This is a genomic window from Streptomyces sp. MAI_2237 (genome assembly GCF_054189285.1).
Genome location: NZ_JAJPGQ010000009.1, coordinates 227,619 through 285,289 on the forward strand (window position 1 = coordinate 227,619; position 57,671 = coordinate 285,289).

The 57,671-nt window shown below is 69.4% G+C and carries 51 protein-coding genes and 2 pseudogenes (2 of these 53 cut by a window edge); 26 read left to right on the top strand and 27 right to left on the bottom strand.

Going from position 1 to position 57,671, the window contains the following annotated elements:
• From LN251_RS36340 to LN251_RS36380, 9 genes are all read right to left on the bottom strand, one after another.
• Positions 1-619, bottom strand: the 5' portion of a protein-coding gene (locus LN251_RS36340; RefSeq protein ID WP_458248425.1) for a serine hydrolase domain-containing protein. The gene continues 491 nt to the left of window position 1, outside the view; the window shows 619 of its 1,110 coding nt (coding positions 1-619); it begins with the start codon at positions 617-619; the stop codon falls past the left edge of the window.
• A 5-nt stretch (positions 620-624) separates the two neighbouring features.
• Positions 625-1,146, bottom strand: coding sequence for a pyridoxamine 5'-phosphate oxidase family protein (locus LN251_RS36345; protein WP_458248426.1), 522 nt, complete (start codon positions 1,144-1,146; stop codon positions 625-627).
• 588 nt (positions 1,147-1,734) lie between these two features.
• Positions 1,735-1,926 (bottom strand): hypothetical protein, encoded by a 192-nt coding sequence (locus tag LN251_RS36350; RefSeq protein ID WP_458248427.1) that lies wholly within the window; start codon positions 1,924-1,926, stop codon positions 1,735-1,737.
• Between the two features lie 427 nt (positions 1,927-2,353).
• A complete protein-coding gene (locus LN251_RS36355) occupies positions 2,354-3,427 on the bottom strand; it encodes a transposase (protein ID WP_458248428.1) in 1,074 nt (357 codons plus the stop codon).
• 120 nt (positions 3,428-3,547) lie between these two features.
• Complete coding sequence (locus tag LN251_RS36360) at positions 3,548-3,748, bottom strand: hypothetical protein (protein ID WP_458248429.1); 201 nt, start codon at positions 3,746-3,748, stop codon at positions 3,548-3,550.
• A gap of 181 nt (positions 3,749-3,929) precedes the next feature.
• Positions 3,930-4,652 carry an SDR family NAD(P)-dependent oxidoreductase gene (locus tag LN251_RS36365; RefSeq protein ID WP_458248430.1) on the bottom strand — a complete coding sequence of 241 codons (723 nt, stop codon included), beginning with the start codon at positions 4,650-4,652 and terminating at the stop codon, positions 3,930-3,932.
• Positions 4,653-4,715: 63 nt separating this feature from the next.
• A complete protein-coding gene (locus LN251_RS36370; RefSeq protein ID WP_458248431.1) occupies positions 4,716-5,378 on the bottom strand; it encodes an NAD(P)-dependent oxidoreductase in 663 nt (220 codons plus the stop codon).
• A gap of 69 nt (positions 5,379-5,447) precedes the next feature.
• A complete protein-coding gene (locus tag LN251_RS36375) occupies positions 5,448-5,678 on the bottom strand; it encodes a DoxX family protein (RefSeq protein ID WP_458249494.1) in 231 nt (76 codons plus the stop codon).
• 180 nt (positions 5,679-5,858) lie between these two features.
• On the bottom strand, positions 5,859-6,572 hold the full coding sequence (locus tag LN251_RS36380; protein ID WP_458248432.1) for a DsbA family oxidoreductase: 714 nt from the start codon (positions 6,570-6,572) through the stop codon (positions 5,859-5,861).
• A gap of 102 nt (positions 6,573-6,674) precedes the next feature.
• On the opposite strand from LN251_RS36380, the gene LN251_RS36385 reads away from it, so the two are divergent.
• From LN251_RS36385 to LN251_RS36415, 7 genes and pseudogenes are all read left to right on the top strand, one after another.
• Complete coding sequence (locus LN251_RS36385) at positions 6,675-7,121, top strand: winged helix-turn-helix transcriptional regulator (protein WP_458248433.1); 447 nt, start codon at positions 6,675-6,677, stop codon at positions 7,119-7,121.
• A 192-nt stretch (positions 7,122-7,313) separates the two neighbouring features.
• A pseudogene (locus tag LN251_RS36390) lies at positions 7,314-7,829 on the top strand (transposase); the annotation flags it as partial.
• Positions 7,830-8,001: 172 nt separating this feature from the next.
• Positions 8,002-9,018, top strand: a complete 1,017-nt coding sequence (locus tag LN251_RS36395; RefSeq protein ID WP_458249495.1) for a GlxA family transcriptional regulator — start codon at positions 8,002-8,004, stop codon at positions 9,016-9,018.
• Entirely contained in the window at positions 9,015-10,790 is a 1,776-nt protein-coding gene (locus LN251_RS36400; RefSeq protein WP_458248434.1) for a thiamine pyrophosphate-binding protein, read from the top strand. The genes LN251_RS36395 and LN251_RS36400 overlap by 4 nt, the downstream gene beginning before the upstream one ends.
• Positions 10,762-11,415 carry an SRPBCC family protein gene (locus LN251_RS36405; protein WP_458248435.1) on the top strand — a complete coding sequence of 218 codons (654 nt, stop codon included), beginning with the start codon at positions 10,762-10,764 and terminating at the stop codon, positions 11,413-11,415. The genes LN251_RS36400 and LN251_RS36405 overlap by 29 nt, the downstream gene beginning before the upstream one ends.
• Positions 11,412-12,431 carry a 3-oxoacyl-ACP synthase III family protein gene (locus LN251_RS36410; protein ID WP_458248436.1) on the top strand — a complete coding sequence of 340 codons (1,020 nt, stop codon included), beginning with the start codon at positions 11,412-11,414 and terminating at the stop codon, positions 12,429-12,431. The genes LN251_RS36405 and LN251_RS36410 overlap by 4 nt, the downstream gene beginning before the upstream one ends.
• Before the next feature lie 3 nt (positions 12,432-12,434).
• A complete protein-coding gene (locus LN251_RS36415) occupies positions 12,435-13,433 on the top strand; it encodes a histidinol-phosphate transaminase (RefSeq protein WP_458248437.1) in 999 nt (332 codons plus the stop codon).
• Between the two features lie 270 nt (positions 13,434-13,703).
• On the opposite strand, the gene LN251_RS36420 is transcribed toward LN251_RS36415, so the two are convergent.
• The 3 genes from LN251_RS36420 to LN251_RS36430 all read right to left on the bottom strand — a co-directional run bounded on the left by LN251_RS36420 (position 13,704) and on the right by LN251_RS36430 (position 17,421).
• A complete protein-coding gene (locus LN251_RS36420) occupies positions 13,704-14,321 on the bottom strand; it encodes a hypothetical protein (RefSeq protein ID WP_458248438.1) in 618 nt (205 codons plus the stop codon).
• Entirely contained in the window at positions 14,318-16,018 is a 1,701-nt protein-coding gene (locus tag LN251_RS36425) for a PHP domain-containing protein (RefSeq protein ID WP_458248439.1), read from the bottom strand. The genes LN251_RS36420 and LN251_RS36425 overlap by 4 nt, the downstream gene beginning before the upstream one ends.
• 365 nt (positions 16,019-16,383) lie before the next feature.
• Positions 16,384-17,421, bottom strand: a complete 1,038-nt coding sequence (locus LN251_RS36430; protein ID WP_458248440.1) for a hypothetical protein — start codon at positions 17,419-17,421, stop codon at positions 16,384-16,386.
• A gap of 315 nt (positions 17,422-17,736) precedes the next feature.
• Between LN251_RS36430 and LN251_RS36435 the strand changes: the two genes are divergently transcribed.
• Both LN251_RS36435 and LN251_RS36440 read left to right on the top strand, forming a co-directional pair.
• Positions 17,737-18,114 (top strand): hypothetical protein, encoded by a 378-nt coding sequence (locus LN251_RS36435; protein WP_458248441.1) that lies wholly within the window; start codon positions 17,737-17,739, stop codon positions 18,112-18,114.
• 164 nt (positions 18,115-18,278) lie between these two features.
• Positions 18,279-18,933: pseudogene (locus LN251_RS36440) on the top strand (IS5 family transposase).
• Positions 18,934-18,990: 57 nt separating this feature from the next.
• Here the strand turns inward: LN251_RS36440 and LN251_RS36445 are convergent.
• Together LN251_RS36445 and LN251_RS36450 are read right to left on the bottom strand one after the other, a co-directional pair.
• Positions 18,991-19,254, bottom strand: a complete 264-nt coding sequence (locus LN251_RS36445) for a hypothetical protein (RefSeq protein ID WP_458248442.1) — start codon at positions 19,252-19,254, stop codon at positions 18,991-18,993.
• 739 nt (positions 19,255-19,993) lie between these two features.
• Positions 19,994-20,983, bottom strand: a complete 990-nt coding sequence (locus LN251_RS36450) for an ornithine cyclodeaminase family protein (RefSeq protein ID WP_458249496.1) — start codon at positions 20,981-20,983, stop codon at positions 19,994-19,996.
• A gap of 286 nt (positions 20,984-21,269) precedes the next feature.
• Between LN251_RS36450 and LN251_RS36455 the strand changes: the two genes are divergently transcribed.
• Both LN251_RS36455 and LN251_RS36460 read left to right on the top strand, forming a co-directional pair.
• Entirely contained in the window at positions 21,270-22,907 is a 1,638-nt protein-coding gene (locus tag LN251_RS36455) for a serine hydrolase (RefSeq protein WP_458248443.1), read from the top strand.
• A gap of 378 nt (positions 22,908-23,285) precedes the next feature.
• The gene (locus LN251_RS36460) at positions 23,286-23,630 is read left to right on the top strand and encodes a hypothetical protein (RefSeq protein WP_458248444.1); all 345 of its coding nucleotides are present in this window, start codon (positions 23,286-23,288) and stop codon (positions 23,628-23,630) included.
• A 303-nt stretch (positions 23,631-23,933) separates the two neighbouring features.
• Here the strand turns inward: LN251_RS36460 and LN251_RS36465 are convergent, their stop codons facing one another.
• Together LN251_RS36465 and LN251_RS36470 are read right to left on the bottom strand one after the other, a co-directional pair.
• Positions 23,934-24,584 carry a response regulator gene (locus tag LN251_RS36465; protein ID WP_458248445.1) on the bottom strand — a complete coding sequence of 217 codons (651 nt, stop codon included), beginning with the start codon at positions 24,582-24,584 and terminating at the stop codon, positions 23,934-23,936.
• Complete coding sequence (locus LN251_RS36470) at positions 24,581-25,744, bottom strand: sensor histidine kinase (RefSeq protein WP_458248446.1); 1,164 nt, start codon at positions 25,742-25,744, stop codon at positions 24,581-24,583. The genes LN251_RS36465 and LN251_RS36470 overlap by 4 nt, the downstream gene beginning before the upstream one ends.
• A 132-nt stretch (positions 25,745-25,876) precedes the next feature.
• Between LN251_RS36470 and LN251_RS36475 the strand changes: the two genes are divergently transcribed.
• Complete coding sequence (locus LN251_RS36475) at positions 25,877-26,602, top strand: class I SAM-dependent methyltransferase (protein WP_458248447.1); 726 nt, start codon at positions 25,877-25,879, stop codon at positions 26,600-26,602.
• On the top strand, positions 26,599-27,213 hold the full coding sequence (locus LN251_RS36480; protein ID WP_458248448.1) for a DedA family protein: 615 nt from the start codon (positions 26,599-26,601) through the stop codon (positions 27,211-27,213). Before LN251_RS36475 ends, LN251_RS36480 begins: the two co-directional genes overlap by 4 nt.
• 307 nt (positions 27,214-27,520) lie before the next feature.
• Here the strand turns inward: LN251_RS36480 and LN251_RS36485 are convergent, their stop codons facing one another.
• Positions 27,521-28,564 carry a PP2C family protein-serine/threonine phosphatase gene (locus LN251_RS36485; RefSeq protein ID WP_458248449.1) on the bottom strand — a complete coding sequence of 348 codons (1,044 nt, stop codon included), beginning with the start codon at positions 28,562-28,564 and terminating at the stop codon, positions 27,521-27,523.
• Positions 28,565-28,901: 337 nt separating this feature from the next.
• Between LN251_RS36485 and LN251_RS36490 the strand changes: the two genes are divergently transcribed.
• Positions 28,902-31,706: a SpoIIE family protein phosphatase gene (locus LN251_RS36490; protein WP_458248450.1), complete on the top strand. Its 2,805-nt coding sequence runs from the start codon at positions 28,902-28,904 to the stop codon at positions 31,704-31,706.
• Positions 31,707-32,486: 780 nt separating this feature from the next.
• On the top strand, positions 32,487-33,107 hold the full coding sequence (locus LN251_RS36495; protein ID WP_458248451.1) for a hypothetical protein: 621 nt from the start codon (positions 32,487-32,489) through the stop codon (positions 33,105-33,107).
• A gap of 165 nt (positions 33,108-33,272) precedes the next feature.
• Here LN251_RS36495 and LN251_RS36500 read toward each other — a convergent pair whose 3' ends face one another.
• Complete coding sequence (locus tag LN251_RS36500; RefSeq protein ID WP_458248452.1) at positions 33,273-34,508, bottom strand: Gfo/Idh/MocA family protein; 1,236 nt, start codon at positions 34,506-34,508, stop codon at positions 33,273-33,275.
• Positions 34,509-35,132: 624 nt separating this feature from the next.
• Here LN251_RS36500 and LN251_RS36505 point away from each other — a divergent pair.
• From LN251_RS36505 to LN251_RS36535, 7 genes are all read left to right on the top strand, one after another.
• The gene (locus LN251_RS36505) at positions 35,133-35,948 is read left to right on the top strand and encodes an endo alpha-1,4 polygalactosaminidase (RefSeq protein ID WP_458248453.1); all 816 of its coding nucleotides are present in this window, start codon (positions 35,133-35,135) and stop codon (positions 35,946-35,948) included.
• A gap of 763 nt (positions 35,949-36,711) precedes the next feature.
• The gene (locus LN251_RS36510) at positions 36,712-38,040 is read left to right on the top strand and encodes an ABC transporter substrate-binding protein (RefSeq protein ID WP_458248454.1); all 1,329 of its coding nucleotides are present in this window, start codon (positions 36,712-36,714) and stop codon (positions 38,038-38,040) included.
• A gap of 11 nt (positions 38,041-38,051) precedes the next feature.
• The gene (locus LN251_RS36515; RefSeq protein WP_458248455.1) at positions 38,052-38,990 is read left to right on the top strand and encodes a carbohydrate ABC transporter permease; all 939 of its coding nucleotides are present in this window, start codon (positions 38,052-38,054) and stop codon (positions 38,988-38,990) included.
• Positions 38,987-39,880, top strand: a complete 894-nt coding sequence (locus LN251_RS36520; RefSeq protein WP_458248456.1) for a carbohydrate ABC transporter permease — start codon at positions 38,987-38,989, stop codon at positions 39,878-39,880. The genes LN251_RS36515 and LN251_RS36520 overlap by 4 nt, the downstream gene beginning before the upstream one ends.
• A 41-nt stretch (positions 39,881-39,921) precedes the next feature.
• Positions 39,922-40,878, top strand: coding sequence for a carbohydrate kinase family protein (locus LN251_RS36525; protein ID WP_458248457.1), 957 nt, complete (start codon positions 39,922-39,924; stop codon positions 40,876-40,878).
• Positions 40,875-42,185: an alpha-galactosidase gene (gene melA, locus LN251_RS36530; protein ID WP_458248458.1), complete on the top strand. Its 1,311-nt coding sequence runs from the start codon at positions 40,875-40,877 to the stop codon at positions 42,183-42,185. The genes LN251_RS36525 and melA overlap by 4 nt, the downstream gene beginning before the upstream one ends.
• Positions 42,186-42,334: 149 nt before the next feature.
• Entirely contained in the window at positions 42,335-42,835 is a 501-nt protein-coding gene (locus tag LN251_RS36535; RefSeq protein ID WP_458248459.1) for a hypothetical protein, read from the top strand.
• A 147-nt stretch (positions 42,836-42,982) separates the two neighbouring features.
• Here LN251_RS36535 and LN251_RS36540 read toward each other — a convergent pair whose 3' ends face one another.
• The 5 genes from LN251_RS36540 to LN251_RS36560 all read right to left on the bottom strand — a co-directional run bounded on the left by LN251_RS36540 (position 42,983) and on the right by LN251_RS36560 (position 47,063).
• Positions 42,983-43,837 carry a class I SAM-dependent methyltransferase gene (locus LN251_RS36540; RefSeq protein WP_458248460.1) on the bottom strand — a complete coding sequence of 285 codons (855 nt, stop codon included), beginning with the start codon at positions 43,835-43,837 and terminating at the stop codon, positions 42,983-42,985.
• A gap of 193 nt (positions 43,838-44,030) precedes the next feature.
• Positions 44,031-44,498 carry a hypothetical protein gene (locus LN251_RS36545; protein WP_458248461.1) on the bottom strand — a complete coding sequence of 156 codons (468 nt, stop codon included), beginning with the start codon at positions 44,496-44,498 and terminating at the stop codon, positions 44,031-44,033.
• A gap of 236 nt (positions 44,499-44,734) precedes the next feature.
• On the bottom strand, positions 44,735-45,085 hold the full coding sequence (locus LN251_RS36550; protein ID WP_458248462.1) for a hypothetical protein: 351 nt from the start codon (positions 45,083-45,085) through the stop codon (positions 44,735-44,737).
• A 127-nt stretch (positions 45,086-45,212) separates the two neighbouring features.
• Positions 45,213-45,878, bottom strand: coding sequence for a ScbR family autoregulator-binding transcription factor (locus tag LN251_RS36555; RefSeq protein ID WP_458248463.1), 666 nt, complete (start codon positions 45,876-45,878; stop codon positions 45,213-45,215).
• Positions 45,879-46,319: 441 nt separating this feature from the next.
• Positions 46,320-47,063: an HAD family phosphatase gene (locus LN251_RS36560; RefSeq protein WP_458249497.1), complete on the bottom strand. Its 744-nt coding sequence runs from the start codon at positions 47,061-47,063 to the stop codon at positions 46,320-46,322.
• Between the two features lie 571 nt (positions 47,064-47,634).
• Here LN251_RS36560 and LN251_RS36565 point away from each other — a divergent pair.
• Positions 47,635-48,276, top strand: coding sequence for a hypothetical protein (locus LN251_RS36565; RefSeq protein WP_458248464.1), 642 nt, complete (start codon positions 47,635-47,637; stop codon positions 48,274-48,276).
• Between the two features lie 236 nt (positions 48,277-48,512).
• On the opposite strand, the gene mgrA is transcribed toward LN251_RS36565, so the two are convergent.
• Positions 48,513-49,556, bottom strand: coding sequence for an L-glyceraldehyde 3-phosphate reductase (gene mgrA, locus LN251_RS36570; protein WP_458248465.1), 1,044 nt, complete (start codon positions 49,554-49,556; stop codon positions 48,513-48,515).
• Positions 49,557-50,480: 924 nt separating this feature from the next.
• Between mgrA and LN251_RS36575 the strand changes: the two genes are divergently transcribed.
• The gene (locus tag LN251_RS36575; protein ID WP_458248466.1) at positions 50,481-50,798 is read left to right on the top strand and encodes a hypothetical protein; all 318 of its coding nucleotides are present in this window, start codon (positions 50,481-50,483) and stop codon (positions 50,796-50,798) included.
• 253 nt (positions 50,799-51,051) lie between these two features.
• On the opposite strand, the gene LN251_RS36580 is transcribed toward LN251_RS36575, so the two are convergent.
• From LN251_RS36580 to LN251_RS36590, 3 genes are all read right to left on the bottom strand, one after another.
• Entirely contained in the window at positions 51,052-51,810 is a 759-nt protein-coding gene (locus tag LN251_RS36580; RefSeq protein WP_458248467.1) for a hypothetical protein, read from the bottom strand.
• A 120-nt stretch (positions 51,811-51,930) separates the two neighbouring features.
• Positions 51,931-53,568, bottom strand: coding sequence for a M4 family metallopeptidase (locus tag LN251_RS36585; protein WP_458248468.1), 1,638 nt, complete (start codon positions 53,566-53,568; stop codon positions 51,931-51,933).
• Positions 53,569-54,104: 536 nt separating this feature from the next.
• Positions 54,105-55,454: a PAS domain-containing protein gene (locus tag LN251_RS36590; protein WP_458248469.1), complete on the bottom strand. Its 1,350-nt coding sequence runs from the start codon at positions 55,452-55,454 to the stop codon at positions 54,105-54,107.
• A gap of 379 nt (positions 55,455-55,833) precedes the next feature.
• On the opposite strand from LN251_RS36590, the gene LN251_RS36595 reads away from it, so the two are divergent.
• Positions 55,834-57,207, top strand: coding sequence for an ATP-grasp domain-containing protein (locus tag LN251_RS36595; RefSeq protein ID WP_458248470.1), 1,374 nt, complete (start codon positions 55,834-55,836; stop codon positions 57,205-57,207).
• Positions 57,204-57,671 carry the start of a PEP/pyruvate-binding domain-containing protein gene (locus LN251_RS36600; RefSeq protein WP_458248471.1) on the top strand. The gene runs 1,563 nt beyond the window's last position, so 468 of the gene's 2,031 nt are visible here — the first part of the coding sequence; the start codon lies at positions 57,204-57,206; its stop codon lies beyond the right edge, outside the window. The genes LN251_RS36595 and LN251_RS36600 overlap by 4 nt, the downstream gene beginning before the upstream one ends.

A 57,671-nucleotide genomic window follows, 5' to 3' on the forward strand; every position in this document is an offset into this window, starting at 1 on the left:
TGTCCTCAAGGCGTGCCAGGCGGGGCAGGTCGGTGCTGGGCACGCCGAAATACAGCTCGCCGTCGATCCCCAGCGGCACGGTGATCCAGTCGCGCAGAAGCTGCCGCATCGTTTTCCCGGTGGCTCGGCGTGCGACTTCACCGACCACAAAGCCATAGGTGAACGAGTGGTACCCGGTCTCGGTGCCGGGCAGCCACTGCGGCTCGGCGTCGGCAATGGCGCTGCACACCCGCGGCCAGTCGAAGAGATCAGCAGGGCCGATGCATCGCGGCATGGCCGGCACACCGATCGAGTGGGTCAGCACGTGTCGAAAAGTCGCCTTCTCCTTGCCGTGGGCACCGAACTCCGGCCACACGTCGACCAACGGTGTGTCGTATCCGATCGCTCCCCTCCTGACGAGCAGGTGAGCGATCATCGACGTCATGGGCTTGCCCGCGGAGAAGCTGAAGAACAACGTCTGCGAAGTCACCCTGCGCCCGCTTCGAGCGTCCGCGACGCCGGCCACAGCGTCGGCGACGAGAGCGCCATGGCGGTAGACGGCGACCTGCAGGCCGGCTTCTGCCCCGCGATCGACGAGTTCGTCCAGGACACTTTGAATCTCTCGCTGCAGTGCGGACATGATCGTCATTGGTTCGGCCATGTGTAGCGCGTCTCGCTGGACATCGGTAGCTTGCCGAACGCGAATCCCACAGTCGGCTCGACTCGATAGAGACGGACGCCGCCGCCGATGACGGCCTCGCCCAACTTGTACCAGGCTCCGTCAGGGCTGGTCAGATGTGCACCGTACTTCCGCTCGAAATCCGCAGCAGCCTGTTCACGCTCGGAGCGGCCGTCCACTGTGTATGCGGCACCCTCGATGACGACGTCCACACCGGTCAAAGCATTCGTGCCGGTCGTCAGCACGCAGTGTGGATTACGCTCCAGATTGCGCGCCTTCCGCTCCTGGCCGCCCGTGGTGAAGCACATTCCACCCAGACTCCACGCGGCCAACAGCGGCGTCACGTGCGGTCGCCCGTCCGGCCGCACCGTGGAGAGCCAGAACACCTCCGCCTCAGCCAGCAGCGCGTATGCCGTCGCCCATGGCGTCGCCCGCGCGCTTGGGGACGAGAAGGGCCCCAGCGCAACATCCGGTTCACCGTTCAACATGCCGCGTCCCCAATCAGGCACATTCCGCCATGACGTATGCGGACCAGCGCCATCCAGCCGACCTGCCCTGGTCTCGGACAGGTTTTCCGTCGTCTTGGTGATGACCCGAGGTCGCCGAGAAACTCATCGGTCAGAGCGCACCGGGAAGCTGTGATCTTGCCGTCGAGCCGCCGGCCGGGCGGGTGAGAACGGAGGCCGCCGCCCGCTGCCGGGGTTCGGCGAGACGCCGCGGCACTGTCCCCCCGTACGGTGCACAAGAGGCTCTGCATGATCTTCCGGTCGAGCGGTTACGGCAGCGGCGCGGATACGTCGGCAGGACTCCGGTAGGCAGCGCGGATGTGCTTCGTGATCAGTTCGTCGCGGATGGCGAAGCGGGCATGGCTCCCACCCGCCTCGGAGAAATCAGCCCCATAACATCCCGTCTCCGAGGGGCCGCTGACAGTCCGGAAGAGTCACTCGTGTTCGCGGGGGTCTTCGCCTCCCGCCGGTTCGCCGCATTGCGCCGGCTGGATCGGTCACCGGGACGGGCCCGGGGAATACGAAGTTCCCCGGGCCCAGCTCGCATTGAGGTCTCTCGGTGGTGGCTCGCTACTGGTAGCAGGGGTTGCCGCACAGCACGGTGGCCGTCCCGCTGCTGCTGACCGCTGTGGAGACGATGTGGTGAGTGGGGCTCGTGCTGGTCTCCCAGGGCATGGGGGCAGCCACCGCCTGGGGGGCGAGAGCGGCCAGGGTCATGGTGGCTACGAACATGGCGGCTGTTGCGCGCTTACGCAGACGCATCTGGACTCCTCGAAGAATGAAGGGGCATCGGGGATCGGCGGACGCCACGCTCCGCGGGCATACCGCCACGGCTGGCTGTCAGTCGCACTGCGCCCACCGGCCTGGCCAGGGTCACCGGCTCTATCCGGCGCTTGTTCCAGCGATGAGCATGATTTTCGGCCCTTGCTCCAGACACGCGCGACAGGCAAGCCGCTCCCCCCTTTCCGCAATGGCCGGCTCACGCACCGGCGGTGTGTTCACCAGCAACCGGGGAAGGCCAAAGACCCAGGGCGTACATCGACCTATTGGTAGCAGCCGCCGGTACACAGCACGGTGACCATGCCGCGCTCACCGTCCGTCGTTGCGGCGACATGGCGGGTGGTGGTCGTGGGGGTCTTGCTGGTCTCCCACGGCATAGGAGCAGCGACGGCCTGGGGGGCAAGGGCCGTCAGAGCCGCGGTGGCCACGAAGACGGCAGCGACCGCGCGCTGGAGAAGACGCATCTGAGACCTCTCATTGTCCGGTTTTCGCCAGTGGTCGGCATCTCGCCGTGTTCGGCACGGTGTTGGCTCGCCGGGCGCAGTCGTGGATAGCCGAGGCTGGCGCGCTCTGTCTGGAACTGCCCGCTGTGCCGTTCCCTGCGCCACCGCGCCGGCGTGCCGTGGGCCAACAGCTCGCGCTGTGGTGAATTGCTGGGTATTTCAACGTAGGTGGCGCTGGATGACGCCGCAAAGATTTCGAAGACCGTCGAAACGCAATCGCCGCGGGGCTTCTGCCCGGTCAGGCGTCCATTGCCGAGGGTGGCCGGCGGTCGGGTGACGTCTCGGCTGTGATTGCGCAGGCCGGCGGCGATGTTGTCGCAGCCGGTCAGGCGGAGGGCGCCGATGGCCAGGTTGCGCAGTGCCGCCATGGCCCGGGGCGCGGTCCCGGTCCGCACGCGGGAGGCGTCTTCGGCGAAGGCGGTGTCGCGCACGTGGTGGATCTTGTTCTCGATGCCCCAGTGTTCGCGTGCACGGTGCGCGTTCTCGGGAGCATCGGCCTGTTCCGCCGTCAGGTCGGTGACTGCGTAGACACGTTCCGGGGTGACCTTTCTGGTGGTGACCGTCCAGCGGCGGCGCACGATCTGCACGGCCTGGGCGGCGTGGGGGAAGTCGAGGCCGAGGGTGACGGTGCAGGTCTTCTCCTCCACCAGGAAGCGGGCATGGGCTGTCTGGGAGTGCAGGGCGTCGAAGGTGACCACGGTGTCGGCCAGGTCGAGGTCGGCGAGCATCGGCCGGAAGACGGTGATCTCGTCGGTCTTGGCGCCGACCTCACGCTGGGCTGCGACCAGGCCGGTCCCGATCATCGCGGCCAGAAGGTGGATCTGGGTGCCGCCGGCGCGGTGCGCGCCGCGAACGGCCTTGCCGTCCACGGCCAGCGAGCGGCGGGCGCGTCTGCCCAGATCATGGTCGGGTGGCGGGCGGTCGGGGTCGCGGGCGGCGAGCCAAGTGCCGATCGCCTCGTCGAGGGCGTTGCCGTCCACGCGCTGCAGGATTCGGCACACGGTGGCTTCGGTCGGGGCGGTGGCCCGGCGGGTTCGCGGCTGGGGCCGCCCAGGGTGGTGAGCGGCCGGGGGCGTCGGCTGCCCATTCCGCGATCGCGGTCAGGGATTGCGCGCCGGTACCGCGCACGCGGCGAGTGCGAGGACGAAGGCGAGTAGGTGGCGGCGCCCCTTGGCCCTGCGTGGATCGGGAACGGTCGCGAGGCGGTCCAGCAGCTGCGGGTGTTCCCCGGGCTCGGCAGGGCGGCCGGTGGCGAGCCGGCCCAGGCCGGCGGGAATGGGCGATGATGATCGGGCAGGCACGGTCTTCCGCCTTGTGATGACAGCGGCCGAGATCCTTTCCCCGCGTAAGGCCGCAGGTTCCCCGCTGGCGGGCGGTCCCCGCGGACGGCCAGTCGGACTCCCACCGGAGGACTGGCCTGTACGCAGGGTGATCGTCGCCGAGGGATGCCCCGGGCCGTGGTGGCGAGGGGCCTGGGCTGGGTTACCCGGCGGTCGGCTCGGGGTGGATCTGCTCGATGCGGTCGCGCTTGGTGTACAGGTCCCAGTAGTGCTCGGCGAGGTCGTCCGGGTCGACGAGCGGGCCCACGCCTTCCGGCAGTGAGGCGGCGGCAAGCTCTCCCATCTCGCTCCGGGCGACGAACGCCGCGATGGACAGCGTGCCGGCGTAGGCGCCGATGTCGGCGAGTTCACCGTTGAGGGAGTACAGCCAGTTACGGGCGGCGGACATCAGCGGGCCCACGCCGCTCATGTAGGGCCGCGGCGCCACGGCGGTGTGACCGGTGGTCATCAGGAACGCGCCGTCGCCGCGCTCGGCCCATTCGGGCAGCACCGCGCGGACCACCTCGACCGGCGTGAACAGGAGAAGAGGGCTGTCCTTCTGCAGGGTGACGGCGTCCAGCTTGGTGGCGGGGGCGAAGCTCTGCTCACCACTGATCGGCCCGTACTCGATGACGTCGATCCGGCCGAACCGTCCGCGGATGACGTCGATGAGGGCGGGTACCTCGGCGGGCTTGGAGAGGTCGGCGGTGAATCCGGCCGCGTCGATGCCCTCGCCGATGAGCTGTTCGACGAGTGCGTCGAGGCGGTCCTTGCGGCGGGCGACGAGGGCGACGCGGAAGCCTTCGCGGGCGAAGCGGCGGGCGACGGAGGCGCCGAGCCCGGTGCCGGCTCCGAAGACGGCGACGACCTTGGACGTGTCGGGCATGGGGATGTCTCCTCGGGCTTTTCGGGGTGTTCTGGCTGTTCAGCAGGGGTTCGAGGTGGTGGGTCAGCCGCGGGCGTTCCACACCAACGGGGCGCGGCGGATCCAGGTCTCCTCGTCGACGGCGTCGAGGAGGAAGCGGGCGAGGTCGGCCCGGTTGATCCAGCGCCCGGGGGCTGTGGTGCCGGGGGCGGCGGCGTGCAGGGGGCCGGTGGCGGGTCTGTCGGTGAGTGCGACGGCACGGGCGAGGGTCCAGTCGGTGTCGGAGGCGCGCACGACCTGGTCGACGCCGGTGTGGTCGGTGAAGCCGGCCTTGATGTTCGACAGGTTGATGAGCGCCTTCATCAGGGGGTTGAGGCGGGCCCAGTCGTCGCCGGCGCCCTGTGAGGACGTCAGGGCGATCCGGCGGATGCCCTGTTCGGCCATGACGGTCAGGGTGTTGCGGGCGGCGTCGGTCATGAACATCGGTGGGCTGACCGGCTTGGCCCAGGGGTTGTCGGAGGCGCGGGCGTTGTTCAGCACGCTGATCACCGCCCGAGTGCCGTGGGCGGCCTTGCGGATGTCGTCGATGTTCGCGGGCGTGCCCTGGATCAGCTCGACACCGGCCGGAGCGTGAACGGCGGAGGGATCGCGGACCAGGGCGCGGACGCGGTGGCCGCGTTCGGCGGCCTGTGCCAGGACGTGGATGCCGGTGCGGCCGCTGCCGCCAAGGACGAGCAGGTCGGTCATGGGAAGTCATCGCCTTTCATGGGCGGAGGGCCGGGCGGCGGGAGCGGGCAGGGGATGGATTCGGAAGTGTCAGAAGGAGTACGGGCCGAAGCGGCCCCAGGCCACCCCGACGGCCAGGGCCAGCAGCGCGCCGTTCATGCCGATTGCGCTGTACTCCCGGCGGCGGAGGTGGAAGGTGCCGGCCAGCGCCATCACCACCGCGAGGCCGAGTGCGGCGAGCGCTGTGAGGACCACCGCAATGCCGGTGGCGGCGGGCAGGACGAGGCCGAGTGCGGCGGCCAGTTCGACCGGTCCGATCAGCCGGACCGTGCCTGGCTTGAGGTCCTTGACGTAGGAAGAGTGCCGGAGAGCCTGTCGATCGGCTGGGTCGTCTTCATGACGCCGGCCATGGCGAACACTGCGCCAGCAGTCCCTGCAGTACCCACAGCAGGACGTTCATCGGACTCCTCGTTTCTTGGATCACGGGGGGCTGCGGGGGGATCAGCCATATACGGGGACGGCACCGCCCTCCGGGCCGCAGGCCGGGGCGTCGCCACCGGCAGGGGTGAGCGGGTGGGTGTCGTCCCAAGCTGTGCGGAGCAGGTCCAGCAGGGTGTCGCTGTCCTGGGCACCGGAGACGCCGTAGCGGCCGTCGATGACGATGAACGGGGCACCCGTCGCGCCGAGGCGCCGGGCGCGGGCCGCGTCATCGCGGACATGCTCGCGGTAGCGGTGCTGGGCCAGGGCCTGTCGGGTCTGCTCGCGCTCCAGGCCCAGGGTGTCGGCGAGGGCGAGCAGGTCGTCCAGGGAGAAGACGGGCTTGCCCTTGCCGAAGTAGGTGTCGAAGATCGCGTCCCACGCTTCACGGTTCTTGCCCTGCGCGGAGGCGTGGGCGAGGAACTCGTGGGCCAGGTCGGTGTTGCCGACCTGGTTGTCCAGCACCCGGTAGGGGCTCAGACCCTCGGCTGCGGCCAGTGCCTCGATCCGCCGGGTCGACGCCTCGGCCTTACCGCCGCCCACACCGTGCCGTCGCAGCAGAGCCTCGCGGACGGAGAAGGTGCGGTCCTCGGGGAAGCTGCTGCTGAGCGGGAACGAGTGGTGGACCGCCTCCACCTCGCCCGCGTGCGCGAACCGCTCGACGGCCCGCTGCAGACGGTGATGGCCCAGCCCGCACCAGGGGCACGTCACCTCGGACCAGATGTCCACCTTCACCACGAACCTCCGATTCTTACTCCTTGTTCGTAACGCCATGGTGGACCAGTATGGAAGGCGATACAAAAGGCACATCCGTGTGCGTGCCGGAGAGGAATGTGCGTGATGGAGCAGACCCGCGAAGCGAAGACGGCCGGTGGGGCGGGCGTGATCGGGGCGGCGGCGATCGGGCCGTGCGCGGCGATCCCCGCCGAGCACATGACCTTCATCCGCGAGGTCCTGGACCGCGTCGGCGACAAGTGGAGCCTGCTGCTGATCGCCGTCCTGAAGTCAGGCCCGCTGCGCTACACCGACCTGCAGCGCCAAGTCCCCGGGATCTCCCAGCGCATGCTCACCCTCACCCTGCGCCAACTCCAGCAGGACGGCCTGATCTCCCGCACCGCCTACGCCGAAGTGCCCCCGCGCGTCGAGTACACCCTGACCCCGCTCGGCCGCGGCCTCCACGACATCGCCACGTCCCTGGTCGGCTGGGCCGCCGCCCACCACGACGAGATCCGTGAGAACCGGGCCCGCACGACCTCAGCGCAGCCGAGTACGGGTTCACGCACCTGAGCTACCGGAGACCGTCACCGACGGGAGCGAAACACGCGGCCACCCGACTCCCCGTCGGTGGCCGCGGCTGGAGGATTCCCACCGGCCACCGACATGGTGATCAGGGACTCGACACCTCATGATCACTCGGAGGCCGTGCCTGCCTCCGCTCCAGCCCGATCCGCGAACCCCACGGCCACGTCAGCTGCCTGGGGCCGTGGTTCCGGACGGGTGTCGATGGCGGGCATGGCCTGCTACAAGCCGGGCGAGTGGTCTCGACGGATCTACGCCATCCGCGAGTACCGGGGCCACAAGGACGAGCTGAAGGGCTTCGGCCGGCGTGGCTTCCGCAACCTGATCGTCCGTGCCCGCATCCAGCTCGGCGGCCCGGTCGTGCTCGTGCGGGACAACGTCCGGCTGCACCTGATGGCCTGCGTGGGGGAGTTCATTGCCGCGAACGCCGAGTGGCTCACCGTCTTCCCATGGCCCACCCATGCCCCGGACCTCAACCCGCAGGAGGGAATCTGGTCTGTGGTCAAGCGCGACATCGGCAACCTCGCCACGGCCGATCCCGGCCAGAGCACCCGAGCCGTGAAGCGCCGGCTCAAGAAGATCCAGTACCGTCCGGACCTCGTTGACGGCTGCCTCACTGGAACCGGGCTCGCACTCGCCTTGATGGCTTTGACGACGCCCAGTGCCTCCTGGGCAGATCGAGTACACATCCGCTAAGCCGAGTGGTGGCGCAGTAGGCACCCTGTGAGCTGCCTCACTCGCCGCCAGCCGCTCACGGCACGAACTGCATGGCCAGCACTGCTCTTACGCACTCGACAGCCGCTCGTTGGCCGGATACGTCAATGATCTGTCATTGCAGCCAGTGCGGCAGTCGATACAGGCTGTGATCGTGTTTGAGCGACGTGTTGTGGTGGTGGTGTACGCGGGCGCAATGGCGCTGGACATCACCGGACCGATGGAAGTGTTCGATACCGCTAACCGGTTCCTTGCTCCGGAGGGCGCCCCGTACCGGATCGAGCTCGTCTCCCCCGAAGCGCCACTGGTGCGCATGAGTTCCGGGATGAAGGTGGAAGCCGCGCCGCTGGAGGCGGGCGAGGGTCCGATCGACACGCTCCTCGTGCCGGGCGGATGGAGCCTGAACGGGGCGCTTCAGGACCGGGCGCTGGTCTCCTGGATCCGTCAGGCAGCGGCCCGGTCCCGCAGAGTGGCCTCCGTATGCGGCGGATCCTTTCTGCTCGCGGAGGCGGGCCTCCTCGACGGCAGACGCGCGACCACGCACTGGGCGTACAGCGAGGCCCTGGCGGGCCGCTATCCGGACGTGACGGTGGACGCCGAGCCGATCTTCGTCTGGGACGGTCCCTTTGTGACCTCCGCCGGCGTGTCGACGGGGATCGACATGGCGCTTGCTCTCGTGGAGGCCGACCACGGTTCGGCGTGCGCGCTGCAGACGGCACGATTTCTGGTGCTGTTCCTCAAGCGGCACGGTGGCCAGTCGCAGTTCAGCGCCGTTCTCGACGCCCAGTTGGCCGACCATCCGCCGATCCGTGCCGCGCAGGAGTGGATTCTGGACAACCTGCACAACCCGTTACCCGTCGCCGAGATAGCCCGGCGCGCCAACATGAGCCTGCGCAACTTCGCCCGGGTCTTCAGGCGCGAGGCGGGCACGACCCCCGGCCAGTACATCGAGCGGACCCGTATCGCCCGCGCCCGCGAACTGCTGGAAACCACCGACCTCACGATCAGCCAGATAGCGCGCCGCTGCGGATTCGTCGCCCCCGAGACCTTCTTCCGCTCCTTCGGGAGAACGCTGGGACTCACCCCGACGGAATACCGGCACCGCTTTCAGCTCATCTCGCCATCCGGCTTCATCGACCCGCACCACGAGACGGACAGGAGCCCCGTATGACCCCACAGAACGCGGACTTACCCGAGGCAGGAACGGTGCGTCTGGTCGACTACCTGGTCGGCGAACTGGCCAGCGCCGGCGTTACCCACGTGTTCGGGGTCGGCGGCGCGAACATCGAGGACGTGTACGACGCCGTTCACCGCGCCGGCGTCATACGCGGCGTCGTCGCCAAACACGAGTTCTCCGCCGTCACGATGGCCGACGGATACGCCCGTACGACCAGACGTCTCGGCGTCGTCGCCGCCACCTCGGGCGGTGGTGCCATGAATCTTCTGCCGGGCCTCGCCGAGGCGTACGCCTCCCGGGTGCCTGTACTGGCTCTGGTGGGCCAGCCTCCGACCCGCCAGGAAGGCCACGGGGCGTTCCAGGACACCAGCGGCAGGGCGGGCTCCTTCGACGCCAGGGAGGTCTTCGCACCTGTCTCCCGGTTCTGCGCGCGCGTCGATGACGCGGACTCGCTCACGGAGTTGCTGCCTCGTGCCGTAGCGGCGGCACGGGCCGATCCACCTGGGCCGGTGGTCCTGTTGCTGCCCAAGGACGTGCAGCAGGCACCGGTGCAGTTGCCCGGCCGCGGCGTGGCCAAGGTGCCACGTGTGCTGCCGTCGGCCCCGACGGCAGCCGCACGGCTCGACACCGTGGCCGTCACCGCCGTGGCGGACACCCTTCGCGGTGCCGATCGCGTCCTCGTCATCGCCGGTGAAGACGTCGCCGCCACGGACGCACGCGCGGAACTGGCCGAACTGGCCCGACGCCTCGGCGCGTGGGTGGCCGTCACCCCTGACGCCAAGGACGTCTTCGACAACAGTGATCCCCGATTCGCAGGCGTGGCCGGGGTGATGGGCCATGCCAACGTCGGAGAGTGTCTGCGGCAGGCCGATGTGTGCCTGCTGGTCGGCACCAGGCTGCCGCTCCTGGCACGCGGGGGCCTCGACCGGGCCCTGGCCGCCACCGAAATCGTCTGCCTAGGTGCCGAACCGCCGTTCGTGCCGGGCACCACGCTGCTCGGACACCTGCCGGACACGCTCCGCGAGGTGACCGGCCTCCTCCCGCCGCGACGACGCGCCTGCCCACAGCACTCCGGCCCCCTTCCCACCGTCATGCCGAGCCCGGCCCCTGGCGCCCAAGGCCGCACCATTCCGTACCCCAAGGCCCTCGCCGCGGTGGAGGCGGCGCTCCCCGACGACGCGCACGTCTTCGTGGACGCCGGCAACGCAGGGGCCAGCGCGATCCACCTCCTCCCGGCACCGCGCCACGGCCGCTTCGTCGTGGCGGTCGGCATGGGAGGCATGGGCTACACCTTCGGGGCCGCGATCGGCGCCGCGCTCGCCACTGGCCGACGCACCTACGTACTCGCCGGGGACGGGGCCTTCTTCATGCACGGGATGGAAGTGCACACGGCCGTGGAGCACGCCGCGCCCGTGACCTTCGTCATCTTCAACAACAACGCTCACGCCATGTGCGCGGTGCGGGAGGAGTTCTTCCAGGGCGGCATCCGCAGCGACGACCTCTTCTCCCGGACCGACCTCGCCGCCGGGATGACCGCTGCCTTCCCGACACTGCAGGTCACCGGGGCCGAAGACGCTGCACACCTGCACAGGGCTCTGCTACGCAGCAACGCGGGCGGCGGCCCGGCGTTCATCGCGCTGGACTGCGAGCCGGCTGAGATCCCCCCGTTCCTCCCCTTCCAGTCCTTCACCGAAGCCACCCGAGCCACCGAAACCACCGACAGCGAGGAGAGTTCCCATGAGCGAGGCGTCATCCACGTTGGCTGACATCCCCGGTCTGATGCGGATCGAGAACACCGGCAAGGAGGAGCTGACCGCCCACTGCATGGAACTCACCCATGCCGTCTACCCCCATCATCAGGTCTACGGGCAGTACTGCACCATCCACGAGTACGTCGACTGCCCCCCGGAGCAGGCCTACGACTACCTGCGCCAGGGCCACCATTTGGAGGAGTGGACCTGCACCCTGCGGGACTTCGCGCCCACCGGCACACCGGGGCTGTGGGCCGGCTACGACCGGCTCGAGGACGACACCAGGATCTACTGCAAGGTGGCCGCCAACCCAGAGGCCATGACCGTGGATTACCACTGCTCCTGGGACCAGGGCGACAGGCTGTGGATGATCTACCTGATGCGCGTCGTACCAGCTCGCCTGGTCCTCGACAAGCCGGGCGCGGTGATCACCTGGACCAACTGCCGCCACCCCTACTACGACGACAATCCGCACCCCGACATCACTCCCCGCCCGGACCGGCCCTGGGTGGGCGACTTCTGGGACCTCTTCTACGCAGGGCACACCGTGGAGATGAACAACCTCAAGACGATCCTGGAACACCGCCACCGCAATGGCCTGCCGGTCTCCGTGGCTCCGGTGAAGGCGGTGGCTCGGTGACCACGGTCAGTCTCAGCGACGTCGCAAGCTACCTGCCCGGCGAGCCGGTCCCCGCGGCCTTCTACACCGAGTACCCGGGAGCCGAGGACAAGTTGCGCAGCCACCCCATGTTCAAGGTCCCGCCGCTTCGGCACCACGTGGCAGCGGACGAGACCAACGCGGACATGGTCGAGCGCGCCGTACAGCCCCTGATCGAACGGCATGGAAGGGCCGAGATCCGCGGTGTGGACGTGCTGTTGGTGCACAGCCAGCTCCCGGACCTGCCGTTCGTGGGCGCCGGCACCGAGGTGGCACGCCGACTGGGCCTGAACCCGGAATGGCTGGTCGACGTGGCCAACGCGGGCTGCGCGTCGTTCGTGTACATGTTGAAGCTGGCGCGGCAGATCCTGACCACCACCGACGCCAGGACCGCGTTGATCTGCAATGCGCAGAGCGCAGCGGGCCAGTGGTTCACGCAGTCCGAGGTGCGCCGGCTCGCCCAGGCCGCGATCCCGGGCGACGGCTGCGGCGTGGGATATGTGACGACGTCGGCCGACAGTCCGGTACTCGACGTGGAAACACGGCATATCGGCGACTACGCCGGGGACATGACCGTGGCGGTCGACGACGGCCGAAAGTACTGGGAGCCGGGAGAGTCCCAACTGCGCATCGGGTTCACCGACTCCAGCGTCGCCAAGGTCCTCGCACGCGGCAACCGCCTCGTCCCCGAAGTCGTCACAGACCTGTGCCGGCGACTCGGCATGGCGACCGCCGACATCGACGTCCTCATCACCAACCAGCCCAACCGCACCTTTCTGCGGAACTGGCGCGAGGCGCTGCAATTGCCCGCCGAACGGCACCTGAACACCTTCGACGAGTACGGCAACCTGTTCGGAGCGGCGATCCCGATCACTCTGGACCACGCGATCCGTTCACAGCAGGTCGAGGACGGCGACTTGGTGGTGCTCGGCGGATTCGCCCACGCGGGCGACTTCGCCGGTGCCGCCGCGGTCCGCTGGCACGGCGGGCGGGGATGACAGATGGACATCCCCGTGCTGCACCGGCTGGCGCTGAACGAGAGCCCGTACCCCCCGCTGCCGTCGGTCCGTAGGGCGATGCGACGTGCTGTCGCACAGGCGCACCGGTACCCGCCGTTCTACCCCGACGAACTCACGGAGGAAATCGCCGCATGGTGCCAGGTGAGCCCCGACGGCGTCGTGGTCGGCAACGGTTCGGTGGGCGTGGCCCTTCAGTTGCTGCAGGCCGTGATCGAACCCGGGGAAAGACTGGTCTACGCCTGGCGCAGTTTCGACGCCTATCCCCTGCTGGCAGCCATGGTCGACGCCCAGCCCGTCCCCGTACCCCTGACCCCGGACGGATGCCAGGATCTGGGCGCCCTGCTCGCGGCGCTCGACGATCGCACCCGCGTGGTGGTCCTGTGCAATCCGCACAACCCCACCGGGAGCCTGGTGTCCGCCGACGCGCTGTCGGCGTTCCTGCGCCAGGTCCCCCGGCACGTCACCGTGCTCCTCGACGAGGCATACGTCGAGTTCGCCCGCGACCCCGACCTGCCGGACACGCCCACCCTTTTGCTTCAGCACCCCAACCTGTTTGTCCTGCGCACCTTCTCCAAGGCGTACGGCCTGGCCGCCCTGCGGGTCGGCTACGGAATCGGCGCCACCGGCCTGGTGGCACGAATACGCCGACAACAGCTGCCTTTCGGAATCAACGCGGTGGCAACTGCGGCAGTGAAGGCCTCGCTGCGCGCCGCCGACGAGCTGCGCCGACGCGTGGACACCGTCATCGCCGAACGCGAACGGCTCCAGTCCCAACTCCTCCAGCGAGGGTGGCAGATACGCCCCGGCCACGCCAACTCCGTCTGGCTCGCTGCCCCTGACCCGGTCGACGAGGGTGCCGCAGCACTCACCGCTGCTCATGTCCAGGCTCGCCACTACCCCCGCGAGGGCCTACGGCTCACCGTCGGCAGCCGGCAGGCCAACGACGCCGTGCTCGCCGCGCTGGCGGGGGTACACCGGTAGGAAGCGCCCGCCAGAAGCCCATCAACCGCGGCACCGGACGGGGCGGTCAGCACCTACCGCGGACGGCCGGTGCGCAGGAAGTGCCGGTAAGGCTGATCTGGGTGCGAGCTGACGGCACCCTCCGGCCCGAGTACGAACTATGGGCCGGCCCGTTTACTGCCCCCGTCCTGTCCGCTCGGCAGCTCCACCCCCTCAGCCCGCTCACCTCGGCCACCCCGCCCAGAAGACGACCGGCCGAGAGCCCCGCCGCGCATTGCAGCGGGGGTGTCGTCAGGGGTGGTCGGCGCAGCACGGGGTCGGGTCGGGAACCTCGAAGGGCGCGAGGGTGCCTCCCGCCGCCGGAACGAGGGCGAGGGTCAGGTCCCCGGCTCGCCACTCGGGACGTACGTGGCCACGAGTGAGTACCGGTGTGGTCACGGCGGGAGTCTCCGCCGCAGGCGTGCCCACCACGACGAGCCGCTCGATCGCGGTCAGGTCCAGAAGGTCCGCGGTGGTGACCGTGCCGGTGAGGTGTTCGACGCCCGGATAGAGCACTGCTCGTCCGCCCTCTCGGCGTGCGTGTTCGCGGGCGGCCAGCGCCGCCGCGTGTGTCAGTGGCCGGGGTCCGTAGACGTCGTCGGCCAGCACGGCACCGGCGTTCAGCTCCGCCAAGGCGGCGATGTGCGCCCACGCGGCACGGGCCGCTCCGGTGTCGGGCAGGGCGAGGGAGACGGCCGTACCTCTGCGTTCGTCGGTGCGGATCAGGTGGGTGCAGGCGATCGTGCCGGAGGGCAGGCCTAGCCGGTTCACCAGGTCATGGATCAGGTGGTCGGCCTCGCGCAGGCTCACCGTCCCGGCGTCGACCCCGATGACGGAGTGGACGCCGGGCGCGTCGTCAGCGGTGTTCACGCGGGCAGGACCCACATGGGGTTGGAGTAGAACCACAGGTCCTTCCACGGGTCCGCGTCGCCGAGGACGTCCATGGCCGGACCCGCCGGATCGACCGCGGCGCCGTTGAGGCCCACAGCGCTGCGGTTGCCGTCGGTTCCGCGCAGGCGTACGTAGACCGGCTTGTCGACCCGGCCGAGCGAGTACGTCAGCCGTACGGAACCGGTGACGGTGTTCACCTGGAAGGACTTCACGACCTTGGTGTTCGGCGTGCTGAAGGCGTCCTTGTCGGACACCGGGCCGGTGACGTCACCCTGGATGACGTCCACGCGGGCCAGCTGCGGCACGAACTGGGCCCAGTTGGGGCCGTTCGCCAGGCTGATCTCGACGATCAGGTCGACGTTGCTGCCGCGGCGGACGTGCAGTGTGTCGCCCAGTGTCACCCTTCGGCCGCCGGAGCGCAGCTGGGCGTCGAGGCCGCTGATGAGACCGCCGTGGTCGACCCAGACGCGGCCGGCGCGAATGCCGTCCATGACCGCCTTGTAGGAGAAGGAGGCGGCGCCGACGTGGGTGCGGGAGTACTGGCCGGGCCAGAAGTCGCCGTCGGCAAGGTTGAGCCCGCCGCCGTAGACCGGGTCGTTGTAGCGGCCGTTGCCGTTGAAGTCGCTGTTGGAGCCGCGCACTGCGGTGTCGGCGTAGACGTTGTGGGAGTCGGAGTTGGCGGTGATCCACCAGGGCTTGCCCTCGGCGAGCAGGCTGTCCCACAGTCCTCCGACAGTGGCCGTCATCCAGTCGAAGCCGCCCCAGGTGCGGTAGCTCTCCAGGGGGTAGCCGCCGAAGGAGTCGGCGCTGGGGCTGTTGTCGTAGTAGCCACGGCCGGAACCGGGGCCCTGCGGCGCCTTGATGCCGGCGGCCTGGTGGCCGGGGGCACCCTCCATGCCGACCGCGATGGTGGGCTGGGCGTCGCGCCAGCCACGGATCTCGTGCGGAGAGTCGATGCCCTTGCGCGCGGGGTGGTTGGCGAGAAACAGGATGTCCCTGACCTTACGGCGCTGGACCTGCTCGGCAAGGAAGTTGACGCCCGCGATGGCGAGTGCCTCGTTCGCCGCGGTGCCGGCGGCGGCCCCCTTGACCGCGCCGTCGAAGGAGTTCTCGAACTCCTTGAGCACCGCGACCTCGTTCTTGTCCGGGTGGACGAAGACAGTGCCGTGCTCAGCGGCCGGAATGTTCCACTCCAGGCCCTGGAAGACGAGTGTGTCATCAATCTGGTCGCGGGCCGCGACGATGTCCGGGTTGACTTTCTCGACGCCGATCTTGGCATGGGTCTCGCTGCCGTGGTCGGTGATGACCATCCAGTCCAAGCCGTGCGCGTTGGCCTGCCGCACGTGGTCGATGACGCGGTACTTGGCGTCCGAGCTGTACTGCGTGTGGATGTGATGGTCGCCCGCGAGCCACAGGTAGCCGCCGGAGCGGTCGTCGTGGGAACCCACGACAGCGGGTACGGCGGCTGCGGCCTGGCCCGCACCGCCCAGGACGCTGCCGGCCGCGAGGCCCGCGCCGAGGAGTCCGGTGCGGCGCAGCATGGAGCGCCGCGAGAGCTGGCTGGGGGTCAACTCCTCGTCGGGGACCGACATGTCGAGGGCGGGCGGCAGCGAGGAGGTTTCGTGGCTGCCGTGGTGGTGATGGTGACCGTGGTCGTGTCTGTGGCCGTGACTCATGCTCAACTCCGGCGGACGGCAGAAAGGTGCACGCGTGGGACGTGCAGATTCTGAGCAGGCCGGATGAACGACGGGCATCTGGACGGTGGGGGGTCGCCGAACGGCTGATGTGTGGTGAGGGCGTTGGCGGTCCCTGGGCGGCCAGTGGGGCACGTGGGTCCTGCCTCTCTTCACCGTGTTTGCGCTCGCGGCAGTCGTGCTCGATGCGCCGGCGCATCCTGCCGAAGCTCACCGGTCGGGCAGTCGGACTGGCTGGAGTGCATCAGCGCCTTTGAGCACCCGGAATGCCTACAGAACCTCGCGCCACTCCGGCGGGCACAGGAGGCGGGCGGAGGTCGCCGCCCGCCTCGACGGGACCGGTCCGGTCAGACGTCCATCACGTGCAGGGTGAGCGCGACGCCGTACTTCCCGGTCAGGGCGAACAGTCGGCTGCCGTCTGGGGACCAGGCCAATCCGTGCGGACGCAGGCTCAGGCCGCTGCCCGGGTCGAGGTCGACGATCTGCGAAGGCGCGTCAGCGCCCGCGGAGAAGAGGTAGACGTCGGGGCCGTAGGAGTTGTCGATGTCGGCAGCGACGGTGCCGTCGGGTGCGACAGCGACCGCGTCCGGGGAGGCGTCGGCGGGGTAGATGCGTTCCACCGACAGGTCCGCGAGACGGAAGGCCAGGTGGTGGTACGGCGCACCGCTCACCGCGAATAGTGTCGGCCCGTCGGGCGACAGCGCCAGGTCACCGACGTCGGAGATGCCGCCGGGGTTGTTCTGCGTGGCGCGCACGACGGGGGTCCCGGACGTCATGTCGTACACGGTGACCGTGCCCGCGGTCGAGTGTTGATCGGCGGCGATCACCAGAACCGGGGCGCTGGGGGCGGACACCAGCATCGGCGGTCCGGGCCAGGTGCCCTCCGGGAGTTGGGCCAGCCTTACCCGGGGCCAGGCGCCAAAGGTGAGCGAACCGAGGCTGCTCTCCCACTGGTCGCCGTAGGCGAACCAGAACGTGCCGTCCACCCACGCCGTGCGGAGCGGGGCGGTGCCGGCCCCGGTGGCGTAGCGCGCCGTCGTCCGGTAGGTGGCGGTGTCCACAGCGGCGATGGCGTCGCCGCGGCTGAGCACCACGTACAGGGTGCGGGCATCGGGGTTCAGCACCAGGTCGGCGGCACCCGGCAGGTCGGTGAGTGTCCCGGTGACGCGGCCGTCGAAGTCGGTGACCACGACGGAGCCGGTGACGATGTCGGCGATGTACAGCCGCTGGTGCACGACGTCGACGGCCATGTCTGCGTGGTACTCGACCGGCAGGGTGGTGGTCGTGACCGCCGGGGCTGCCGTCGCCCCAGGTGCGGCGCCGACGACGGCGAACAGGGCTAGGAGTAGGGCACCGAGTACGGATCTGAGCCGGATGCGTCGCATACGCACGTCTTCCTGACGTACGAGCGCCCCCCATGGGCGCGATCGGCATGATTCCAGCGTTGCGACGTCTGCCCCCTCGCGGCAGGTCCATGCCCAATCGCCAACGGACGAGCCCCAAAGACGGTTCTCTTGCTGGTGAGACGAGCCATCAGGTCCGCCATGTTGATCACGTGAGAGCCGGATGGCGTCGCTTCCTCATCTCGGCCGCGACGTTTGCAGGTGAACAACCTGCCCTTCTGGATGGCCGTCAATTAGCGCGTCACGCGGCTTGAGTGTCCCTTCCCGACCGGGGCGATCGGCGCGTATCGTCCCGACATGGACACCACTGCCTCCCCCCGCGTCCTTGTCATCGGGCTTGATCCGTATCGGTTGCCGGGGCCGTGGGATCCCGAGCCGGTAGCCGAAGGGATCAAGGCGGGACTGGCCAAGTTCGCCGAACATGACGTGTCCGTCGAGACCTGCCTCATCGGCCTTGATGGAAGTGACGACGTAGAAGTGGTCGTCGGGAATGCCCTGCGAGCCCATGCGTGGGAGTGCGTCACCGTCGGCGGTGGTCTGCGGCACTCAGACGATCAAGTGGAACTCCTCGAGCAAGTCATCAACATGGTGCGGCGGTACGCACCGCAGGCGGCCATCGCGTTCAACACCACCCCGGCCACCATCTACGAGGCCGCTGCCCGCTGGATCGAGTGACGGCCACAGTGTCCCGTCGCCTACGGTGGGGCCGGGGTTGGTCGTGGGGGGTTGTCGGTGGTGGTGTCGTGGTCGCTCAAAAGCATTCGCTGACTCAGAACTCCTAACAGAATTGCTGCAACTCACCTTGGAATGTCGACATCTGATGGGTTGTTAGCCTTCAGATGAGAAGGGGTGAGCAACCGCCGTGGATCGTGCCGGATGGGCTGTGGGTGCGCATCGAGCCGTTGCTGCCGGTTGTGCCGCACCGAACGGATCACCCCGGCCGCAAGCGTCTGGACGACCGGAAGGTGCTGTCGGGCATCCTGTTCGTGCTGTACACCGGCATTCCGTGGGAGTTCCTGCCCCAGGAGCTGGGCTTCGGCTCGGGGATGACCTGCTGGCGGCGTCTGCGTGACTGGAACGACGCGGGAGTCTGGCAGCGTCTGCACGAGTCGCTCCTGGCCGAGCTGAACGCCGCCGGCGCGCTGGACTGGTCGAGGGCGGTGATCGACGGCTCGCACGTCAGGGCGCTCAAAGGCGGCCCAAAACAGGACCGAGCCCGGTCGACCGTGCCCGAACAGGCTCCAAGCACCATCTGATCACCGAAGGGCACGGCATCCCGCTGGCGGTATCGCTGACCGGCGGAAACCGCAACGTGTCACCCAGCTCATCCCCCTGATCCAGGCCAGGGTGGTCGAACAGAGCTTCGCGCTGCTGCACTGGTTCCGCCGACTGCGCATCCGCTGGGAGATCCGCGACGACATCCACGAAGCCTTCCTCAGCCTGGCCTGCGCCATCATCTGCTGGCGACGGCTGGTCAACCTCTCACTTTGTTAGGAGTTCTCAGGGGCGTCGTCCCGTACCGCTCCCCCTTCCACGAACTCCGTCGGGATGTCAGCTTGCGCGGGAGCGGCGGGAGATCACCTGGGGGAGCTTTCCCGTCTTCCAGTAGCCATCGAGGATCTTGAGCAGGCGCTCGGGGTCACGGAAGATCTCGGCGATCCGGTCGCCGTACTGCTCAAGGAGCGGGTCGCTTTCGACCGTCTTGCGGCCGGCACCCGTGAAGGACGACGAGTAGGCATGACAGTTGCCGCACCACAGGTAGTTGATCCATGAAGGCTCGCTCCGGCCGTACTTGGTGTGATGGTAGACACGCATGGTCGTGCGGTCGCAGATTGGGCAGGTTCGTTCCGTCACAGGCAAGTGCAGCTGAGCACCGAGGGCCTCGCGGTGGTGCTGGTCGTAGGGCCGGGTCATGAAGTGGAAACCTCTCTGAAGGGCTGGGGTGGTCGGCACGGCTGGGCTGGCCGCAAGGGGATTCGATCTCGTCGCGGCCCTGTGGGACTCCAGCTCAACGGGCCGAGGCGTTCGAGCTATTCGGAGGAAGGCGTTACCGGCCGCCCACGGAAATCCTTCACCACGCCATCTGTCCGAAGAGTCCTCGGTCTCTCGGTGCCGATGTCGCCGAAACACGCCAGGTGCTTCTGATGGTAGGACTCGTGGAAGGAGGTCACCACGGCCTCCTTCATATTCCGCAGACTCTTGTTCGACGTCTCGATGATCGGCTTGCCGTTCGCTGTGCGGATCGTCACCGGCCGGTAGCGAGGGGCTTGGCTGAGCAGACGTTGTCCCGGGTGCCGTCCGAGCGCCTGGCGAGCAGGAGTCAGAGTGGCGGATCGCAACGACGTTCTCGTCGGGGCTCTGGCCTTGGTTGACACGATGGTGCTCGGGGCGGCCGGGTCGGCATTGCCGGACCAGGACGAGGTTGCCGTCGCGGGTGGAAGCGGTGAGGGCGGGGACGGCGCCGACAATCGAGGTCACCGGCGGTGACCTCGATTGTCGGCGCGCAGAAGCTGTACTGCCCCACGGCGCCGTAGGTCTTGCCCGCGTTGCCGCGTCACTGCAGAGGGATCTCCTCGCCGATCGATTGCTCGCGGGCGGCCGCGACGACCAGGGCCGTTGCTGCGGCGTCCTGTACGGCCACACCGACCGACTTGTAGAGGGTGATCTGATCCGGCGCAGTGCGTCCCGACTTGCTGCCTGCGATGAGTTCGCCCAGCTCGGCGTGCACGTGATGGGCCGTGATGAGGCCGTCGCGGATCGGCGTGAGCAGGTCGTTGCTGCCCGCGGGTAGCGGGGCGAGGGCGGCCTGGCGGGACTCGACGCACACGAGCGCCTCGGCGACGGTGGCGTCGTCGATCTCGCGGCCGGACGGGTTGTAGCCCACCGAGGTGATGTGCACCCCTGGTGTCACCCAGGGGCGGCGGATCACGGGCTCGACCGCGTGTGTCGTCGCCGCGGCGATGTCCGCGCCGGCCAGCGCCTCGGCGTAGCCGGAGGCAGCCTGCACGTCGGCCTCGAGTACGGAGGAGAGTTCTTCGGCGAGGGCGGCGGCCCTCGCCGGGTCCCGGCCGGCCACACGGATCTGCCGGATGGGGCGGACCCGGCAGATCGCGTGAGCGTGGGACCGGGCCTGCACGCCCGTTCCCAGTACGGCCAGCACCGACGCGTCCTCTCGGGCCAGCAGCCGCACGGACAGCGCGGAGCAGGCGCCGGTCCGCGCCGCGGTGATGGCCGTACCGTCCAGCAGGGCAGCGGGCTCGCCGGTGTCCGGATCGAACGCCACGATCAGCGCCTGGTGGGTCGGCATCTGCGCCCCGTCGTTGTGAGGAAAGAGTGACACCAGCTTGGTCATGAGCGTCCCGGCCGACGCCAGGAAGCCCGGCATGGCCACCAGCAATCCATCCTGTTCGGGCACGAGGGCGGCGACGCGATCGGACACCGAGGCACGGCCCGCACTGAGGTCTGCCATCGCCGGAACCAGGGCATCGATCAGCGAGTCCATGTCGAGCAGGTCCTCGACCTGCGAGCGGCTCAGCACCAGCATGCGCCTCAACCTCCTGTTGCCAGTCATTCGGCCTACGACCGCAGAGCCAAAGCGTCGAGCATCGAATCCCGTCACCCCGGTCATGACACGCCCCACAGCCTGAGCACGTTCATCGGACGACCCGGACTTCTGAGGACACGAGGGCAGCAGTGCGGAGGTGCCGCATCATCAGGACTGCGTGTGGCAGAAGCGTCGGGCCTGTAGGGGGCAGCGTGACGCACCCGCCCGCCCCCAAACGGTCTGCCATGGCGCGACAGGTGCCGGGAGCGGGATTTCCATGGAAGACATGTCCCGACTCGACAGCGCATGCCACCGGCCCGTTCGTTCCGCCGCGGCACTGGGCCTGGTGGCGGCGCTGGCCGTCGGCTGCACCGGGGCCGACGCCGACACCACCTCCACCGTCGGCCGTGCGGCCGTGCGGACGTCACCGTTGCCCACCGTCCCACCTGCCCAGCCACCGTCACAGCTCACCCGGGCCGAGGTCGAGACCGCGGTGAGCCGGCTGGACGGCACGGTGCGGGACGCCATGCGCCGCACCGGTGTGCCCGGAGTCGCCGTGGGCGTGGTGCACGACGGCAAGGTGCTGTATGTAAAGGGGTTCGGCGTGCGGAAGGCAGGCACGAAGGACCGGGTCGGAGCGGACACCGTCTTCCAACTCGCCTCGGTCTCCAAGCCCCTTGCGTCCACCGTGGTCGCCGCGACGGTGGGCGAGAAGACCGTCGCCTGGGACGACCCGGTCGTCAAGTACGACCCGGGCTTCGACCTCAAGGATCCTTGGGTCACGCGCCATGTCACGCTGGCCGACCTGTTCTCGCATCGCAGCGGCCTGCCCGATCACGCCGGAGACCTTCTGGAGGACCTCGGCTACGACCGCTCGTACATCCTGAACCACCTCCGCTACCAACCGCTCGCCCCCTTCCGCGCCCACTACGCGTACACCAACTTCGGGCTGACCGAAGCCGCCGTCGCCGTCGCGCGTGCTGCGGGGACGAGTTGGGAGAAGCTGTCCGCCGAGAAGCTGTACCGGCCGCTCGGCATGAACTCCACCAGCTCTTCCTTCGCCGACTACGAGAAGGCGGCCGACAAGGCCTCATTGCATGTGAAGACCGGGGACACCTGGCGTGCCGAGAACGTGCGCGACGCGGATGCCCAGAGCCCGGCTGGCGGGGCCAGCTCCACGGTCCGGGACATGACGAAGTGGCTGCGCCTGCAACTGGGCAACGGCACCTTCGAGGGGCGGCAACTCGTCGACGCCGACGCGCTGGATCAGACCCACCTGCCCCACATCGTCTCCGAGCCGCCGCACGCGCCCGCGGGCAGGGCCGGGTTCTACGGGCTCGGCTGGAACGTGGGCTACGACGACCAGGGCAGGCTGAAGCTCAGCCACTCCGGCGCCTTCGCGCTGGGCGCAGCCACCAACGTCACGCTGTTGCCCTCGGAAAAGCTGGGCATCGTCGTCCTCACCAACGGCGAGCCCATCGGCGTACCCGAGGCGATCGCCAACACGTTCCTCGACACCGCGCAGACCGGCGGGCCGACCGTCGACTGGCTGACGTTCATCGGACCGATCCTCAAGCAGGCGGCGGAGGGAGAACGCTCACCGGTCTACTACAACAAGCCTCCGGCCTCCCCCGCACCGGCCAAGGCGACCAGCGCCTACACCGGGACGTACGCCAATGAGTACTACGGCCCGATGACCGTCAGCACCCAGAGCGGCGAACTCACCATGCAACTGGGGCCCAAGAAGCAACGATTCGTCTTGCACCACTACGACGGTGACACCTTCAGCTACCGCACCACCGGCGAAAACGCCGTCGGCTTGTCCGGTGTGACGTTCACCGTCGGGTCCGGCGGACGCGCCGACAAGGTCCGGGTCGAGAACCTCGACACGACCGGTCTGGGCACCTTCACGAGGAACGGCTAGGAAGTGTTGCGAAAGCGGCGGTCGCAGCGACTCGTTGGCGCTCTGACCAGCACTGCCGTTTCATACCGGAGGGCGAGCTGATGCCCCGGTGGGCTCCTCCGCGTGGGGGAGGTCGTCCGGCTGGTGGGATGATGCCGCCGGCTGCTGGGTGGTGACATCGTCGAGGGGTCTTTTCGCCTCACCACTCCGGAGCTTGTGATGGCCAGTGCGTTCCCGTCGCCGAACGCCCGGATTGCCGCCCCTCGGTGGGCGGTCCGGGCGGCTTGGGCGACCGTGCTTTGCACGGTGCCGTCGTGTGTGTGGCGGCTCTCACTCGGGTTTGGGGTCGATGTCGGCTTCACCGGCCGACTCGGTTCGCTTTACGCGGGAGCGTCGATCATGCTCTACGTAGTGATCCTGTCGGTGGCCTCACAGGCGGCCGCCTGCCTGACGCTGGGCCTGGTGAAGCCCTGGGGTGAATGGGTCCCGCGCTGGGTTCCGTGGTGGGGCGGCCGCCGCATCCCACCGCTGGCCGTGGTCATACCCGCGGCAGTGGGCGCCGTCGCGGTGATGGCGCTGTGCGCGGCGGTCACCCTGGCGCCGAGAGGACCGCTGGACAACCCCGACTTCCCGCACGGTACAGCGGGCGTGATCATGGATGTCTGCTATGCCCCGCTGCTGGCCTGGGGGCCACTGGTCGCCGCCCTCACGATCGCCTACGCTCGGCGCCGCCGGGTCGCGTGAGCTGCAGCGCTGCTCGAAAGGCCAGGCGGGCCGCAGTGGCCGGGGGCAGGGGCCGGGTGGGTGGCTGGTCTGGGCTCCGCGCGGGCGCCCGAATGGGCAAGGGCGCTGCCCTGTACGGAGTTACGGCGCCCCTGTCACGAAGGTGCCGTCGTGCGCGGCGGGGTTGCGGCCGAAGTGGTCGTCGGAGTGGAGGGTGGCCACTGGACTGTGCAGGCCGACCGGCCCCCCGTCGGGCATACGGACTGGATTCGGAGCGGCGCGAGCGTCGTTGCGCTGGGGGGCGACTTCGCCGTCGTGGTCGGCTCATGCGGTGAGGTCTGCGTCGCGGGCCAGGAGGGCGGCTTGGACGCGGTTGCTGACGTCCAGTGCGGTCAGGATGCGGCTGACGTGGGCTTTGACAGTGCTCTCGCGCATGGTGAGGCGGGCGGCGATCTCGGCGTTGGTCTCGCCGCGGGCGAGGAGCGCGAGTACGTCGCGCTCGCGTGGGGTGAGTCGGTCGATGCGGGCCTGGGCCTGGACCGCCTGGGGCCGGGTGGTGGCGTGGTAGCGGTCGATGAGGCGGCGGGCCGCTGTGGGGTGGAGCATCGCGGAACCGGCGGCCACCAGGTGGACGGCACGCAGGATCTCGGCCGGTTCGGTGTCCTTGAGGAGGAAGCCGTCGGCTCCGGCGCCGAGGGCGTCGTAGACGTACTGGTCGAGGTCGAAGGTGGTCAGGGTGATGACCTTCGGCGGGTGGGGCAGCGCCCTCAGCCCGGCGGTGGCGGCGATGCCGTCCATGCGGGGCATGCGCACGTCGACGAGGGCCACATCGATGCGGTGGGCGCCGGCCTGCTCGATGGCCTGGAGGCCGTCGGCTGCCTGGGCGACGAGCTCGATCTCCGGGTCGCTGTCGAGGAGGTCGGCCAGGCCGAGGCGGACCAGGGCGTCGTCGTCGACGATCATTGCGCGGATCATGCGGGCGTGCCGTTCTCTTGTGTGCCGGCCGGGTGGGGGATGCGGGCGGCCAGACGCCAGGAGCCGGCGCCGGCCGGTCCCGCGTGCAGATGGCCACCGAGCGCGCTGACGCGTTCGCGCAGGCCGACGAGTCCGTAGCCGGAGCCGACGGCGGCCGCTTGCCCGGGACGACCGGCGGGGTTGGTGACCTCCACCAGGGTGGCCGGCGACCGGTAGTCGATCGCCAAGGTCACCAGGGTGCCGTCGGCGTGTTTGCGGGCATTGGTCAGGGCTTCCTGCGCGATGCGGTACACCGCCAGACGGTGGGTGGTGGGCGCGTCCTCCGGTCGGCCGAGGATCGTGATGGCAACGGGCTGGGAGGCGGCGCGGGCGTCGTCCACCAACTGCTGGACGTCGCCGGGCACCGGCGCGGGCACAACGCCGGCACCGTTCGGTGCGGCACCCGGAGCACGCAGCACACCGAGCACGTCCCGCAGGTCGGCGAGCGCTTCCGTGGAGGTGCCCCGCAGCAGGGCCAGTCGTTCGGCGACCGGTCCGGGCAGGGTGTCGCTACGGGTGGCCAGCACGCCCGTGTGCAGGGCGATCAGGCTGAGCCGGTGGGCGAGGACGTCGTGCATCTCCGCCGCGATCCGGGACCGTTCCGCGACCCGGGCGGCTTCCTCGCGCAGCTGCGCCTCGACGCGCAGGTGCTCCACATCCGCGGCCAGCGCGCGCACCAGACGCCGGCGGCTGCCGATCCACATGCCGACGACATACGCGAAGGCCCACAGGAACAGCGCGGTGACGTACTCCTGATGGCCCCACAGCCGGGTCGGCGGATAGCCGGCGAGGTTGGCGCACAGTGCGGCGGCGACGCAGACGATCGCCGCCCGCGTCCGGCGGGCCACGGCCAGGTCGTACAGGACAAGAGCCAGGAGCAGCGTGCCGATCCAGCCCCACCACGCGGTGAACGCGGTGACCACGATGGGTGCGACGGGCCAGCGCAGCCGCGGCACGAGCAGCACCACCGCGCACGCCACGGCCGAGGCACCGATGGGAATCGCATACCTGCCATCGCTGATCTGCTGCGCGCCGTTCACTGCGGCGATGGTGGCGAAGAACGTCACGGTCGCGCCGCGCCCGAGGGCCACCACCCTCGCCTGGATCTTGCTGCTGTTCACCGTCAGCATCCTAGGCAGGCCCCTGGCTGCCGTCCCTCGACGATCGGCGACGCCCACCCCCTACTTTCGTCGGGGGAAGCCGTCGAAGAACGGCGGATCTGCCGCTGGGCGGCGATTCCTAGCGTCATAGGCATGGATGAATGGACCGCCTCCCACGAACGTGTCCTGGCGCAACGCGAAGCCGAAGGCTGGATGTTTCTGATCGAAGCAGCCCGTGATCTGCGCACCACCGGCGCGATCGCCCCCAGCGGCAAAGCCCTGGCCCGCGCCCTGACCGATCCCGTGCGGAGCCAGGCGTCCCGTCCGCTGGCCGTCCTGGAAGTCGGCGCAGGCACCGGCCCGGTCACCCGGGCTCTGATCCCCCAACTGTCCGGCGGCAGCCGCCTGGACATCGTGGAGGCCAATCCCCGCTTCGCCGCCCAGCTGCGCCGCCTCGTCACCGCACACCCGGACCTGGCCGACGCTCCGGGAAGGGTGAGCGTGCACGAGATATTCGTCGAGCAGCTCGACACCGACCAGCGCTACGACGTCATCGTCTCCGGCCTGCCCCTGACCAACTTCGCCCCCGACCAGGTGGAGCGGATCATGGCCCGCTCCATGGACCTGCTGCATCCTGGCGGCACGCTCACCTACTTCGCCTACGTCGGCACCCGCAAGGCGCGCGCCCTGACCGCTTCCCGGGCCGAAGCCCGCCGTCACGCCGCGGTCGACGAGGTCATGGCCGCATACCAGCGCGCTTACGCCACCGGCCGCTGGACGGTCTGGGCCAACCTGCCCCCTGCGCATGTCTGGCACCTGCGCCGCCCCCTCGTGCCCGCGGATTCCTCCGCGCAGCGTCTCTCCGGGGCACGACGGTGAACGCGATCTGCGGTCTCCTCGGCCACCTTCCGCCGGTCGCGGTCTACGCGGGTGTGACCACGGCGGTGCTGGCCGAATCGGTCCTGCTGGTGGGCGCGTTCATCCCCACACTGACCCTGCTGCTGACCGCGGGCGCACTCGCCCGGACCGGGCACATAAGCCTGCTCCTGATCATCGCCGCGGCGGCCGGCGCCGTCGTGGCGGGTGACTTCCTCGCCCATCGCACCGGCCGGTTCCTTGCCGACCGGCTGCGCACCGGCCCCGCGGGCCGGCGCATTCCGCCCGCCGTCTGGTCACGCGCGGAGACACTGATGGGCCGCTACGGCGGCCGGGCCGTCTTCCTTGCCCGGTTCATCCCCGTGGTCCGCACCCTTGCCCCCCACTGTGCGGGCGCCGCCCATCTCCCGTACCACCGCATCGCGCCCTACAGCGTCACCGCGGCGTGCGTCTGGGCGAGCGCGGAGGCAACAGTCGGATACGCGGCCGCCTCCTCCCTCCAGCACGTGCTCACGCTGGCGGGTCCCGTCTCGGCCGTACTCGTCCTGACCGCGATGTCAGCCGTGCTCGCAGTGCGGCGCGGCAGAACGCCTCAGGAGGAGGGAACGGCGTGACCGTCCACGCCTTGTGCCAGGCGGCCGACAACGAGAGAACCCACCGATGAGCTACTGAAACGCCACCACACGCCCTTGGAGTGCGAGCAGTTGTCAGACGGGATTGTCGGTGTGGCTCGACTCGCACCGACGTGCCGAGGGTGCGACCGCGACTTCTCGCACTCGTTTCTGCCGGCCCTGCGGCCAGGGGGTTGCCGTCGATCACCCCGCCGCCGGGACTCCGCCTCATGTAACCCGGCAGCCGTCGTCCCGCGCAGCACCGCGCCACCGGTCGCCCTCGCAGGCCGGTTCGCGACCCCGGTCGCACCTACAGGCGGTACTCCCCGGCCACGGCGTCCGGGCAGCGTACGACAAGCGCGGCGACGTCGTCGTCGAGCTTTCCGCCGCTGTAGTGGACCAGGGCCGCGTGGAGCCGGTCGAGCAGCTCGCGGGGCGGCATCTGGCCCTGCTGCTGCGTCCAGTCCGGCAGAGGGAAGAACGTGCCGGTGTGATCGCGGGCCTCCGTCACCCCGTCGGTGTAGAGGAGCATCTGGTCGCCGGGGGTGAAGTCGAAGGTGTCCACGCGGTGGTGCTCGCCGACGAGCGTCGTCAGGTTGAGCGGCGGCGAGGGAGTGGTGGCCTCCAGCAGCCGGGTCTTGCCCTGGTGGACGAGCAGAGGAGGCGGATGCCCGCAGCTGAGGAGTCTGACCTGGCCACCGTCCTGCGGGATCTCGGTGATGAGGGCGGTGGCGAAGTGCTCCGGCCGGTCCAGGAGGGGGAACGCGGCGCTGTGACGAGCGATGGTGACCTCCAGGCGGTGAATGATGCCGCTGAGGTCGGGCTCGTCGTATGCGGCCTCCCTGAAGCAGCTGATCAGCGCGGAGGCCGCTCCGACCGCGGACAGGCCCTTGCCGCGCACGTCGCCGATGAGCAGCCGGATCCCATACGGCGTGTCGGCCGCCTCGTAGAAGTCGCCGCCGATCCGGGCCTCCTCCTGGGCCGCCAGGTACAGGGCCTCGATCTCTATGTTGTTCATGCGGCGCGGCAGGGGACGCAGCAGCACCTCCTGGGCGGCCTCGGCGACAAGCCGGACATGGAACAGCGTCTCCTCGCGTTGCAGCCGGACGTGGCTGGCGTAGGCGGCCGCCAGGGTGACCGCGACGATGGCTGCCGCCGTGTAGGGCGTTCCCAGGTCGGTGTAGACGAAGCTGAGGCCGATCATGACCAGGAGGCAGAACAGTCCGAGCAGGAGCGTGGGAAGCACGGGCCACATGGCGGCGGCGAGGGCGGGAGCGGTGGGAAGGAGACGGCTGAAGGCGATTTCCCGTGGGGTGGAGAACGCCAGAACGGCGATCACGGCGGTGAGGATCACCGGTGACAGCGTGGCCGCTTCCCACCGGCCGCCGCGGAGAGGATGCCGACGCCACGGCCGCCCAGACCCGATCACAAAAGGCATCATAACGACAAGAAACACGCATCGACCTTGAATGGAAGACGCGGCTCATGGCCGACGATCAGGGCGCGTGCGGCAGGATGCGTCGCCGTCCGGCCGCCGAAAGGCGCACGCCGGGCCCGGTTCGCGGCCCCCGGCCCCCTCACCGCCGGTCCGCAGGGCTGTCCCCCGGTTCCCCCCTCCCACCGCGGGTTCGCTTCTCCCGACGGGCGCCGTAAGGCATCCCCAGTCTGCGCAGCGGTGTTATCAAGGGTGTATGCAGGGACATCTCAGCCGATCGCGGACCTCACGTCCTCCGCCCACCGGTGACCGACGTACTGGGCGGCTGTCCGGACTGAGTCCGCGCACCGCGGCGGGGCAGGTGTTCCTCCTCCAGAGCACGATCGTGGTGCTGCTGGTGGTGGTCGCAGTGGCGAGCATCATGCTGCAGGCGGCACGCGACGCAGTGCGGCAGGGACGTCGGGAGTCGGTGGTGGCCGCCCAGTCGTTCGCCAGCGCCCCCGGCGTGAGCCTGGCGCTGCGCAGCCCGGACCCGACCGCCGTGCTGCAACCGCGAGCCGAGGAGGCCCGCAAGCGGGCGGGCATGGACTTCATCATCGTCATGAACACGAACGGAATCCGGTACACCTATCCCTACCCTGCGGAGATCGGGAAGAAATTCGTCGGCAATATCCAGCCGGCACTCGAAGGCCGTACCGTCATCGAGCAGGCGGGCGGTCCCCCTCTGCCGGCCGGCAAGGGGACGGACGTCCAAGCGATCGTCCCGGTGACCGACGCGCGCGGCACGGTCGTCGGCCTGGTCTCCGCGGGGAAGACCGTCAAGAACGTGTCCCAACTGTGGATGCCGCAGCTGCCGATCGTCCTGGGCATCGGCGCGATCATGCTGGTGCTGGCCGCGGCGGGGACGACCGCGGTGTCCCGGCGACTGCTGCGGCAGACCCATGGGCTCGCCCCGACGGAGCTGGCGCGGCTGTACGAGCACCACCAGGCCGTGTTGCACGCGGTGCGGGAGGGGGTGCTGATCACCGGCGAGGACCGACGGCTGCTGCTGGCCAACGACGAGGCGACGCGGCTGCTGGGTCTGCCGGCGGACGCACAGGGGCGGCACGTGCGGGAGCTGGGGCTTCCCGATCAGATGGCGCGCGTGCTCGCTTCCCCGGAGGAGGTCACCGACGAGGTGTACCTCGCCAACGACCGATTGCTGGCGGTGAACAAGCGGCCGACGTTCCCGGAGGCCGACCATGCGGGCAGCGTGGTGACGTTGCGGGACACCACGGAGCTGGCGGTGGTGTCGGGGCGGGCCGAAGGGGCGCTGGGGCAGCTGAAGCTGCTGTACGAGGCGGGGATGCGGATCGGGACGACGCTGGATGTGGAGCGCACGGCCCAGGAGCTGGCCGACGTCGCGGTGCCCCGGTTCGCCGACGTCGTCGCGGTGGATCTGCTCGACTCGGTGGTGCGCGGCTCTGAACCGACGACGGAGGGCTGGCGCCACCTGCTGCGGTGCGCGATCAGCGGCGATCAGCGGATGCTGCCGGTGTACCGGCTGGGTGAGGTGATCACATTCTCGCCCGACACTCCGCAGATGCTGGCGCTAGAACAGGGCCGGGGTGTCCTGGAGGCGGACCTGCGGCAGGCCGCCGCCTGGCAGGAACAGGATCCGGAACGCGCTCGAAAGGCGCTGGAGCTCGGGTTGCACTCCCTGGTGACCATGCCGCTGCGGGCGCGGGGGGTCCCCCTGGGCCTCGCGCACTTCTACCGAACGCAGGGCTCGCCCGCGTTCGAGCCGGAGGACGTGGCCTTCGCGGAAGAGCTGGCCGCGCGGGCGGCGGTGGCCATCGACAACGCCCGCAGGTTCACCCGCGAGCACGCGATGACGGTGACACTGCAACGCAGTCTGCTGCCGCAAGGACAGCCGGAGCAGGACGCCCTGGAAGTGGCCTGGCGCTACCTGCCCTCGGAGGCGGGAGTGGGCGGGGACTGGTTCGACGTCATTCCGCTGCCCGGCGGACGTGTGGCGCTCGTGATAGGCGATGTGGTCGGCCACGGGCTGCACGCCTCGGCGACGATGGGGCGGCTGCGCATCGCTGTGCACAACTTCGCCACGCTGGACCTCCCCGTCGACGAAGTCCTCGGAAAGCTGGACGATCTGGTCGTCCGCCTGGACGACGAGGACGACTCCGGCGCTGCCGCCGACGACCAGGAGGGGGCAGGGTTGACCGGAGCGACCTGCCTGTATGCGATCTACGACCCGGTGGCAGGGATCTGCACGATGGCCCGTGCGGGGCATCCCGGCCCCGTGGTGGTGAATCCGGACGGGACCATCGTCTGCCCCGACGTGCCGGCCTCGCCCCCGTTCGGCCTCGGGGGCTACCCCTTCGAAACCGCCGACGTGCACCTGGCGGAGGGCTCCCAGCTGATCCTTTACACCGACGGTCTGGTCAAGAACGCCACCCGTGACATCGACGTCGGTCTCGAAGGGCTGCGCCGGGCGCTGGGCGCAGACGGGGCTGGGGAGCGTACGCCGGAGGAGACCTGCCGGGCGGTGCTCGAGGCGTTGAAGCCGGCCCGTCTCTCGGACGACATCGCACTGCTGGCGGCGCGGACCCGGCGGATCCCGTCCTCGTCGGTGGCCGAGTGGGATGTGCCCCCGGACGCGGCTGTGGTGCCCTCGGTGCGGGCCGAGTGCAGGACGGTTCTGAGCGGGTGGGGGCTGGAGGAGACCGCGTACACCACGGAACTGATCCTGAGCGAGCTGGTCACCAACGCGATTCGTTACGGATCGCCCCCTGTGAAGGTACGCCTGCTGCACGGACGCAGTCTGATCTGCGAGGTGTCGGACGGCTCCAGCACCTCGCCACGGCTACGGCGGGCGGCGACCACGGACGAGGGCGGGCGAGGGCTGTTCCTCGTGGCGCAGTTCGCACAGCGGTGGGGGACGCGGTACACGTCCCACGGCAAGGTCATCTGGGCGGAGCAGATGCTGCACGACGGCGCGCCCGGCCCCGCGGACGACGCACCGGTCGACGTTCTCCTCGAACAGTTCGGGGATCCCTTGATGTGAGGAACAGGTGCCGGTGCCGGTGGCACGGACGATTCGAGTCCCGATTGAGGTCGCACCGGAAGAACCTTCGGGCGCGGAAGGATCTTGGGCCGGCAACTCGCGGGGCTTGACGCAGCCCCCGCCGATATCGGTCGACGGGAGCCGTGCGTCCGTCGAGGATCAGCAGGCGTCGTATTTTCCAGTCGCCGCCCTCAAGCGTCCAAGGCTGCCGTTCCTGATCGAATTTCGGCAGCCCCTTCACCTGGTAAGAGACGCGGCCCATGTCCCCTGAGACGGTGGCGTGCACGTTCATCGCCGAGTGATCGGGCCCATAGGCCTCCACCGCGCGGTCGGTCTGATGCCGCGTCAGGCACCGTCGGGTCACCACGAAGCTCACTCGTTCGGCCACCTGCATGGCTTCGCGGCCCGCTGCCGCTGGAGCGCGGTGTTCAGCAGGAGTCCTTGGATTCGGCCGTGAGCGTTCGCGGGGAGGATCAGCGGCACACACGACCCGTGCGGCACCGAGCCGCCCTCACCGACACGGCCCGGCGACGGGGCCAGTGACGCGAGACCAGCGCCGCCACCCGCGCTCGCGGAACTCACTGCGGCAACCCTGGGCAGGCATCGGCGGGCCCAGCGGCCCGCTGGTGCCGATCAAGGCCGAGAGCGCGCGTCTGGCGCTGAAGATGCTCGCCATGCCGTTTTGTCACGATCAGATCAAGATGAGAAATGCGAGGCAACCACACATCTTCTTCACCAGTCACACACACGCACGACATCAAGCGCCTCTCAGGGGGAACCATGAGCAACCAATATCCGCAGCAGCCCCAGCCCGGCTGGGGCCAGCAGCCCTACGGGCAGCCCCCCTTCCCGCCGCAGCCCCCGAAAAAGACCGGCCCCGGAAAGATCATCGGCCTGGGCTGCCTCGGCATCGTCGGACTCATCGTGGTCATCGGCATCATCGGCGCCCTCATCAGCGGCGGATCGGACTCCAAGAAGTCCAGCAGCTCCAATGACGTCAAGGCCGCAGCCCCCTCCACGAGCGGCAAGTCCGCCGGCACCGGAAAGCCGAAGGGCAGCGAGCCGAAGGCCAGCCCCACCAAGACGAAGAAGGCGCAGAAGAAGACCGTCGTCTTCAAGGTGTGGGGAACCGCCCCCGCCGGCGCCCTCGGCTCGCTCGACATCACGTACGGCTCGGACTCCGACACCCGCAAGGGCACCTTCAAGAACGGAAAGTTCGAAGCCACGCTTCCCCTGAACAAGGACGCCATGTACTACAACGTGATGGCACAGCTCCAGGGCTCCGGAGACATCAACTGCTCCGTCACGGTGGACGGCAAGACGAAGAAGGGCCACGCGTCAGGCGGCTACAACATCTGCGATGCGCAGCTGAGTTCCGGACTGCTCGGCGGCTGGGAGTAACCACCCGGCCACCTGAACCAGGCCCGGCCGTGCCCCATGACGGCCGGGCCTTTGCGCTCCGACCGCACGCGCTGAGCGCGCCTGCAGGAGGCGCCACGCCCCGAGCAGGGTGAGTCGATCCCATCCACCGGCAACGAGATCCAGCACCTGTGAACGCAGAGGCGCTCAGTCGCTCCGGAAAGTCGGGGCCCGGGAGCCGGGCTGATGACGGGCGAAGTAGTCGGCGAGGTGCGGGTCGAGGGCGGGGACCTCCACCGGAGTGCCGCCCGAACGCAGCGACGTAGTAGCCGCGATGCCGGTCGCGACGGCTTCGCGGGCGGCGACCGGCGATGTCTCGGTCGCACCGCCGTACGCGACGAAATGCAGGAACTCGTCTACGAGGGACTCATCCGCGCCTCCGTGCGGGCCGCCGGCCGTTTCGGTGGGAGTCAGGGTCAGATCTGCCTCGGGGCGGTAGCCGGAGCGCCTTCGGTTCCACACCTTGATCACCGGGGCGTCGCCCTCGACACCGTCCCCGAGGTTCTCGATCCGGCCCTCGTCGCCGATGACGGTGTAGTTGCGCCAGTAGTCGGGGGTGAAGTGACATTGCTGGTAGCTCGTGAGCACCCCGTTGTCGAGGCGGGTCAGCACCATGCTGATGTCCTCCACGTCGATGACGGGGTTGAGATCGCGCAGCGCGGACGGCGGCCAGACGCCCTCGTCGAACCAGTCCTGTACCCGCGCCGAACCCTGTGGTCGAGTACGGCGGTGCGGACTGGCACCGTAGACGGACAGGTCGCCCAGTGCGGTCACCGTGCGGGCGTAGCCGCCCGCCAGCCAATGGATCGCGTCCAGGTCGTGCGCGCCTTTCTGGAGCAACAGGCCGGTGGTCCGGGCCCGTTCGGCGTGCCAGTCCTTGAAGTAGTAGTCGCCGCCGTGGCCGACGAAATGTCTGCACCACACGGCCCGCACGGTTCCGATCGCGCCGTCGTCGACGAGCCCGCGCATGGTGCGCAGGACCGGCAGATGGCGGAGGTTGTGCCCGACGTACAGCCGGGTGCCGGTGCGGGCCGCGGCGGCCAGGATCCGATCGCAGTCGTGGAGGTCGACGGCCAGAGGCTTCTCGACGAACACGGCGACACCCGCTTCGAGGAAGTGCAGAACCGGAGCCGTGTGGACATCGTCCGGGGTGAGGACGAAAACGGCGTCCAGACCGTCCGCGAGCATCTCCTCGTAGCGCTCGTGGACTTGGACACCAGCCCCGAAGAGAGTACGGGCGTCGGCGCGGCCACGCTCGGACGTATCGGCGCAGGACACGACGCGGGCCGAGCCGGGCCGCTCTGCCAGGAGGGCCAGCGCGGCTCGCTGGCCCGTGCCGACGACACCGACCCGCAACTCCGGCACGATCGGATCACTGGTCATGGAACAGCCCTTCATCGGAGACGGGGAGACGGCGCTGATGTCTGGGCAAGGGAGGCGGCGGTCGAAGCCCACGCCGGCGAGCGGGAGCACTGTGACGACAAAGCCCGCACGGGGCACGGCGGACAGGCACCACGACGCACTCGGAGCCGACCACCCCGCCTGCGCTCGACGGTGGCACCCAAGACCATAGATGCTTGAACATGCTCTATCAACGCCCATATCGAGCGTCTTCGAGCATTCTTCCCCTCGGACGTCGTCGCCGTTGCGCCGACCGGAGTTCGGGTACGCGGCCGGGCCAGGGACGCTCAAGTGCTCGCGTTGAGATCGCCCCACCTGAGATCGGCCCCGGCGTACACCGCAATTGCTCGACACAGTGACCGTCCGCCGGCTGTCGCACACTCGCGCGAAACCCCCGACTGGCCCCGTGTGGACGGGGCTTGGGCAGCGCGTTGACATCCTCACAGGTGGTCGCTTTACTCCTGGGCTAACGCCGGAGCCACGCTCCGCGTGCAGAGGCACGCCCAGCCGGTATGCAGGCCCCCGCGCCGCGAGCCCGGCCCGAGTCGCCAGGACGCCCCACGTGTCCGAGGCGGGGACGTGCCCGCTTCCTCTGGAGCTCACCGCATGAGCAACCTCGACACCGCCTCCCGCAAACTCACCGGCATGGCCCTCGGCGCTGCGGCCCTGACCGGCTCTCTGCTCGTCCAAGCGCCCTCGACGCAGGCCGCGACCGTGACCCTGCCGCCCACACATGCCGCCTTCGACTACCAGATCGGCGGCGCCTACACCCCGCCGAAGGGCGTCAAGGTCGTCACTCGCGACCACAGCGCCTCCCCGGCGGCGGGCCTGTACAACATCTGCTACGTCAACGCCTTCCAGGCGCAGCCGGGCGCCGAGAAGGACTGGGACGCGGACCTGCTGCTGCGCGACTCCGCGGGCAAGGTCGTCTACGACAAGGACTGGGGCGAGGCCCTCCTCGACGTCAGCACGGACGCCAAGCGGCAGCGGATCGCCGGCACGATCGGAGCCCAGATCGACGGCTGCCGGGCGAAGGGCTTCCAAGCCGTCGAGCCCGACAACTACGACAGCTACACCCGCTCGGGCAACCGCCTGACGGCGAACAACGCACAGGCATTCATCAAGCTGCTCTCCGCCCGCGCGCACGCGAACGGCCTGGCCATCGCCCAGAAGAACACCTCCGAGCTTGCCGGCAATCGCAAGGCCAACGGCCTCGACTTCGCGGTGGCCGAGGAGTGCGGCCAGTACGACGAGTGCGGCGACTACACCAGCGCCTTCGGCAACAACGTGATCGTGATCGAGTACACCGACACCGGCAGGTCGAAGGCGTGCAAGGGGTGGGGCGGCACGCTGAGCATCGTCCAGCGCGACGTGGACGTCTCACCGGTCGGCACGAGCGGGTACGTCCGCAAGACCTGCTGATCGCTCCGCTGCAAGCGCCGCGTCATGTCGTGGGTCGTCTGCGGCGCCATCGCGGCTGGTCGCGCAGTTCCCCCGCGCCCCCTTGGGGGCGCGGTCGAACCGCAGTTGACATCGCCCGACCCTCTTGAGCGCGCGTCTGCCTGTGACGGCTCACCGAGCCGTCACAGGCAGACGTCGCACACACCCCCAACCGATGCTCAATCATGCGCGCTTCATCGGTGTTTCAAGCAGATCCAAGCACTACTGCCTCTTGACAGCCGCCCTGCACCGTCGTTTAACTCCTGGCCAACGCCACAGTCGAAGCACTCGGCGGCAGAGGTACGCCCAGCCGGTAGCTGGCCACGCGCCAGAAGTCCGGACTGAGTCGCCAGGACCCCTTAGGGGTCCGAGGCGGGGTCGTGCCCACCAGGTTCTGGGGCCCAGACATGACCCTCCTTCGCAGGACTCCCCCGGCCTCCGCGACACGACGACCGCGCCCGGACGCACTTCTGTTGCGCATCGGCCCACCCGGTCCCGCGAGGCCCGCACCCCACCGGCCCCGCCCCACCCGGGCCGCGCGGTGCCGTCGCCGGCGGCACGACCGCCGTACGACTCGCAGCACCCGCGGCGCTGAGCGCCACCCGCCTCCACGCCACAGCTGACGAAGACCGGCCGCGCCCCCAGCCCCACCAGCCGCAGCCACCGGCCCCGGCCGAAACGCCGCACACCGAACGAACACCCTGCGCGAAAACGCGTGTCCCACAGCTCCACACCGGAGGTACCTATGCATGCGGTCCCCCGCAGCGCGCCGCCCGCACGCCGCGACGTGCTACGTGCCGGCGCGGCCTGGGCCACGGCGGCGGCCGCGGGCCTGTCGGCCGCCGGCTGCGCGGCGGGCGGCGACAGCGGCGTCAGCGCCGACGGCACCGTGACCATCGAGATGTGGCACGGTCAGACCGACACCGGGAAGAAGGCCCTGGAATCCCTGGCCGCCGCCTTCATGCGCAGCCACCCCCGCATCCGGGTCGAGCTGGGCGGCGGAGTGCTCGCCGACTCGATGCTCCAGAAGGTGACGGCCGCCCTGGCTGCCGGCTCCTACCCGGACGTCGCCTACATCTTCGGTTCCGACCTCGCCAGCGTCGCCCGCAGCCCACAGGTCGTGGACCTCACCGACATGGTCGGACACGCCCCCACTCCCTGGGGGACCTACTGGGAACCGGCACGCGCGGCCGTGACCGTCAACGGCCAGGTCCGCGCCGCGCCCGCGCTGCTGGACTCGCTCGCCGTGGTCTGCAACAAGGAGCTGTTCCGGCAGGCCGGCCTGCCGCTGCCTGAAGCCGGCTGGCGGTGGGACGACTTCGTCGCCACCGCCAAGGCGCTCACCGACACCGGCGGCGGCCGCTTCGGCACCGGCTGGCCGGGCGTCGGCGACGAGGACACCGTCTGGCGGCTTTGGCCCATGATCTGGGATCTCGGCGGGGATGTCGTCGCCGCCGACGGACGGCACATCGGCTTCGCCGACGCCGGGACCCGCGCCCTGGAGGTGGTGGCCGCGCTGGTCCGCGACAAGAGCGTCTACGTCGACCCGAAGCCGGGCAGCGAGCAGATGTACCAGGTCTTCCAGTCCGGCCGCATGGCCATGGTCGTCACCGGACCGTGGCAGCTGCCCGACATCCACCAAGCGAAGATCGACTACCACGTCGTGCCGCTGCCCAGCTTCTCCGGCCGGCCGGTGACCATCAGTGGACCCGACACCTGGACCGTGTTCGACAACGGCGACGCCCGCAAACGAGCCGCCAAGACCTTCGTGACCTGGCTCATGCAGCCCCCGCAGGACGTGCGGTGGGACATCGACGCAGGGAGCCTGCCCCTCAGCCGCCGGACCCGCGCTCTGCCTGCCTGGCAGCACAAGGAAAGCGGCACCGAGGGACTGGCGGTGTTCACCAAAGCCCTCGACACGGCCCGGGCACGCCCCGTCCACGCCGCCTATCCGCAGATCTCGCAGGCTCTGGGACAGGCCATCGTCGCCGTGCTGCTGGGTCGGAGCAGCCCCGCCAAGGCACTGCGCGGCTGCGCCGCCGACGCCAACGCCGCACTGCTCATTCCGCGTTGAGGAGCCTCGTCATGTCGCGACTGCCCACCCCGATCACCATGTCCGGGCCCCCGGCCAGCCGGCGTGCCCTGCGCCGCAGACGAGCCGGTGAAGCCGCCATGGCCTGGACGTTCGTCTCGCCCGCCGTCCTGATCATCATCGGCCTGAGCGTCGTACCCATCATCTGGTCGCTGCTGCTGTCCTTCCAGGCCGACGACCTCGTCACCCCCAGCCGTTGGGTGGGCCTCGACAACTACCGCGCCCTCGCCCAGGACCCGCACTTCAGCCAGGCGCTGCGCAACACCCTGCTGTACACGGCGCTGTACGTGCCGGCCAGCATGGTGGTCGGCCTGCTCCTCGCCCTCGCCCTCAACCGGCGCATCCGCTTCGTCGGGCTCTACCGCACCCTGTTCTTCGTGCCGTTCGTCGTCTCCGCGACCGCGCAGGGCGTGCTGTTCTCGTTCATCCTGGACCCCGAGTTCGGCGCCGCCAACGCCGTCCTGCACCACCTCGGCATCCCGTCCCAGGGCTTCCTCACCGACCCCTCCCAGGCTCTTCCCGTACTCGTCGCGATCAGCTTGTGGAGCGGTACGGGCTTCTGCCTGGTGATCTACCTCGCGGCGCTCCAGGACGTGCCGGCCTCGTTGATCGAGGCGGCCCGGCTGGACGGCGCCGACCGCCTCCAGCTCCTGCGCCATGTCACGCTCCCCGCTCTCCGGCCCGTCACGGTGTTCCTGCTGCTGTGGCAGACCATCGAGTCCCTCCAGGCGTTCGACCTCGTGTACGTCACGACCAAGGGCGGCCCTCTCGGCTCCACCACGGTGATCGTCTACTTCATCTGGCAGCAGGCCTTCCAGAACGCCACCGCCGGATACGGTGCCGCCTCGGCCTACGTCCTTGCCGCATCCCTGGGCCTGATCGGCCTGATCTTCCAGCTCCTCCGCCGCCGCGCCCAGGGGGCCTCCGTATGACCACTCTCTCCGCCCTTCCCGATGCCACGCAGGCGCCTTCCTCCGCACCCCACCGCGACGTGCGACGACGCCACCCCCGACTGCCCTTCAGCGCCTGGCACTTGCTGCTCGCGCCGATGGCCCTGCTCTTCGCCGTCCCCCTGATCTGGCTGGCGCTCAGCTCGGTGATGAGCAACGCAGAGATCAACCGGTTCCCGCCGGCGCTGTGGCCTTCACGTCTGGACCTGCGCGGCTACCGCTACGTAGTGGGCAACGCGATGTTCCCCCGCTGGTTCGCCAACTCGTTCCTCGTCAGCCTCGTCACGGTCACCGCGAACCTCGTGCTCGGCACCCTCGGCGGCTACGCCTTCGCCCGGATGCGGTTCGCCGGCTCCCGGCTGCTGCTGGGCCTGATGCTGGCCACGATGGCGATCCCGTTCCAACTGACGATGATCCCCACGTTCCTGGTGATGAGGCAGCTCGGCCTCATCGACACCCTCGGCGCGCTGATCGTGCCGTCCTTGGTCACGCCCTTCTCGGTGTTCCTCCTGCGGCAGTTCTTCCTCTCGCTGCCCCGCGAGCTGGAGGAGGCCGCCTGGATCGACGGCTGCTCACGGCTTCACGTGCTGTGGCGGATCGTGCTGCCGCTGTCCCGGCCGGCCCTGAGCACGGTGGCCGTCCTGACGTTCCTCAGCACCTGGAACGACCTGACCTGGCCCCTGATCGCCATCAATCACGACACCCGGTACACGCTCCAGCTCGGCCTCACGACCTTCCAGGGACAGCACCACACCCAGTGGGCCGCCGTGATGGCCGGGAACGTCATCACCGTGGTGCCGGTCCTGCTCGCCTTCCTCGGCGCGCAGAAGGCGTTCATCCAGTCCATCACCTCCACCGGTCTCAAGGGCTGACCCCGTTCGCCCCGACACACCCCTCAGGCAGGAACCCATCAATGCCGCACTCGTTCGACCTGCTGGTCATCGGTGACGCCAACCCCGACGTCGTCATCGGCCCGCTCGACGGCCCGCTCGCCTTCGGCCAGCGCGAACAGCTGGTGCCGACCGGCACCCTCACCGTCGGGGGATCCGGCGCGATCGTCGCCTGCGGGGCCGCACGCCTCGGCCTCAGGGTCGCCTTCGCCGGGCGGGTGGGCGACGACGACGCAGGCCGCTACATGCGCGACCGGCTCGTCGCCCACGGCGTCGACACCGAGGCGCTGCGGCTCGACCCCCGCCGGCCCACCCCCATGACGGTCGTGCTCACCCGCGGAGACGACCGGGCCATCATCACCGCCCCCGGCACCCTGAGCGCGACCACGGCCGACGACGTGCCCGCGACGCTGCTGGGAGCCGCGCGGCACGTCCACTCGGCTTCCTACTTCCTGATGCCCCAGCTCGCCGTCGCGCTCCCGGAACTCCTGCGCACCGCACGCCGGCACGGCGCCAGCACCTCCCTGGACACCAACGACGACCCGTCAGGCCGATGGGAAGCCCCGGGCCTGGACGCGGTCCTGGCCCACACCGACTTCCTGCTGCCGAACGCCGCCGAGGCCCGGCGCCTGGCCCGCCTCGACACCGACGACGTCGCCACGGCTGCCGCACGGCTCGCCCGCGGGGGTCCGGTCACCGCCGTCAAGAACGGCGCCGACGGCGCCCTGTGCCACGACGGCGAACGGCTCTTCATCACCCAGGGCATCCGGGTCCAGCCCGTCGACGCGGTCGGCGCCGGGGACAGCTTCGACGCCGGTTTCATCGCCGCCCTGCTCGACGAGACACCTCTGCCGCAGGCCCTCCGCTTCGCCGCGGTCTGCGGAGCCCTGTCCACCCGTGCTCACGGCGGCACCACCGCACAGCCCACGCGGGACGAAGTCCTCGCCCGCCTCTCCGAGACCGAGGAAACCCCGGTATGACCACCCCCAAGATCGCGTTCATCGGCGCGGGCAGCGTCGTCTTCACCCAGGGACTGCTCGCCGACCTCCTCGCGTTCCCCGAACTGAAGTCGGCGCACATCGCCTTGCACGACATCGACGTCGAGCGTCTGGCCACCGCACACGCCGCCGCCGCCCGGATCGCGGACACCCTCGGCGCCGGTCCCACCGTCACCGCGGACACCGACCGCCGCAAGGCCCTGGCGGACGCCGACTTCGTCATCAACATCGTGCAGATCGGTATGGGCGAGGCCACCCTGACCGACTTCGAGGTACCGGCCGGCTACGGCGTACGCCAGACCATCGGCGACACCCTCGGCATCGGGGGCATCTTCCGCGCCCTGCGCACCTTCCCGTTCCTCAACGAGCTGGGGCGGGACATCGCCGAGGTCTGCCCGCAGGCCTGGCTGCTGAACTACACCAACCCCATGGCCATGAACGTCCAGTACCTGACGCAGGCCACCGGCCTGACGAGGGTGGTCGGACTGTGCCATTCGGTCTACTGGACGATGCGCGACCTCGCTGATCTGGTCAAGGTCCCCTACGAGGAGATCAGTTACCACGCCGCGGGCGTCAACCACCAGGCGTGGGTCCTGCGCTTCGAGCACCAGGGCAGGAGCCTCTACCCGAAGCTGGACGAACTGATCGCCTCCGACAGCCAGTTGCGCCGAAGGGTCCGGGTCGACATGTACCGTCGGCTCGGCTACTACCCGACCGAGACCAGCGAGCACTCCTCTGAGTACGTTCCGTGGTACCTGCACCACAGCAGCGAGGTCGAACGGCTGCGGCTGCCGATCGGCGAGTACCTCAAGATCGTCGACGAGAACGTCGCCACCTACGAAAGAACCCGCGAAGCGCTGGCCTCCGGGACACCCGTCGCCGTCGAGGGGACGATGGAGTACGCGCCCCAGGTCATCCACAGCATGGTCACCGGTACCCCGCGCACCATCTACGGCAACGTCCCCAACCAGGCGCTGATCGACAACCTGCCCGCGCACGGTGTCGTCGAAGTGCCGTGCCTGGTGGACTCGTTGGGCGTCCAGCCGACCCGGGTCGGCTCCCTCCCGCCCCAGCTTGCAGCGCTCAACCGCACCTACCTCAGCGCGAACGACCTGGTGGTGCGGGCGGCCATCGAGGACGAACCGCGCCACATCAGGCACGCGGCGATGACCGACCCCGCCACCGCCGCGGCCCTGCCGGTCGAGGACATCTGGCGCCTGTGCGACGACATGGTCACCGCCCACGGCGACCTCCTGCAACCCGGGCTGCGCGTCCGCCTGGGCTCGTGAGCGCCCGAGTCGGCGGGCCGCTCACGCCGGCCCGCCGACCGGAACAGCTCTCCATGGTGCACCCGTCGGCAGGCCGCCGAACGACCGCTCGTAAAGTCCGAGGTCGAGCCCGCCGTGGTCCTGCGGGCAGCCATGGGGAGGGAGCAGTCATGCAGTTCGGTGACTTCGATGCATGGCGGCAAGAGCTGCTGGCCACGAGTGACCTTGTCCAGGACGGCGACACCTCCGTCTCCGACGACGAGGCAGGACGCCGTTACGACCGATACATCGCGCTCGCGGACATGGTCGACGGCACCGAGGGTCCCCACACCGTCTGCGCCCTGATCGCTTCGCTCCGCGCGGAGGAGGGCTACGGCGCCCACCAAGCCGTTTACGGCGCCCTGGAGCGCTTCCCCAGCCAGGATCTTGTCAGCGGCACCGTCCTGGCAGCCGCCGATCTCCTGAACATCCCGCGTGACCACAGTGGCCAGGTTCTCCAGCTTTTGACCCTGCTGGCCAGCGCCGACGACCTGCGGTCGTTCGCAGCCGCCTGCGATCACCTGGAACCTACGCTGCGGACGGGACTGCGTGGCCTCATCGCCGACCATGAGGCCGATGAGTGGCTCGCCGATGAGCGCTCTCTCGGACGCCTCCAGCTCGCACAGGAATGACGTCTCGCATCGGTAGACAGCGCCTGCTGAATTGCAGCAGACGAGAACGACGTCCATCGCCGAATGCATCCCGACGGGATTTCGCTACGAGGAGCCGACCTCAAAGCGTCATTCCGTCAGGAGTTCTTGATGGAGCCAGGATGTGGTTCAGCCCGGCTTGACCGCCAGGGTCGCAAAGTAGTGCGACAGGTATGCACCGGAGGCGTTGGACTGGTGCGGCGCTTCCGCGAAGCCGGTGACGACGAACCCCGCGGCGAGTTGCCCACCGATCTGGTCCGTGAGGGTGTGGCTGTACTCCAGAGCGGCATCCGCGCCGAATTTTCGGGCGCGTTCCTCGGCGGAGTACTGCGTGACGTCGCTGTAGGGCAACTTGTGCACGACGACCAACTCGCCGCGCTCGTCGAGCGCCTCGTGGTCGAACAAGTACACATCGGGATTGAGGAAGCCCGCGAGCAGCGTTCCGCCTGGCCGCAGGACGCGGAAGCATTCACGCCACACCGCTGCCACGTCCGGTACGAACAGGTTGGAGACCGGATGGAACACGACGTCGAACACCCCGTCCGCAAAGGCACTGAGGTCGCGCATGTCGCCCAGGACGGTGCGCAGGTCGAGTCCGTCGCGCGCCGCGACCATCCCGTCCTGGCCGAGCTGGCGGGGTGAGTTGTCGAACACGGTGACCCGCGCCCCTGCGGCCGCCAGGATCGGACCCTGCTGGCCACCGCCGGACGCCAGGCACAACACGTCCTTGCCGGTCAGGTCCGCCGGCAGCCAAGAGCGGTCCACTGGCTCATACCCGACGAGAACAACCGACCAGTCTCCCGCGCGGGCGCGCTCGATGTCCTCTGTGCTCACTGGCCTCGACCATTCGTTGCCCTCTTCGACGTACTTGTCCCATGCTGCTCGATTGTGGGCAACGGGGTCGTCAACACTGTCGGTCACGTTCAACTCCCTGCTCAAGCCACGCGCCACCGGCGCCAGTGACAGTCCGGTGCCGTGCAGCAAGCCAACACGATCGCAGGGTGCCGACTCAACGCAATTGGCGCACACCAAGGTGCCCGCGCGGACTCGCGTGGCGGTCGCGCAGCTGGTGCATCAGCGCCGGTCGCCGGTCACCCGACCATTGTTGGGTGGTGATGCGTGACGCCGACACCGGCCTCCTGGAGTTCGGGGGTTCGGATCCTCGCAGGCGCGTACGTCAGATGTGGGCCCTGACCTGTTGTACTGGATGTCCCAGGGCGTCCCCGATGACAGTCAGTTCATCGTCGCTGAACCAGCCACGCTCGGGATTCCAGATGGCGATCTCGAACCGAGCAAAGCCACACGGCCAGTCGTAGTCCAGTACATCCAGCGACGTCGCGGTGCCACAGCAGGGAACCACCACAGCGAGGGTTGCGAGGCCGTCGTCGCAGTGGGCTTCGAGCAGACCGGCCCACCACTCGAGGTCGATCGACGCGCAGCAGTGCGGAGAACCGATCTTCTGCAGGTTCTCACCACAGTCGACAGCGGTGAGTGTGTCGTGCCAGGTGACGTCGATCTCGAGGTCCACGCCGTCGGGAAGCCCAGGGGCCAGGTCCTCCACGATCGACGCAGTACGTTCAGCCGCGGTCTGCTCCGGCTGCCAATGCGGGTCGGTCGGAATGACAGAGAGGACATCGTCACTCATGGGCTCGCTCGCTTCGTCGGACGGAAACCTCATCCAGGCGACGCGATGCTGGTGAACCCGCGTTCGGACTGCGGGTTCCCAAGCAGGTCGCTGGTCGAGGGGCAGGTGAATGCCGGGGTCGGTGTCGCCGATGAGACGGTGAATGCGAGCGGTTGACCCAGACCGAACCACCGGCTTCTCGCTACCTCCGCGGAACTCGCGCAGGCCGACTGACGATTGCCCGGCGCCAGGACTCATCACCTGTGACCGCTTTCGCCGCGACTCTGCGCAGGTCCAGTCGCGGCCTGGTGCACCTGTGGTGCGGCGGTCGTGTCCTCGGCCGGCGGTGTCGACTCGTCGGCTCCGCCGTGGAGACTGGCGCGAAGACGCTCTGTAGCCTCTTCCAGCCGCGTGCGGTAATCAGGCATAAAGACCTCGCTCAGCGTCGTGTCCAACGCTCCTGAGATCGCATAGATCGGCGACCAGACGGCCGAGTCGTGCACGATCCCCGCAAGGTCATCGGAGCGGAACATCACTTGGTAGAGCCAGTCCGAGAGCACAAAGGCTTGATCCCGCGAGAGCCGGATGGTGATCGCTTCCTCGTCCACGCCCTCAACCTAGCCGCTTCGACCAGTGGTGTCGCCAACCCGAACCTCCACAACGGCGCCCCGTACAGCGCTTCCTGCCGGAGCCTCGAGCCCGCCAGAGATTCCCTGCGGCTGCCGCCGACGAACGTCAGGCGTCCACCGGGGCTGGCTCGCGCTGCCGCAGACGCCGCGCCTCCGCCATCACGCGGGCACCGCGATCCGGCGCTGTGTCCAGTCTGATCAAAGCCGCAGGCGTGGCGATGGCCGGCAGCATGTGGTTGAACAACACGGACACCCGCTCGCTCAGGTCGGCCCAGCGCGAGGTCACCTCGGAATAGGTCTGGGTGCCCAGCCAAGCGGCCAGGAAGCACTCGGACGTCTCTGCCGGCACCACGTGAGGCAAAACCTCGCCCTGCTCTTTGGCCTGGCTCAGGTAGGCCGTCGACAACTGCGTCCACGCCGGCCAAGCGCTGCCGATACGACGCTGAACGTGCAGATCCGCAGAGAGCCGAATGCCGGCCAGCAGCACCACATCCTCAGGGATCTGATGCGCCAGCGTCATCCCGACGTCCACCCACTCCTGCAGCTTCAGCTCACGCGGCACCACATGATCACGGCTGATCTGCGCCTCGATCACTCCACGGGCCAGCGCCTCCTTGGAGTCGAAGTGAAAGTACAACGCCCCCTTGGTCACTCCCGCCCGCTCCAGGATCTCCGCGATCGTGGCAGCCGTGTAACCCCGCTCGGCGAATACCCCCGCCGCAGCGAGAACAACAGCACGACGGGTCCGTATCGCCCGCTCCTGACGCGCCACAGTCCCTCCCCCGAGCAATAAAAAAACCGAACGTTACGTATCTTACCCCTCGTCAAAACCTCAACCCTCGGCGCCTGAACTCCTCGTGTGGTTTTCCTGCGCGAAGCCGCACGCCACCAGGCCGTCCGCCCGCTCCGGCGAGCGTGGACGGCCCACGGTCAGGAGTTGGCGCATGAGCAGCGCGGTTACTGCTTGCCGAGTCGCTCACGGTCCACCGGTCTGCCTCCTCACCACACCTGGAGCCTTGCCATGCCCGAATTGCGGCGCATTCCCGTCAACGGTGTCGAACTGAACGTAGCTCTCGCCGGCCAAAGCAGCGTGACCGGGGCTGGGGCGCCTTCTGGTCGACGACGACGCCGGCCCCCACGGCCCCATGCCGCTGCCTGCACCGGTGCCCAGCAGACCCCTGCCGGCTGCCTGACAGCGCCCTGCCCCCGGTTCTCACCGCACCCCCTGCTCGGACACTGTGGCGGCCCGATCGCTGTCCGGACACGGCCAACTGCCACCTTCGGAGGCCTCACGGTCGACGGCAACCAGCAGCTCCTCGTCGATGGCGGACAGCGAGTCGACCAGATGCCGTACCCCCACCGCTTCCATGAGCCGGCGCTGATGACCGTGCCGGAACGAGCCCGGATGGCCGATGAACGGGACGTTCAGGTCCCTGGCGCGTTCCGCCACACTCGCCACATCGTCGATGAAGACCACCTGGCTGTAGCGAAGTCCGAAAACGTCCTTGGTGATCTCCTCGATCCCCGGACGGAAATCGTTGGTGCACACATACCCGGGCCCGGCGAAATACGACGCCCAGGCACCCAGGTGGGAATCGAAGTGCTCCTTGTCCAGGCCTCCGTAGCACACGATCCGCAGGCCCAGGGCGCGTAGCCGCCGCAGGAGTTCCAGCGCACCCTCGGCCACCCGCACCGGATGTGCGCGCAGATACCGCTCACGCTCGGCGAAGTAGACGTCGATGAACTCCCGCGCCGACGCGGCGCCACCTGCGGCCTGCACGAAGTACTCGGCCGCCTCCATCCGCGGCCGGGAGAAGACAGCTCGTTCGAACTCCGGCGTGTACTCCACCCCGAACCGAACCGCCAGACGATGAATCACCGGACTGAAACTGTCATCGAGCAGGACACCGTCAATATCGACAGCCGCCAGACGCAGGACACGCAAGGACGTGTTCACCACGGGCTCTCCCCCAGAACAACAACAAAACAGATGTACAGGACACTTGCGACAAACACTGGCCAGGGGCTGTGAGAACAAGATGAGAGGAGGGCGCTGAGACCCCAACACGACAACCGGCCAGCCCCGGCCTCGCGCACGACTCGAAAAGAAACCGCGTAACGGGTTTCCGCTCCTCCGCGCCCCCTCAGACGCCCCCGTCGGAACATCGACGCACCCCTGCGCCCTACTCCTGACAGCCCGCCCAGGTCCCCCGCACGTCACCGAGACCCGGCGACTGGGCGATAAACCGCACCTCCCTCGTCAGCAGCCCGCCCGGTCGACCCTTCGCCCCGCAGGAAGGGGCGAAGAAAACCGGTAGGTCCGTATCTTATGGGCTGTGGGGCGCCACCGATACCCGCTGCAACACATCCAAGGGCGTTTGTGTGGGCGCCGAACCTCACAGCGCCACGAGGGCGCGAGAAAGGCCCGTTCGTTGGTCCGCCACGAAGGCCGCTGCAGACTGCCCAGCGCAGCGAACGCAACCTTGAGCCGTTGCCGATGGTCCATCCTGTGGCGGACATTGCGATGTGTGAGGGACCTCTTGAAACGGATGCTGCGAGTGCTGCGCAAGGCCGAGTCACTGCTGCTGGCGGCGAGCCTCGAAGCGGATCGGCGCCTCGGCATGGGCGGTCGATACCGGCCTCCGGCGCCCATCGCCGTCCGCGTCGCCAGCCACCCCCTGCGCTCCGCGACCGTCCTGGCAGTACCCCTCGCAGCCCTGGGCGGCTCGACCTTCGGCGCCTTCACCGATCCGACCCGCTTCCTGCAGGCGGTCGGTTTGGGCATCGGCCTGATGCTGTTCTTCACCCTGCTGCTGCGACTGGAGCGCCTGACCCAGCTGCACTACGAGCACGTCGGGTACGCCACCGCCAATCCGCTGCACCCGCGCCCTCCTCGTCCAGACGACCTCAGACGAGCCCTCGGCCGTCTCGGTTTCTACTGGGTGGTCGGATGGGGTCTGCTCTCGCTGGTGTTCTGGGGTGCGGAGAAAGCCCAAGGCACTCCCGTCAGCTGGCTGTTCAGCGGGGCGTTCACGGGTGTCGTGCTCCTGGTCCCGACTGCGGTCGGCTACCGGATAGGACGCAAAAGACAGCGGCCCCGTCCACCGGGCAGCAGGGATCCGGACGAAGCTGCGATCCGGGCAGGTCGTCGAGGGCATTGTCGTGAATAGTCCTGGCGTGCCACGCGAAGGTCCCTGCACGAGCCCCAACAGGCCCGTGGACGAGCAAACTTCCCACCCACCGGGCTCGGTCCCGGCCTGGTGCCGCAGCCGATGCTCGGCACCATCGCCCATGCGATCCGCGACGGAACGACGCCCTCAGCAACCCCTCAAGGTCAGGGCCCCACTGGGTGCGCCGCGGTGCCGGGCGCCGACCCACGCGCCCGGCACCGCGTCCGGCAGACGCGTCAGCCGAGGTTGCCCTGCCGGGCGTCCCGCCACAGGTCGACGCCGCCGTCAGTGGCGTACTTGTCGATCTCGGTCAGTTCCTCGGCGCTGAACTCCAGGTTCTCCAGCGCGGCGACGTTCTGCTCCAGCTGCTCCGTGCGGGAGGCGCCGATGACCAACGAGGTGACCCGCTCGTCTCGCAACGCCCAGGCCAGAGCCATCTGGGCCAGCGTCTGCCCGCGCTGGGCGGCGATGTCGTTCAGCGCGCGCAGCCTGCCCCGCATCTCGTCCGTCAGCCACGCCGTGTCGAACGACGTGCCGGCCGCGGCCCGCGAGCCCTCCGGGACGCCGTCGAGGTAGCGGCCCGTCAGCAGCCCCTGCGCGAGGGCGGTGAAACCGATGATGCCGAAGCCCTCCTCCTGTGCGACGTCCAGCAGCCCGTCCGTCTCGATCCAGCGGTTGAGCATGCTGTACGACGGCTGGTGGATGAGCAGCGGCGTGCCGAGGTCACGCAGGATGGCCGCCGCCTGACGGGTGCGCTCGGCGTCGTATGAAGAGATGCCGACGTAGAGCGCCTTGCCCTGGCGCACCGCCGTGTCGAGCGCGCCCATCGTCTCCTCCAGCGGCGTGCCGGCGTCGAGGCGGTGGGAGTAGAAGATGTCGACGTAGTCCAGGCCCATACGGGTGAGGGACTGGTCGAGCGAGGCGAGCATGTACTTGCGTGAGCCGCCGCCCTGACCGTACGGGCCGGGCCACATGTCCCAACCGGCTTTGGTGGAGATCACCATTTCGTCGCGGTACGGCGCCAGGTCCTGCTTCATCAGCCGACCGAAGTTGATCTCCGCCGAGCCGTAGGGCGGGCCGTAGTTGTTCGCCAGATCGTGGTGCGTGATCCCGAGGTCGAAGGCGCGCAGCGCGATCTCGCGCTGGGTCTCGAAGGGACGGTCGTCCCCGAAGTTGTGCCAGTACCCGAGAGAGAGCAGGGGGAGGTCGAGACCGGAGCGGCCGGTCCGCCGGTAGCGCATGGTGCCGTCGTAGCGGTCAGGATGTGCAACGTGGGTCATGCGTCAACCATGCTCGCGGACGATTCTGAAGTCCAACAAGTGAGGATCATCGGATTCAGCGCCGCAGCTTCTCAATGCGGGCGGCTCGGCCCGGCGGAACGCGCGCAGAAATCATCAGCGGACTCCAACGACCAGTCCGCTCGCCGAGCCCTTCCGCTACCGACCCCCACACCCCCCTCACCTGCGGCACCGCACGCTGAGCCCATGGCAGCCGGCCCCGCCCGGGCCGCGCCTCACAGCCCGAGCGCACTCCGGCACATACGCACACGTCACACGAGGACCGCCCGGAGGCCACGGCCGGCTCCCGGCAAACGCTTGGTGCCCACCGGCAAGAACGACTGTGCACCGGAAGCCTTCGTCGAGGACGGAGCGGTCCGCACAAGCATGGCGCGAAGCCGCGGGACGGTTCGGCATGGCCCCGGGTCTGCTTGCCGGCGCGTGTTCGGCAGCTGCATCGGTGACGCGCTCGCCCCCCGTCCCATCCCTTGGGAACCGCCCATTCCCTCGGCTCGGCCACTCCCTCCGGGGCGTAGAGCACAGACTGGGGCCGCTTCCCGCCGGGAACGGGGAACACCAGCTTGCCCCGTACACACGCGTGGCAGGAACCGTCTGCGTGACGGTCGCCCCGGAGATGCTGCCCTCTCCCCCTGAAATCCGCGACACCGATCAGCACGCCGACGAGCACCCCGGCCAGGGCCACCCCAGAGGATCAGGACGCTCCGGGGGGCGCCCCGATCGGGCCGCGCGCGAGGGGTCCGGCGCTCTGAGTAGACCCCCCGGAGGACCTGCGGGAATCCGGCTGCCATGGCTTCAGCGTGCGTCGGCATCTTTGTCCACGCACTCCGAGCCGCGTCCTTGCGGGCAAAACCCACGGGGTGGCCATATCCGCTTTCTGATGACTGCGTCGGCGGCAATAATCTCGGCATGGGTCTGCCACGACCGGATAGCCGGCTTCCAGCGTTCTGGGAGGAGCACAGGCAAGCGCCGTTTCCCGGCCGGTTCCGCGGTGTAAGCATCGCCGGCGTAGAGCTGACCCTGCTCGACTCATACGTGGCTGGTCTGGCCCTACGAGAGCTGAGCGGCGGGTTGGACGACGACGATATCCCGGCTCTGTGGGCTTGCATCGCAGACCTCGACAAGGTCCTTCCGGTCATCGCTGACGACTACTGCAGGTCGTACTACGCAAGACTGCGGGTCATGGCCGGCCTCATCGCGCCTGGATACCTGCCAAGCGCGAGCTGAGGTCGATCGTGAGCACCACGCAATACGGAATGCCGCGACCGGGCTTGCCCGCAGGCGACGGGTGACGAGCTTGGCCCGCGCGGGCCCTGAGCTCGGGAAGATGCGAGCATTCCAGGGAGCTCGACCAGAGCGAAAGTAGTGGTCCAAGAGCGGAGCGGCGGCTCGACCTGCACGACGACGCCCTCGTCCCCCTTGCCTGCAGCCTCCTTTGCTGGAGACGCCGCAAGGGAGCCGATCCAGATCACCGACACTGCTATGCCTCGAAGGCCGCGATCTGGTCCGGTACCGAGAACTTGGAAGCACAGTCCGGACACGTCGTGAGGCCGAACAGATGGGTCAGATGGTCTGCGGCGGCTGACTGCCCGGCCCTGACGGCCAGATCGTGCAGCCGAGACGCCAGCGGCGGCAGGTCCGCGGGGGCCGCCGGGAGGACCGCGGTGAGTACGGGTCCCTCGCGGCCGACAACCCGAAAAAGCGCGTTCGGATCCCGACGGCGAGTGCCTCGAAGCTTGTAGGAGAGGTCGACCTCCAAGCTCCCTGCGCAGGAGGGGCACACCACACGGTAAGCACCGCGGCCCAAGTTGCGCCTCCATATGGGCACCCCCTCGAAAGCCAGAAGGTGCTCCAGCCAGTACAGAAAGTCGTCTTCATCGCCCTCGAAGGGCCTTGCCATCACCTGCTTCTGCGTCAGCTGAAGCAGCTCGCTCATCGCAGACGGGTAGCAGCGCTGTACGTAACCGGGCTCGTGAAGTTGCTGCTCCTGGACGACGATGCGACCCGCCAGCCCAAGGGCCTGCCAACAATCGCCCGGCTTGCGACCGGCAGCGATGTCTGCCAGAACGGGCAGGGCGGCGAAGCTGGCCGTGTACACCGAGCCCTGGTGGTAGAGAGAAGCCCACAGCTCCTCCCACGCCACTTCGGCCAGCTCAGGATCACCGGCCTCGTCAAAGAACCGTGGTAGGTCGGATGCGGATCCGTAGGCGTGCTTCAGATGGGACCAGTCCGGGGTCATGGCCGCAATCATCCCAGCCGCATCCGTCCTACCCATCTCGCCACCAAGATCGTGTTACGAGCTCTGAAACCCAGGCGGCACCCAGGAGAATCCCGGGTGCCGCCCGTCAGGCGTGCTGCGTCACTTGACGTTGACCGCGGTCCAGGCCGCGGCGACCGCCTTCGCCTCGGCGCTGTCGGCGCCGTAGAGGTCGCCGGCCGCCGACAGGGTGCCCTTGCGGGCGGCGGCGTAGTCGGTGGTGGACGTGAAGTACGTGGTCAGGGCCTTATACCAGATCTGCAGGGCCTTGTCCCGGCCGATCCCGGTGACGGTGGAGCCGTCCTGGGTCGGGGAGTCGTAGTCGACGCCGTTGATCGTCTTCTTCCCGCTGCCCTCGGACAGCAGGTAGAAGAAGTGGTTGGCGACGCCGGAGGAGTAGTGCACGTCCTTGTTGCCGACGTCGGCGGACCAGTAGTCGGCCGAGCCGCCGTCCTTGCTGGGCTTGTCCATGTAGCGCAGCGGCGTGCCGTTGCCGTTGATGTCGATCTTCTCGCCGATGAGGTAGTCGCCGACGTCGCTGGAGTTGTTCGCGGCGAACTCCACACCGGTGCCGAAGATGTCGCTGGTGGCCTCGTTGAGGCCGCCGGACTCACCCGAGTACTCCAGGCCCGCGGTGTTGGACGTGACGCCGTGGCTCATTTCGTGGCCGGCGACGTCGAGCGAGGTGAGCGGGTCGTTGTTGCCCTCGCCGTCGCCGTAGGTCATGCAGAAGCAGCTGTCGTCCCAGAAGGCGTTGACGTAGGAGTTGCCGTAGTGGACGCGGGAGTAGGCGCCGACGCCGTCGTTCTTGATGCCGGAGCGGCCGAAGGTGTTCTTGTAGAAGTCCCAGGTGACCTGCGCGCCGTAGGCCGCGTCGGCGGCGGCGGTCGCCGCCGAGGCCGTGGTCCCGTCGCCCCAGGTGTCGTTGTCCTGGGAGAACAGGGTGCCGGTGCCGGATTCACCGTGGGCGAGGTCGTACGTCTTGTGGCCGCCACGTGAGGCGTCGGTGAGCGTGTACGACGAGCCGGACTGCGTGCTCGTCAGGTCCACCTTCCCGCTGTACTTGGTGTTGCCGACGCCGGTTTCGACGCCCTGGTACTGGAACAGTTTTCGGCCGGTGGCGGCGTCGGTGATGACGTGCAGTTCGTTCGGGGTGCCGTCGTCCTGGAGGCCGCCGACCACGGTCTCGTAGGCGAGGACGGGCCTGCCGGACGCGGCCCAGACGACCTTGCGCGGTGCCCGGGAGGAGCGGGACTTCTCGGAGCCGGCGGCCTTCGCCGCGCCCAGGGCCTGGTGCTCGGCCCGGTCGGGGGCGATGCGCGGCGTGAGCGAGGCGGGCTTGAGTGAGCCCTGCACCGCTCTGGTCACGCCCTCGCGCTCGCCGGACTTCGCCGTGTGCACGATCAGGTCGCCGCCGAGCACGGGCAGACCGGCGTAGGTGCGCTCGTAGCGGGTGTGCACGGTGCCGTCGGCGTCCTTGACGACGTCCTTGACGACCAGCTTTTCCTGGGCGCCGAGTCCTATCGCCTTCGCCGTCGCGGCGGTCGAGGTCCGGGCCTGCCGGAGGAGGGCGGTGTGGGCGGTGGCGGACAGGGCGACCGCAGTCGCGCCGGGGCGGTCCTGTGCGGTCGGCTGTGCCGTGGCCGGGCCGCCGAGGGTGGTGCTCAGCAGCGCTCCGGCCGCGACGGCGGTGGCGAGGGCCAGCAGGGTGTGTTGGTGACGCTGGGAACGGGAGGTCACTCAAACTCCTCTGAAGGGGTGTGGGGGGTGGTCCGAGCGGCTGGTGCCGCCGGTTGGGCGTGGGGGGTGGTCGATGTGGCGCCGCTGCCTGGCCCACGGAGATGCCCGTGGACGGCAGGGCTGTTCTGGACATGACAAGTTTCAACAACTCGCGGTGCCCGGGACGTTGGCGGTCGACGCCGAGTGCGTTCGCGAAGGGATGGCGTGTGTACGGCCAGAGGTACGGGCGACCGGTGACGCGCGGCCGGGTGGCCGGGCGGTCGACGGGGGCCGCGTGCCCCGGCGGCTACGGCCTTCCGGCCGGGCCGGGTCTCGTCGAGTGACCCATGGCCACTCGGACGTTGGACGGCCTGACGGCAGCGACGCACATGAAGTCTCCATGGAATGTGGGGGGTTGGAGAGGTGTACACGACAGAACCGCAGACGTGCCCGCCAGCGCTACACCCCTTTCCAAGGTCCGACAACTCCCCCACAGGTCCTTCACCGCCGGGGCACACATCGATGACCGGCCCGAAGCACATCGGGAACACGGCCGGTCAGGCGGGGCTGAGGGGGTGCGTTGCCGTGGTGGAGCGGGGCGGCCAGGAGTGCGGGGAGAGGATGCCGAGCACGTAGGCGCGGGCCACCAGCGCCGGTCGGGTGGCGGCGCCCAGCAGCCGTCGGAGGCGGGCCAGGTGGTAGTCGACCGTCTGCCGTGACAGGCGCAGCGCCGCGGCGACACCGGCGTTGTCGTGGCCCGCGGCCAGCAGGGCGAGTATCCGCACCTGGGCCGGCGTGAGCGCGGGATGCGGTTCGTGGCTCAGGCCGGGCCGTGTGACCACCGCCCACACGCCCGGCTCCCGCCCGCGGGAGGGGTTGACGACGCTCAGGTGGACCCACACGCGGCGCAGTCGCCGGTCCCCGTCGACGAGCACGGCACTGGACTGCGCGTTCCGGCGCCGCCCGCCGGTCAGTTCGCCCCAGACGGCGTGCAGCGCGGCGCGTTCCGGGGTCTCGGCCAGGAGGGCGTCGGCCGGGGAGCCCACCAGGTCGCACAGCCGCAGGCGCAGCAACTCGGCGGCCGCGGCGCTCGCTTCGTCCACCACACCGTCCGCGGACAGCCGTACGCAGGGCAGGCCGCTGTGGTCCCGTAGCGCCCGCAGGTCCTCCTCGGCCCGGCGCCTGCCGTCCAGGGCGTGGGTGTATTCGCTGACGTCCACGTAGGTGCCCGCCACACAGCGCTGGTCACCCCAGGACACCGGAAAGCGGTATCCCGCCGCGTGGCCGGGCGAGCCGTCCGGGCGCCGGTAGGTGAGCGTGTGGCGCAGGGAGTGACCTCCGGTGAGGACCTCGTCGTCGAGCGCCATGAACCGGGCCGCGTCGTCCGGGGCGTCGAACTCGCCGAGGTGTCGGCCGACCATGCGGTCGGGCGTGGTGCCGTACAGGTGGGCGTAGGCGTGGTTGGCCCACACGTAGCACCCGGCGGCGTCGCGCACGAACATCGCCGCAGGGCTCAGATCAGCGAAGGAAGCGTAGGCACCGGCTCCCGCCGGGGCGCCGCCGCCCACCTCCACCGCCACGCCCCGACTGCCGCGACGTCGGGCGTCGCCACGCCGGTCCGACCAGGTGACGTCGAAGGTGCGGCCTTCGAACCGGGTGCGTCGGGGGCGCTCTTCCGACGGTGCACCGCCAATGGGCCGGGCAGCCTCTTCGAGCCGCGCGCCGTCACCCCGCCGGGCGGTCGGCAGACCTCCCGTTTCCGCGGAAAGGGCTTTCAAAAAGCGGTGTGCCGTGTGCTCGTCGGTGAAGGCACCACCCCCGCTGCGGAGCCGCCCCGAATCGGCGTCCGTCTCCCACCAGGACACCGGCAGACGGGCGAGCAGTGTCTTGAAATCGGCCTCGTCCACAGCCCAACTCCTTGAATCGCGTACGGATGTAACGGTGTGTGACATCTCATCCGTGTCCCGTGCACGCCGAGCCATGCGGCCCGCCCCCGGCTCGACCTGGCACCGCCCGGCGGGCTCACTCAGGCATGTGCCTGACACGAGCGCGCTCGAAGCGGCGAGAGCCGGGAAACTCGACTGCTTCGCTGGACGGGAATCGTCAAACGGCAGCACGCGGACGGCAGGCCGGACGGCGGCCCGTACGGCAGGCGCAGGCAAAGCGACGGCGCACCGGAACCCCGCCGCCTCGTCGCCTCGCGCTCGTCGCCGCGCTGTCCCACTGGCCGTCCGCGCGAAGTGACGACCGAGCAAGTCGCTGAACGAGAAGAGGAGTTGAAGTTCCATGGCGAAGGTGCTGTACGTGCACGCCAAGGGTGGTCCCCCGGTCGGGTACGCCCTGCCCAGGGTGGCCGCGAGGGCCGAGGTGCACCTGCTGGCACTGAGCGAACTGCCCGCCCACAGCGCGGCGCGCACCCGCGCGTGGTGCACCTCCGAGGTCGCCGCCGGGGACGCGGGGGCGGACGACCTGGTCACGGCCATCACCTCCCGGGCCCGCGAGGTCGGCGCCGACGCGGTGGTCACCTTCTCGGAGTACGCGGTCGTCGCGGTCGCCGAGGCCGCCCGTCTGCTCGGACTGCGCGGCGCCGGCCCCGCCGCGGCCCTCGCCCGCGACAAGCGGCTCATGCGCACGGCCTGGGAACACCGGGGCATCCCCCAGCCGCACTTCCGGCCCGTCGCCACGCTGGAGCAACTGCGCGGCGCCACGAGTGAGTTACAGTCCCCGCTCCTGCTGAAGGCGGCCTGGAGCGCCGGTTCGACCGCGCACCAGATCATCTCGGCCCCGGCCGACGCCCCGGCCGCGTGGGCCCGTTCGCGCGCGGTCATGACCGAGTCGGCGCGCCTGGGATACGCCGAGCTCCATGTCGCGGACGCCGGCGAGGACTTCATCGTGGAGGAGATCGTCACCGGCTGCGCGGAGGAGTGGTTCCAGGGACCGGGCTGGGGAGACTACGTCAGCGTCGAAGGCGTGGTCGCGCAAGGCGTCTTCCGGCCCGTCTGCGTGAGCGGCCGGATGCCGACCGTGGCCCCGTTCACCGAGCGGGCCGGCATCACCCCGGCCGCCGTCACGGACGAGGCGCAGGCCGCGATCGTGGCACTGGCCCGGCAGGCCGTGGAGGCACTCGGCCTGGAGGACTGCGGCACCCACACCGAGATCAAGCTGGGAGCCGACGGGCGCATGTGGGTGATCGAGACGGCGGCGCGCTTCGGCGGCGCGATGACCGTCCCGCAGATCGAGGAGGTCTTCGGCATCGACCTGGTCGGCCTGTTCACCGACCAGTTGCTCGGCGCCACGCCCGACTGGCCGCCCAGGGCGCTGACACCCGCGGACGCCCAAGGCGCGGCCGGGTCCCTGGTCGTCCTCGCCGTGGACGGGGCGGGCGCACCGTGGCCGAGCCGGCACCTGTGGGACTCCGCCGCGGTGGTCCGGTCCGCCCCGGTGGACGCGCACAGCAGGCTGCGCGTCGTCGAGGAGAGCTCGCTGCCCGACGGCTCCCCCGTCCCCGTCTACGACCCGGCCGCGGGCGCCAACACCATGGCCGCGCTGTGCCTGCTGTCCGCCGACCGACCGCAGGCCGTCGTCCGCGACTTCACCGCCCTCGTGGACGCCCTGCCCGACCTCCTGCCCCGTCACGCCACGGAAGGAGCGCGGGCATGACCTCCACCCTGGACCGCACCGACCCGGCCGAGACGGGTGGCGACCGCACCGTCGTCGGCGCCAACCTGACGCTGCCGCTGTTCCGCACCCTGTCCGGGGTCCTCGCCGGGCACCCCTACCTGAAGGTCGTGGTCGACCGGCACACCTGCACCTGGCACCTCCTCGACACCCGCGTCCACCCCTTCCACGTCAACTACATCGCCACCCGCATCCTCGGCATGACGGTGGACGAACTGGACGCCGACCTCGACACGTTCAACGCGTCCGTGTACGCCGACCCGGACCGCCGCTTCCTGCTGGGCGTGCTGTCCCTGCACACCGACCGGGCGGCGGACGGCACCGAGTGTCCCTTCCTGGTGCTGGAGACCACGGAGGCCGACACCATGCACGGCGCCCTGCTGGAGGAGTTCTACCTCTATGTGCGCGGGCGCCTGGACGGACGCCTCCCGCTGCTGCTGAAGCCC

Coding starts and splice junctions, on each gene's coding strand:
- LN251_RS36345 (WP_458248426.1), bottom strand. CDS start 1,146: ATGTTGAACGGTGAACCGGATGTTGCGCTGGGGCCCTTCTCGTCCCCA.
- LN251_RS36350 (WP_458248427.1), bottom strand. CDS start 1,926: ATGCGTCTGCGTAAGCGCGCAACAGCCGCCATGTTCGTAGCCACCATG.
- LN251_RS36365 (WP_458248430.1), bottom strand. CDS start 4,652: ATGCCCGACACGTCCAAGGTCGTCGCCGTCTTCGGAGCCGGCACCGGG.
- LN251_RS36370 (WP_458248431.1), bottom strand. CDS start 5,378: ATGACCGACCTGCTCGTCCTTGGCGGCAGCGGCCGCACCGGCATCCAC.
- LN251_RS36385 (WP_458248433.1), top strand. CDS start 6,675: ATGGAGCAGACCCGCGAAGCGAAGACGGCCGGTGGGGCGGGCGTGATC.
- LN251_RS36400 (WP_458248434.1), top strand. CDS start 9,015: ATGACCCCACAGAACGCGGACTTACCCGAGGCAGGAACGGTGCGTCTG.
- LN251_RS36405 (WP_458248435.1), top strand. CDS start 10,762: ATGAGCGAGGCGTCATCCACGTTGGCTGACATCCCCGGTCTGATGCGG.
- LN251_RS36415 (WP_458248437.1), top strand. CDS start 12,435: ATGGACATCCCCGTGCTGCACCGGCTGGCGCTGAACGAGAGCCCGTAC.
- LN251_RS36425 (WP_458248439.1), bottom strand. CDS start 16,018: ATGAGTCACGGCCACAGACACGACCACGGTCACCATCACCACCACGGC.
- LN251_RS36430 (WP_458248440.1), bottom strand. CDS start 17,421: ATGCGACGCATCCGGCTCAGATCCGTACTCGGTGCCCTACTCCTAGCC.
- LN251_RS36435 (WP_458248441.1), top strand. CDS start 17,737: ATGGACACCACTGCCTCCCCCCGCGTCCTTGTCATCGGGCTTGATCCG.
- LN251_RS36445 (WP_458248442.1), bottom strand. CDS start 19,254: ATGCGTGTCTACCATCACACCAAGTACGGCCGGAGCGAGCCTTCATGG.
- LN251_RS36450 (WP_458249496.1), bottom strand. CDS start 20,983: ATGCTGGTGCTGAGCCGCTCGCAGGTCGAGGACCTGCTCGACATGGAC.
- LN251_RS36455 (WP_458248443.1), top strand. CDS start 21,270: ATGTCCCGACTCGACAGCGCATGCCACCGGCCCGTTCGTTCCGCCGCG.
- LN251_RS36460 (WP_458248444.1), top strand. CDS start 23,286: ATGCTCTACGTAGTGATCCTGTCGGTGGCCTCACAGGCGGCCGCCTGC.
- LN251_RS36465 (WP_458248445.1), bottom strand. CDS start 24,584: ATGATCCGCGCAATGATCGTCGACGACGACGCCCTGGTCCGCCTCGGC.
- LN251_RS36475 (WP_458248447.1), top strand. CDS start 25,877: ATGGATGAATGGACCGCCTCCCACGAACGTGTCCTGGCGCAACGCGAA.
- LN251_RS36490 (WP_458248450.1), top strand. CDS start 28,902: ATGCAGGGACATCTCAGCCGATCGCGGACCTCACGTCCTCCGCCCACC.
- LN251_RS36495 (WP_458248451.1), top strand. CDS start 32,487: ATGAGCAACCAATATCCGCAGCAGCCCCAGCCCGGCTGGGGCCAGCAG.
- LN251_RS36500 (WP_458248452.1), bottom strand. CDS start 34,508: ATGACCAGTGATCCGATCGTGCCGGAGTTGCGGGTCGGTGTCGTCGGC.
- LN251_RS36505 (WP_458248453.1), top strand. CDS start 35,133: ATGAGCAACCTCGACACCGCCTCCCGCAAACTCACCGGCATGGCCCTC.
- LN251_RS36510 (WP_458248454.1), top strand. CDS start 36,712: ATGCATGCGGTCCCCCGCAGCGCGCCGCCCGCACGCCGCGACGTGCTA.
- LN251_RS36515 (WP_458248455.1), top strand. CDS start 38,052: ATGTCGCGACTGCCCACCCCGATCACCATGTCCGGGCCCCCGGCCAGC.
- LN251_RS36520 (WP_458248456.1), top strand. CDS start 38,987: ATGACCACTCTCTCCGCCCTTCCCGATGCCACGCAGGCGCCTTCCTCC.
- LN251_RS36525 (WP_458248457.1), top strand. CDS start 39,922: ATGCCGCACTCGTTCGACCTGCTGGTCATCGGTGACGCCAACCCCGAC.
- melA (WP_458248458.1), top strand. CDS start 40,875: ATGACCACCCCCAAGATCGCGTTCATCGGCGCGGGCAGCGTCGTCTTC.
- LN251_RS36535 (WP_458248459.1), top strand. CDS start 42,335: ATGCAGTTCGGTGACTTCGATGCATGGCGGCAAGAGCTGCTGGCCACG.
- LN251_RS36545 (WP_458248461.1), bottom strand. CDS start 44,498: ATGAGTGACGATGTCCTCTCTGTCATTCCGACCGACCCGCATTGGCAG.
- mgrA (WP_458248465.1), bottom strand. CDS start 49,556: ATGACCCACGTTGCACATCCTGACCGCTACGACGGCACCATGCGCTAC.
- LN251_RS36575 (WP_458248466.1), top strand. CDS start 50,481: ATGGGTCTGCCACGACCGGATAGCCGGCTTCCAGCGTTCTGGGAGGAG.
- LN251_RS36580 (WP_458248467.1), bottom strand. CDS start 51,810: ATGACCCCGGACTGGTCCCATCTGAAGCACGCCTACGGATCCGCATCC.
- LN251_RS36595 (WP_458248470.1), top strand. CDS start 55,834: ATGGCGAAGGTGCTGTACGTGCACGCCAAGGGTGGTCCCCCGGTCGGG.